Genomic DNA, 57,671 nt, shown 5'->3' on the forward strand with positions numbered 1-57,671 from the left:
TTACAATACTTAGTACGGTAAATAACCAGCCTATTCCTAATGTAGCTATTTACAATAAGATTAAATCTAAGAGTGCGATAACTGATTTTGATGGAGTGGCTGATATTTCTGCATTTTCTGATACCGAAATCCTATATTTTACTCATATCTCGCATTTAGGGATAAGTATAATTAAATCTAAAATACCAAAATCACGTTCTGTATATTTAAAACCAGATGAAAACCAACTTTCTGAAGTCGTTATTTCGGTATCAAAATGGGAGCAGGAACAAAAAGAAATTACACAAAAAATTGTAAGTATTTCTTCTAATGATATTGAATTGTCTATGCCACAAACATCTGCAGATCTTTTACAAAGTAGTGGACAGGTCTTTATTCAAAAAAGTCAGTTAGGAGGAGGAAGCCCCATTATTAGAGGTTTTTCTACCAATCGATTACTGCTCACGGTAGATGGAGTGAGAATGAATACCGCAATATTTAGAGGAGGAAATGTGCAAAATGTAATATCGGTTGACCCTTTTACTGTTGATAGAACAGAGGTAATATTAGGACCAGGCTCTGTTGTATATGGAAGTGATGCAGTAGGAGGAGTAATGAATTTTTATACAGCGCAACCTAAGTTTGCTGTAAACAGTAAGAATAAACTAAGTGGTAATGCACTTATCAGATATGCCAGCGCCAGTAATGAAAAAACAGGACATGTTGATTTTAATATTGGATTGGAGAAGTGGGCATTTTTAACCAGTGTAAGCTACACAGATTTTGATGATTTAAAAATGGGAAGTCATGGTCCCGATGATTATTTGAGAAATGAATATGTAGAAACCATAAACGGAGAAGATATTGTTATACAAAACGCTGATCCTGAAAAACAAGTGTTTACAGGGTATGATCAGATCAATTTGTTGCAGAAAATTCGTTTTATGCCTAACGAGAAATGGGATTTTAATGCCAATCTTATCTATACAGAGACATCTGATTATCCGCGTTATGATCGCTTGATTAGAAAGAGGGATGGAAATTTAAGATCTGCCGAGTGGTTTTATGGACCACAACTCTGGTTTATGGGTAACCTACAGGTATCACATAAATCAAAAAGCAAGCTGTATGATAAAATGAAAATCACTGCAGCGTATCAATATTTTGAAGAAAGTAGAAATGATCGCAATTTTGGTAGTGATATTTTAGAAAGAACCCAGGAACAGGTAGATGCTTACTCATTAAACTGGGATTTTGAAAGAAAATTTAACGATAAGACTACTCTGTATTATGGATTAGAGTATGTATTAAATCAAGTGTATTCTGATGGGTCTGAACGTAATACTATTACTAATGTTATTGAAGACGCACCCTCTAGATATCCCGATGGATCTACTTGGCAATCGATAGCAGCATACCTTAGTATAAAGCATAAGTTAAGTGAGAAACTAAGATTTCAAGGAGGATTAAGATATAATAGAATCATCTTATATTCAGAATTTGATGACAAGTTTTTTGATTTTCCATTTACCGAAGCAAATATCGATACCGAAGCCTTGACGGGCACTGCGGGATTAAGTTGGTTTCCTAATGATATGATACAATGGAAATTGAATTTATCTACAGCCTTTAGAGCACCTAATATTGATGATGTTGGTAAGATTTTTGATTCAGAACCAGGCTCTGTTGTAGTGCCTAATCCAGACATAAAATCTGAATATGCGTATAATGGTGAAATAGGAGTGAAATTAAATTTTGATAAAAATTTATCTATAGATCTGTCGACGTATTATACATATCTTGAAGATGCATTAATACGAAGAGACTATAACCTAAATGGGCAAACAGAAATCGATTTTGGAGGAGAACTAAGTAACGTACAAGCTATTCAGAATGCAGCAAATGCAAGAGTATATGGCTTTGAGGCTGGATTAGAATATAGGTTTTTTGAAAATTTTAAACTAATATCTAAGTATACTTTTGTTGGAGGAGAAGAAGAATCTGATGATGGTACTACTGCTCCTTCAAGACACGTTTCTCCTCAGTTTGGGACTACTCAGGTAAGTTATATGTTACCTAAATTTACAATTGATGCTTTTGCAGTGTATAATGGAGAGTTTAGTTATGAAGACCTGGCTCCTTCTCAACAAAACAATGATTTCTTGTATGCCAAAGATAAAGATGGGAATCCATATTCTCCATCCTGGTATACATTTAACCTTAGAACACAATATCAAGTAACAAAAAATATAAAAGGTATATTATCGATAGAAAATATTACCGATCAACGATACCGTCCTTATTCTTCTGGTATTGTTGGTGCAGGAAGAAATTTTATTCTATCAGTAAAATATACGCTTTAACATTATAGAATAGGGATCTGAAGAATACATTATTCATATTCGATATCGATGGGACACTTACAGATAGTGTGCCTATGTATTTGATTTCGGTTACAAACTCGTTATTGGCACTAGGGATTTCTAATATAGATACCGATTATGATAGGTATAAACATCATACCGATAGTTATGCATTGAGATATAACTACGAGCGCAATTTTAAGAAAGCCTTTCCCAAAGAACTATTAGATGATTTTGAAATCGATTTGGTTGATCAAATGGGAATGTTTGATCCTGTAAAAGAAATTGATGGTGCCAAATCATTAATTCGGTTTTTTAAAGATAGTAATATTCCTTTTTGTTTTGCAACAGGCGCATTACCTAAACCGGCAATGATCAAATTAGATCAATGTGATATCTGGTATGATGAAAAACTATTGGCAACTTCAAAAACGCACGAGTCGAGAGAAGGTTTTGTTTTAGAAGCTATAGAAAGATCAAAAATGTATTATGGTAAAGAAAATTTTGACCATATCGTATCAATAGGAGATGGTGTTTGGGATTTAAAAACGGCCCAAAATTTATCTCTTGATTTTGTAGGTATAGGAGATAAAAACAAGGCAAAACTTCTGGAAAACGGAGCTAAACATTGCTTTTCTACCCTGTCAGCTTTCAAAAAATCATTGATCTAATTTTTAGGAGCTCTTAGTTTTTGTATTAAGGCAGTATCAAATCCTTCTTTAAGTTTAGTGATTTCGGCTACATTTTCGTTAGGGATAGCAATGGATAATACATAATGCTTTATTTTCCAGCCATTAGCTGTTTTTTGAATAACACCGCTACCACGACAAATCCCCATTTGAGTATCTAATAGTTCATCAAACCAGGCAATATCACTTTCCTTTTGCACAAAAATATTTCTTTCAAGAGTAGAAAAACTCCAGGCTTTTCCTTTATCAAAATAGGGTTTAGCAAAGGCTTTAAATTCGCTGTTATTCCAATTTTCTGTAGCATCGGTACCTATAAAAATAGCATCTTCGGTCATAAGGCCAAAATACGCTTCAAAATTGGCATCGGCTGCAGCTTTGTGCCATTGCTCAAGAGTAGTATTTATTTCAGTATTTTGTTGTGCAAAACAAAAACTATAGACGAATAGTAGTAAAAATAGGATTGACTTTTGCATACGTTTAATGTTTAATTAGTTCTCTTGGTCTTCAAGTTCTCTTAAAAGTTCTTTTTCAATATTTTCCGGAATTGCTAATGACAATTCATTTAATTGTATGATCAAACTATTATAAGCTTTAATTAGCCTTGTATTAGCTTCCATAACCATATCCGAATCTTTATTTTTCTTTTCAGAAAGTAGTTTTAGTAAACCTATTTCAGTAGATAGAACACTAATTCGAGAGTTAATAGTATTTATATTTAAATCTTCAGAAAGGTTTTCTTTAAATGTGCTTACTAGCAAATCTATACTATCAACATGTTTGTTTACGTAGAAAGCATTTTCATTACGTAGTATAGTTATAAAACTTCTGAGATTTTGAAAATCTTCAAAAATTTCAAGACTTCTTTCAGCTTCCGGAGAAAGTTTCAGAAGGTTTAATTTAATTTTTTCTTTAGAAAGACTATCAAGCTTAGCAACAGGGGCTTTTCCTTGTGTATTGGTGTTTTTTTCACTTTGACATCCAAAACAAAGTAATGTAATCCCTAAAAAGAAAAATAGTCGCATTGTATGTTTTTTAATAAGAACTCAAAAATAGGGTATTTATGTCAAAATGATAGTAAAGTGATCGCCAAATAGAATAGATATTAAAATTTGTATACTTGTTTAGACTTCTTATGTATTTTATTTCTTGAGTATCGTAAACCTTACTGGATTAGTGTTTTTTTAATCCTTTTTTCACATCAGAATATCCATATACAAAAGGAATAGTAAATTTTTATTATCAATTATCTTCAATAGCCTAACGAATTCTAATTAGATCCTTATGAATTCTAAATAGAGCTAAATTTTAAAAACTACACAAGTTACTTTTGCGATGATTTTTTTTATTTAAACTAACACAAACACAAATCACTTACTTAAACCTCATGATCATGAAAAATTTAAACTTTAATGAGAGGATGTTTTCTGGCATATTTAAAAAGACGTATATAATAGTCTTTTTATTGATTCTTTCTTTTTCTTCTTTTGCACAAGATAAGAAAGAAGTTGTTATAGGAACTGTAAACAGCTTCTCAGAATTAGTATTTTCGAATAAGTCAAGAAATAGCAACTTTACTATTAAACTATCCGATAAAGAATCATACAATCTTAAGATTAATGTTAAAAAGAATACTGTAGATGGGTATTTTGTAACTGGTAATGTTTTGATTAGTAGTGTTAAATCTACTGCTACAACAGAGCCTGTTTTTAGTTTTACTAAAAACGACGGAAAAATATCTGGAGAGATTATCTTTTATGATCAGAAAAAAGCATTTAAAATTTCTACCAATGATCATGGAGAAGTACTGGCGAGTAATCAAAATATTCATAGTATACTATGTGTAGATTTCGAACAAGAAAAAGCTGCTGTTAATGATGATTCTGGTGTAATTATTCCACAAAAAGCACAAATACAATTAGAGAGCCTTCCCGGAGCATCTCATGTTATCTATCTTGATTTTGATGGAGAAGTAGTGTCTGGAACTCGTTGGGCTGGAGGTAGAACTATTAATGCTCAACCAGCAGGATTTAGTGATGAAAAAATTCTTGCGGTATGGAGGATTATGGTAGATGATTTTAATCCTTTTAATATAAACGTGACGACCAGAAGAGATGTATTTGATGCTACTCCAAAAAACCAAAGAATGATGGCGATATTTACGCCTACAAACGATGCAGCTCCCGGGTCTGGAGGAGTAGCGTATCTAAATTCTTTTAGTTGGAATTCTGACGATCCATGTTGGGTGTTTAACCTGGGAACAAGAACAGCCGGAGAAACAGGGTCTCACGAGGTAGGACATACTTTGGGATTAGGACACGATGGAACAAGATCTGGAACCACATATTATTCGGGACATGGGCAGTGGAGTCCAATTATGGGTTGGAGTGCTAATAAAACATTAGGTCATTGGAGTAAAGGAGAATATAATAATGCCAATAATACTGAGAATGATTTAGCAATTATTTCAAATTCTAGAAATGGTTTTGGGTATAAAAAAGATGATCATGGAAATACTATAAATAATGCTACAGAATTAGTATCCGATACTAATGGAAATGTATCTAAAGCAGATAACGAAGGAATCATTGAAAGAACATCGGATAAAGATGTATTCTCTTTTCAAACTTCTGGAGGAGAGGTGAGTTTTTCTTTTGACCCAAATCCATACCATCCAAATTTAAATATTAAAGCAAGGTTATTAAATAGTAATGGAGAAGAAGTTACATTCTCTGATCCACAAGGCTTAAAAGCATCAATAAGTACTACTTTACAAAGTGGTAAATATTATATCGAAATAGATGGAGTAGGAGAAGGAAACCTATCTACAGGTTATTCTGATTACTCTTCTTTAGGGTTGTTTTCGATTTCTGGAAAGTATCCTAAAGAAAGTGATACAGATACCGAAGCCCCAAGTGTTCCAACAAATTTATCGGCTTCAAATGTTGAAGAAACATCATTGTCTTTATCATGGGTAGCCTCTACAGATAATGTTGGAGTAACAGGGTATGATGTATATCAGGGAGATGTAAAAATTACCAGCGTTAGTGGTACCTCTTATAATGTTACCGGGTTGACCGCAAATACTACATATGAATTTAGAGTAAAGGCTAAAGATGCTGCGGGAAATACTTCCGGGTTTAGCAATACAGTATCGGTTACTACTAAAGAAGCTACAGATACCGAAGCTCCGAGTGTTCCAACAAATTTATCGGCTTCAAATGTTGAAGAAACATCATTGTCTTTATCATGGGTAGCCTCTACAGATAATGTTGGAGTAACAGGGTATGATGTATATCAGGGGGATGTAAAAATTACCAGTGTTAGTGGTACCTCTTATAATGTTACCGGGTTGACCGCAAATACTACATATGAATTTAGAGTAAAGGCCAAAGATGCTGCGGGAAATACTTCCGGGTTTAGCAATACAGTATCGGTTACTACTAAAGAAGCTACAGATACCGAAGCTCCGAGTGTTCCAACAAATTTATCGGCTTCAAATGTCGAGGAAACATCATTGTCTTTATCATGGGTAGCTTCTACAGATAATGTTGGAGTAACAGGGTATGATGTTTACCAGGGAAATGTAAAAATTACCAGTGTTAGTAGTACCTCTTATAATGTTACCGGGTTGACCGCAAATACTACATATGAATTTAGAGTAAAGGCCAAAGATGCTGCGGGAAATACTTCCGGGTTTAGCAATACAGTATCGGTTACTACCAAAGAAGCTACAGATACCGAAGCTCCGAGTGTTCCAACAAATTTATCGGCTTCAAATGTTGAAGAAACATCATTGTCTTTATCATGGGGAGCTTCTACAGATAATGTTGGAGTAACAGTATATGATGTTTACCAGGGAAATGTAAAAATTACTAGTGTTAGTAGTACCTCTTATAATGTTACCGGGTTGACCGCAAATACTACATATGAGTTTAAAGTAAAGGCTAGAGATGCTGCAGGAAATACTTCCGGGTTTAGCAATACAGTATCGGTTACTACAAAAGAAGGAAGTACAACAGATATCTGCGAAGGCGTGCAGACATGGGTATCTGGAGTAAGTTATGCTATTGGAGATCGAGTAATTTACAGGGGTTATGTTTATGAAAGAACTGCCAACGGATGGATAAAACTAGGAAAATGTAATGCTAGTCTTTGTGAAGGAGTAGATACTTGGGTATCGGGAGTACGTTATAATATAGGAGATCAAGTAGTATATAGAGGTAATCTATGGGAACGTGGTGCAAGAAGATGGATACTTGTTTCATCTTGTAGTGAACAAGCGAACAAATTTGATTCAGTTGCTCCGCCACAAAAGATGAGTGTGTATCCTAATCCAATAAGTGGAAGTGTGCTAAATATTGTTTTTAATCCTTCTCAAGAAGCAACCTATAGTATTTATAATCTATTAGGAAAAATAGTGTCTAGTGGTTATTTTAAGTCTTCTGTACAGATAGATCATTTGCAAACAGGAACATATATCTTGAAAGTTACTTCGGATAAAACACAGCATATTACTCGATTTGTAAAAGAATAGAGAAAGATGAAAAACTAAAAAAATAGACTTTTATACTTAGGTTAGTCTACAGAATTTAAAAACAGCTATAGTTAAATGGTCGCTATAGCTGTTTTTTTTGAATTCATTTTTCAACCTTTGTATTGTGTAGTATAGTTATATTATATAAGGTTATGATTAATTTATTTTCTGTAATAAAGGGTTAAATGCTTTTGAAGCAACAATTACTTTGTCTCCCACAGTTATTGTTTTTATGTCGTCGTCTTCAGCAACTATTTTTACAAAATTTGACCCTATCAAAATGGTAACAATATAAATTATATCTTCTTTTTCAATTTGAATTATTTCTCCCGAAAATTGAAATTTCCCACTTATTTGTTTTGTAGTAAATACTTCAATAGGTTTTCCTTGTCTAATTATTTTTCCATTTTTAATACTAAATACGGTATCAGACATTTTTATGACTTCGCCTATCTCATGGCTTATAAGTATAGTAGTTAAATTAAATTGTTTATGTACTTTAAGGATATAGTCTTGCAGTTTTGTGCGCATTTTTATATCCAATGCAGAAAGAGGCTCATCCAACATTAAAATCTCTGGTTTTCTTACCAATGCCCTGGCTAAGGCTACTCTTTGTTTTTGCCCCCCTGAAAGATTTAAGGGTTTACGATCTTGTAGATCACCTAATTCGATAATATCTATGAGTTCATTAACAATTTCTTTGTCTTGTCCTTTTTCTACTGCAAAAAGAAGATTTTCTTTTACAGTCATATTAGGAAACAAGGCATAATCCTGAAACACAAATCCAATTTTTCGTTGTTGGGGTTTTAGACAAATCCCATTTTTGGTGTCAAGCCATGTGTTTTGGTTTACTGTAATCCGTCCTTCATTTGCTTGTAATAATCCGGCAATCATTCTAAGTATAGAAGTTTTACCGGCTCCAGAGTCTCCATATAACGTAACTAATTGACCTTGCTCTATATTGATGCTAATATCAAGTTGCATTGCTCCATTTGCTGCTGTTAATTCTTTTTGCAAAGCTATATGTATCATTTCCAGAATCGTTTTAAATATCCACCATTAACCAGGTATACCAGTAATAAGATGCTAAATGTAATTGCAAATAATATAAGCGAATACCAATTTGCTACATCATAATTAAGAGCCTCTACCTCATCATAAATAGCAATAGAGGCCACTTTTGTTTTTCCTGGCATATTACCACCGATCATTAATACAACGCCAAATTCACCAATGGTGTGAGCAAAAGCCAATACAACTCCTGTGAGTAATGATGGTTTTATATTGGGAAGTAATACCTTGAAAAGAGTTGTGATTTTAGATTTTCCTAAGACATAGGATGCTTCTGTTATTGATGAGGGTAAATTTGAAAATCCAGCTTGGATGGGGTGCACCATGAATGGTAAACTATAAATAATCGATGCAAGAATAAGTCCTTTGAATGAAAAAATAAGTTGTATCCCAAGATATTCATTTAACCAACTTCCAAAAGCATTTGCAGGACTAAAAGCCACTAGCATATAAAACCCTAAAACGGTTGGAGGTAAAACCAAAGGCATACTTACCAGAGTTTCTAATAATGGTTTTACTCTAGATTTTGTGTGAGCAAGCCAATAGGATAGAGGGATAGAAATAACCAATAGCAAAAGCGTGGTAACTAATGCCAGTTTAAACGTTAATACTAAAGGTTGCCAATCCATCATTCTGATAACATTATTTCGGTGGTTTTAATCATGGCTGTGATTTTTTCGCCAATTTCTAATTGTAATTGATCAACAGCATCAGAAGTAATGATTGCAGTTAGATGCCCAACAGTAGAATCAATAGTCAACGTACTTAATAATGTTCCTTTTTTTATATTAATAATCTCTCCGATAGCTTTATTCTGTATACTTAAAGAATGTTCTACCCCTTTTCCAACAATTACCTCTGTTTCTTTAAAAATCATTTTAATATGATTTCCTTGTTTTAAATAGGAAGCTGTATCGGGTGTTTCAATTATAATAGTATTAAAATTAATAGTTCCGACATGAACAGTTACCAATGATAAACTACCATTAGTTTTTATAGACATTATTTCCCCCTGTAGGACATTCATAGATCAATTTTCTTTTGTTGAATAACCAAAATTTTCGAGAATTTTTCTCGCGTCTGCAGAAGATAAAAAGTTATAAAACTTTTCTGCATCCCCTTGATTCTTTTGGTTAAGAATAACAACTCCTTGAGCAATTGCAGAGTAATCTATATCTTCTAGATCAATCCATTTGCCTTTATTGCTCATTTCTTGAGATAAAACTACGGATTTTGAAGTAAAACCAATTTCTGCCGATTTTGAAATAATAAACTGATTAGTTTGTAAGATACTTTCTCCGTATACCAATTTATCTTTTACATTTTCATAAAGGTCATGGTTTTTTAAAACTTCTATTGTAGCCAGACCATAGGGAGCCATTTTAGGATTTGCAAGCGCGATATGGTGTATCTTCGCACTTTTAAGGACTTCTAGAGATGGATCAATAGTATCAATCATTGACCACATAACCAATTTTCCATAGCCGTAGATTTTTGGTGTTTTGATAGTAAAACCTGTATCAAATAATTCTTTTGGATATTTCATATCGGCAGAAACAAATACATCAAAAGGAGCACCTTCTTTAATTTGCGCAGTTAATTTTCCTGATGAGCTTATAATAAGATCACAAGCAATACCGGTTTGATTTGTAAAAGTCTTGGATAGCTCTTTCATTGCAAATTGCATATTTGCAGCTACAGCAATAGTTAATTTTTTTTCTTGATTTTTCTGACATGCTGTTATCAAATATATAAGAAGTATAAATATTGCTTTTTTCATTTTTTGTAACTGTTCTCCTGTATTACTTTTCTGTAAAGATAACAACTCAACAAGCAATCACGTGTAGAGATCGAGTACTATCTATGTTACTTTTTTATCTAAAGTAATTTTTATAACACAAATCATGATGTGATGGTATTTCTTCATATAACTTTTATAGTATTGACCGTTGCAGTTTATTTTGCATACACATTAGGATCAAATTTCTCCATATAAATTTCTGGTTTTGGAAGCTTTGTAAATCCGTATTTTTCATATAGCCATTCGGCAGTACTTGTTAACAAAATCCAACGTCTCAAATTTTGTAAATTAGAATGTCCCATGATGGTTTCCATTAGCCATTTACTTAATCCTAATTTTCTATACTCTTTGAGGATAAAAATATCTCCTAAATAAGCAATTGTTGAATAATCCGAAATCACTCTTGCATACCCAATCTGTTTCTGCTCAGAATAAATCCCAAAATTAAGAGAATTCTCTATTGATACTTTTACTGTATCATATGAAATACCATCACTCCATCCTGATTCATTTGTTAGAAAATTATATATCAATAAAACATCCAACTTGTTCTTATCTGTTGAGATGCTGTAGTTTTCCTTAGATACTTCCATGTTTTTAGTTTTGACCTGCAATATGATCGAATCCATTACTTTTGAGGATACAAAGTACCGAAATTAAACGAAAAAGCGATTTAAGAGTGAACTTAAATCGCTATTATTTGTGTATTATTATCAAAAGAAATTTACCATTTCATTTCACCTTTAACCACTTTGGCACCCAATTGAAGCGCTATACCCAAACCTGCATTTGGATACAATTTTTGCATGGCAGCAATAAGTTCTTCAGAGTTTTTTGATTTTGCTTCTTCTTTCTGATAAGCAATCAAATAGTTTTTAGAATAGGTAATAGCATTACGATTTAAGTTTTTGTTATCTAAGGCATGTGCAGAGACAACAACTTCTGGATTAAGGCGTTCCATTTCTTCTAAAACAGATAACCAGGCAACGCGTTTTTCTGTAGTGCTCGCATCTGCTATCCATAGATGTAGATTGTCATATACATTTACACCTCCTACAATTGCTTTTAGAGATGGAATCCAGACAAATGCCCTTTCTGGAGTAGGGCCATTAAGACCTTTTATTTCTATAGATTGACCTTCGAGATCTATCGTATTTCTCTCTAATATTTCTGGAAAAACAACTTTTTTCGTTCCATTGTTTCCTAGTTTTGGACCCCAAATCTGTAATTTTTTTTCATATGTTTTTTTGATGTGGGATAGCGTATACTTGTTGGCATAAATGGTTACATCTGGGAAAGAGTTTTTAAATACTTCTAACCCAAAATAATAATCAGGATCCCCATGACTTATATAGATAGTTGTAAGATTTTTACCACTTTTTAGGATTTCTGCAACTACGTTATGTGCATCAGAAAGTGTGAATTGCGCATCAATAAGAACTGCGTCTTTTTCTCCATAAATTAAAACAGAAGCGATGTGAAAACTGTTTTCGTCTGCCCGATACACTTTGTATTCTAGGTTTTGTGCTGTACTACTCATTGTTATTGAAATTAATAGTATTGTTATTAAAAAATTGATTTTGTTCATTTTAATGTTCTTTTAAATGATGGTACAAAGTTGCATACATCAGTTTTCAAAAACATTGAACTAGTTCAATAACTATGAGTATCTTGATTATTTTTTTGAAGCGATCTTTTTTCGAATTTTACTTACAAATTCATGTGAGATTCCTAAGTAAGCTGCAATCTGTAAATTGGTAAGTTTTTGTGCTATTTTTGGATAGGTTTTAATAAAATGTAGATAACGCTCATCTGCTGTATAACAATGATTTCGTATCAACCTTCTTTGTAAAGAAACCAAGGTTTTTTGTGACATAATACGAAATAGCTTTTCCACTTTAGGCATTTGCTGATACAGTAGTTCTTTGTCTTTTTTATTGATCAATAAAACTTCACTGTCTTCAAGGGCTTGAATTGATAATAGAGCAGGAGCTTGATTTGTAAAACTATCTATGTCGGTCACCCACCAATCTTCGACAGCAAAATATAAAACATTTTCATTTCCATCATTATCTATCGTGTATACACGAAAACAACCTTTGGTTACAAAACCTTCAAATCGACATACATCACCTTGTCTAAGTAAAAAATCTTTTTTAGAAATAGTCTTTGGATAAAAGAAATGACTATAGGTCTCAAATTCTGAATCAGAAAATTGAATGTGTTTATCTATATTTTCCTTAAGAAGAGTGTATGGCATTTTCTATTTCTCGTTTACAGGTAATATCTTAAATAAATTATTTTTTAAACCCTGTGGTAAAGAGATTTCTGGCTCCTTTTATACCACATTTTTGATACGCATGATACGTTTGAGCCGCTCTTTCTTCAATTTGTTTTCCTGTCTCATTTTTAATCCAACCATCGATTGCTGACTTCAGTGTATATGCCTCGGGTGCCATTAAATGTGTAGTCCATAAAATGGGGTTTGCTTTTGCGTGTTCTATTTCTTTTGAAAAATAATTTTGACTATAACATGCCAAAACTATAACCTCCTTTTTTTTAATAACCTCTTTCTTGTATGAAATATCTACGTTAAATTCCATTAAGCCATCGTGACCGATATATGCGAGTAAATCAGAATCTCCACCAAATTTTAATGTTTCTGAGTTTACTTCGATCGAAATAGGGTTTTGAGAATTAGAGGCCAGTAGAAAATCTTCAATACAGGTTTGGATTTTTGCACCATCGTATGCATCAGCTAATAAATAAACCTTTTTGGTACTATGTTTAAATAAAACTCGATCCAGTAGTACCGGATTATCCATTTCAAAATCTTTTACTAATTTCCAGTCCTTTGCTTTAAACTTAAAGAAAGATTTTACTCCATAACCAGCACCCCAATATAAATTATGTTTTGGATCTTTTCCGTTCCCCAATTTTGCTGGAACAGGAACAATTCCTTGATTCTCATTATCACATAAAGCTACATATACATGAATAGTCTTTACCTGACTATGCATTTTAAAACATAAAAGCGAGATTAATATCAGGAAGAATATCTTTTTCATGATCGTGAATACTTATATTTTTATTTGTTGAATTTACAAACAAATTTCTTATGAGTATTTACAAAGTCTTGATTTTCATAAAAGCTATGAGCGTTTTCTCTTTTAATATTTGAGGTAACTTCAAGTTGAATTATTTCCTTTTCTTTGGCTATACTTTTGAGTTGATCTATTAGTTTTTGTCCGATTCCTAAACCACGACAACTACCTGTTACAAACATTTCCTGAATTTCGCCAATCAATCCATTATGGTGAAGTAGATTTTGAACATGACAACTTAAAAAGCCGACAATTTCATTTTCAACTATAGCTATAAGATATATGTTATGGTGATTCTTTATGTTTTCGAAAAAAATCTGTTCTTGCTTTTCTTTTTCGAAGGTTTGATTTTCTAATATTTCGATAAAATGATGAATAGATAAAAAATCAGAATCTTTAGCTCTTCTTATTTCTACTTCTTTGTTGCGCATATTCGAGTTGTTGAATAACAATCGTTAAATGTTGAATTTTATCTTATGTGTTTTTCTGTGTTAAGAGGCATAGTTTTATACTAATTATACATCGCTTTTATAGATGCCAGAGTTTTTTGAAAAGGAGAGAGATCCGACAAAGCTTTAGATACAATTAGACTTCCTTGTATTAAAATTAAGGTTTGCTCTGCTTTACTCTTTGCATCGCTTTCTGATAAACCAAATGCAATTCCTAAAGTATTAAAACCTGTAATCCATTGACTCATAATTTGACTTAATTGTTCTCCAAATAATTCGAGATTCGAGTCCATTGTTAAAGCCCTTAAAATACATGTCTTTTGGCCTCCTCCATAAAGATTATCTATGTTTATAAGTGCTTTTTCAAGTCTTTCGGATGGCAGAATATTAGTATCAGACAAAAAAGAAAGAATATTATCGGCCACCCATTTTTCTACATAATCCAGAACGACAGAGGTAATTTCTTTTTTTCCATTGGGGAAACGATGATATAAACTTGCTTTCCGTAGACCTGATGAACTAGCAAGTTCATTAAGACTAGAGCCGTCATAGCCTTTAGAACGAATAACAGACATTAAGCCTTCTAACAAATCCTGATCATTTACTTTTTGTGGTCTCATAGGGCAAATGTACAAATAAAAAATATTTTACCAAACGTTCGGTAATATGTGTTTGATTGCAATATAAAACCATATTATTTTATGTCGAAGTCTTTTATTCTATCGCTTTTAGAAGTATTTTTAGTTATTTTCAAATTTTCAAAATCCGTGTTGTCAATTATTATTTCTGCCAATTCTTCTGGTTGATTCTCTTTGATGTAAATTTTTAAGACTCAATTTGATTCATATCATTTAGTTCTTAATTTTCTTTTTGCATGTTGTAAATTTTCTTTAAATAATTTCACGTTACGGTGATTTGTTTTTTCTCCTAATTCAATTGCTTTTGAATAAGAAGTAATTGCTTCATTATAACTTTCACACACTAAAAAACCTTCGCCTAAGCTATCCCATACATTTGGTGAACTAGGATATCGTTTTGTATTTTCTTTAAAAAACTCAATTGCTAATTCACAATTATCATCAAGAAATTTATAACCTAATCTATTTATAGAATGCTCAGTGGGTTTATAATTTTTAAAAAAAGACTGTTTTAAACTGTCTGCAATTCTCTGATTTCCATTTTGGTAATAGAGGTACATAATATGTCCAATAGAAGTTTCTGATGGTAACACTTTATAGCCACATAACTCAGATAGTTTTTCAAAATAACTATTCAATGCTTTAATACCTCCATTTTTTTTAAACTCATTTAAAGAACTTCTGTCTGGGTATCCTTTCATTTTATAAATATCTTCAAGACCATGCGCTGTTAGATATAGTTGATGTATTATCTCTCTGTCTTTAATTGGACTTACATTCGAGAGAAATATAATTGTTGTACCATCATCAAATATGTTTATTGATGAGCGATGACCATGAAGAGCGCCACCATGAGTATACATTTTTATCTTGGTGTTTCTTTCTATTAGATCATCCCAATTGCGAATCCAACCATAACAATAGCCATGCTTATTTGGGGTTAACATTTTCTTGGTATAGGCAGCAGATAATAATTTGTTTGTCCTAATTGCTTCGCTCCAAATAAATAAATCATCTACTGTAGAGTGTATCCCTCCGGTAGCATATATATTAGACTGATCTCTAAACGGTACATTATTAAAGTTTCCTCCATATTTCATAAAAATCATACGAAAGGTTTCATCTTCAATAAAAGAATAACCTTTTGCAGTTTCATTTTTTATAAATTCATTAGTTTCATATCCGGTGTTTTTTAGCCCTAAAGGTTTTGTTATTTTTGTTTCAAGTAATTCTGAAAAGGGTTTTTTTGAAACTTCTTCCAAAATAGCTCCTAAGAGCATATACCCTAAGCTACTATAATAAAATGTTGTCCCTGGTGTATAGGCTAGTTTTACTTTCCCTACTAGTATTGCCAATTCTCTGGGAGTATAAGCAGTAGATATAAAAGCGTCTTGAGTTATTCCAGTTTTTAAAATACCTTCATAATGTGGTAATCCAGAAGTATGCGATAATAACTGATGAATTGTTATTTTATTACCTAATTCTTTTGGGAAATAAGGTAAATATGTTGATACAGTACCTTCTAACTTTATAACACCTTCTTCAACCAGTTGCATTACTAACATCGCTGTAAACTGTTTGGTTATTGATCCAATTGGGAATTTGGTATCTACAGTATTTGGTATATTTTGTTCTCGATCTTTTAGTCCATAAGCTTTTTTAAAGGTTATTTTCCCTTTTTTTGCAACCAGAACAACTCCGTTAAAAGGACTACTGATTTTTTTTCTTCCATTTTCAGAATACTCTTGCATTAGCGCATCTAGTGATTTTGGAGAATCACTGCATGAATTAAAAAAGAGGGTTATAATTACTATAAATAGTAGTACACGAATTGGTTTTAATGATGATTGATGAATCATATTTGTTTCATTTTGATTATTCGAAACAAATGTATAGGAGTGAAGGAGGATGTATTATGTCAGAACTATGACATTCTTATGCCATTTATTGCTAACTATAAGAAATTAGGTATAAATGACATGGTAAGAATGTTTTTATTATTTAACCGAATGGTGTTTTCAGCGATGATAAAAATGTTAATTGCTAAACAGAATAAGTAAACGATTAAAGCGATGTAGAGTCCGTTTCCAGCATTTCCTGTGATAAGGTTATTAAGGAAAACGACTAAAAAGAAGGAGAATACGGTAGCTACTGTCCAAATGATTTGAAAACTAATTATTTTACCTCCTAAGTGTTTTAAATCTTTTAATGTTCCGTTTAGTTTCCAAATCATAAGCGGAATAATGATATTACCTAAAGGGATAATTAATGTCGCTAGAATAGATAAATTCATTTTTTTAAGAATAGATATTTCATTTGCTAAATTCTGTATGTTGGGTTTTTTAACGGTCAAATTAGAAATATCTATATCTAGTTTTTTTGCTAGCGTTTGTAGCGTAAAAAGACGTGGTGTAACAGAACCTTTTTCAATTCGCTGTATGGTTCTTAGAGAAATATTTGACATTTCGGCTAATGCTTCTTGAGATAAACCTTTGGCCAAACGAGCTTCTTTAACTTTTTCTTTTACAGTTATTGTATCCATGGTGTTGTTTTAAGTCTCCTTATGTTCTTGTATCAAAAACATAGGTTTTGAAGTGACTTTTTTTAATTCTAAGCAGTTTAATTTAAGGTTTATCTGATGTTCGTTCAAATATTTTTTGTTCTTTTTTCTCAATAAAATTCTGATTTAGATAAAACTTGTGAGCAGATTTTCTTTTTACATTACATCTTACCCTGATAGTTTTATAATCATTAACGTGATTTTCTAGATGCCTGACCAAAGTACTAGCGATTCTATTCCTTCTGTATTTTTCACTAACGATAAGCCCTCCGACTTCTAAAAAGGGAGAAGATGTTAATCTAATCGAAATAAACCCATGTATATATCCAATAACTATTGTATTTAAAACAGCTACAAATGCAAAATGATCTTTATTAGAATTTATTGAAATGATCTGTTTTTTAATTAGAGATTCATCAATTTGATAGCCAAGTTGTACGGAAAGTTCAGCTATTGAAAATGCATCAGATTTTCGTAATTCTCTTATTTTAATTTCTTCAGGCATATCGTTTAAAAAAAATGTTATTTTTCTTCAAGGAATTCTCCAAGTCTATCAAAAACAGAACCCCAACCATTCATGATACCCATTTTTGTTTGTTGCTCACAATATTCTTCTGTTGGATGTATCACATTAAAAGTAAAATTAGTTTTATCTCCATTTTCCTCAAATAGAGCTTGTATTTCTACACCTTCGGTCATGGGTTTGAAGTTTGCAGATGAGCATATTTTTTCGAGCTCAACAATTTCTAAATACACCCCATCAGAAATGAATTCGTTTCCGTCTGGCATTTGCATAGCGTATTTCCACTTACCACCAACTCTAAAATCATGTTCAATTACTTTTGTGTTCATTCCTTTTGGTCCCCACCATTGAGCAATGTGTTCGGAGTGAGTCCAGGCTTCCCAAACTAATTTTATAGGTGCATTAAAGGTTCTTTTTAGGGTTACGGTTCGATTGTTTGCTTCACTTTGATTACTCATTTTCTTTATTTTTTGTTTGTAATTTGGTTAAATAATTCTCGAAAGAATCGAGTCTGTCTTCCCACAGATTTCGATATTGTTCTATCCATAAGAAAGCGGGGATAAGGTTTTTAGGTTGGATTTGGCAAAATCGCTCTCTACCTTGTTTGTTAATGGTTATTATTCCACATTCTTTCAGGATTTTTAAGTGTTTTGAAATTGCAGGACGACTAACATCAAATTTTTGGGCTACCGTATTTACGGTTAATGTTTCGTCTGCCAGTAACTCTATAATTTCTCTTCTAACAGGGTCAGCTATTGCTTGAAAGACATCTCTTCTCATGATTTTAGGTAACTGGTTGGTTACAAATATAAGCGTAATCATTCGGTTACGCAATTTTTTTACAAGAAATTGTAGTTAACGAATAGAATTTGCTAAGAAAAAGGGATAGTTAGGATAATGTGATAATCATTTTAAAATTTTGATTTTTCTTAAGAAGTTAGCAATTTCTATTCATCCATTCTTTAAAATCAACATATCCTAGTATATGATTAGGAATTGGATGTTCCTCAAGTTGTTCTTTAAGTACTGCAAAAGCTTTTCTTTTCTCTATAACATCATATTCGACAGTTTTTGATAAAAACTTTAGCACGATTTTTTCATAGAAAACTATGTTTTTCTGTTTTTTGAGATGCTTTTTCATAGAGTTTATCAAATATCTCAGCGTAAACCCATTACCAAGCTCATAGTGAACCAGTAGATTTAGCCAATAGGTATAGGTGATTAGATCTTTTCGATCTTTTTTGGTTTGATGATTAAGGATATCATTGATCCATTGTAATGCTTTTTTGTTATCTTTTTTTAAGAAGTAAATATTTGCAAACTGAAAACGAAAAGATAGCCAATAATTATTGGGGACAAGAGTTTTATGTAGCTCAATAAAATTTTGAATCTCATCAATAATTTCGTGAGTGGTATGTAGTTCTTTTAGATTCCTGTGAATTTCAAGTTCTATGTTATAGAGTCTTAGTTTTTCTTTAATCAAAGCTGCAGAGGTAGTCCCGATAGCAAGTGCTTTTTGTTTTAACAGTAAGATTCTTACAAAAGCCTCTTTATATTGTTTTTTAAATACAAGAAAACCAAGAAGATTATTGTTTACAGAAAAATACATAGCAAAGTATTCTTTTAGCAATTCAGGATTTTGTTCCCATTCTTTGATGAGATCTTCTAGAGTTTGTTTTGCTTTATCAGTATGTTTGGCAAGGAGTTGTTTTCTGTATTTATGCAGTGTTTTAAGGGTTTTGTTTTGTAACGAAACACTTTTTTTGTGTGATAATGAGAATTGAGTGGGGTCTATATTGGCTAATAAAAGACTGATATATTCATTCGTAGATTCGAGTGTTTCTTTTTGTTTTTGAATAATAGTTTTAAATGTTTCAAAATCCTGGGGATATAATGCTTGGTGCACTTTTCTTTTCCAATCTTGGATATGAAAAAGTAAAACATCTTGTTGAAAGTTTTTTGCTTTTTTTTCGGCCCGATTTAATTCGCTTAAACAAATGGTATACTGGCCTTTATGAAATAGAATTTCTACATTGCGAATAATGTCTATAAGCTCTGCGTTTTTTGAAATTCTAGAGTGATAATTCCTTAGCGATTGAAGAATACGCTGTTTTAGATAGTTTTTTATTGTCGTTAATTGTGTTACAAATGCTTTGTCTTTAAAAAGAGCTTTAATTTGTGCTTCATCATATTCTTTTTGAGCTTCTATTGCATCAAAAAGATTTAAGTATTCTGAAGATTCATTTCCTTGTGTACTTAATTTAAAATATCGCTTTTCGCTTTTACTCAATGATTGGATAAGGTAAAATAATTCTTCGTTTTTCTTCATTTTAGAAACCTATGTTTTTGTAAAAGTATAATTTTTTTGACACATAGGATCACCTACCTTTGAGATATTAGAAACCAATAAATTATAATATCATGTCAAATGCAATTAGCTGGTTTGAAATACCAAGCACTAATTTTGAAAGAGCAATACAATTTTATAATGTGCTTTTAGAAGCCGAACTGCAACCTATGGAGATGGATTTTAAAATGGCTTTTTTTCCGTATAAAGATGGAGGTGTAGGAGGTTGTATTACTCATGGTAATGGTAATAAACCTTCACAAGAAGGTACATTTGCTTATCTTAATGGAGGTGATGATTTATCTATTCCTTTGGCTAGGGTAGAAAAAGCAGGTGGGAAGATTTTAATGCCGAAAACTTCACTGGGAGAAAATGGATATATGGCGATTTTCCTGGATACCGAAGGAAATAGAGTGGCTTTCCATTCTATGAAGTAGCATTTTGTATCTCTTGTCACATTAAGTAATGTGAAAAGACTGAATGTGGCAAGAGGTATTTATTCTGTTTTTACTAATTTTAATTACTGTATTGATGCACTATTTTACAGAAGATTTTGTGGCTTTTTTTAAAGAGTTGGCAAAGAATAATCATAAAGACTGGTTTCATGAAAACAAAAAAAGATATGAAGCTAGCGTGAAAAAACCTTTTGAGGTATTTGTTGGTACTATGATAAGGGAAATACAAAAATTGGATCCGGCACTACAGGTTGAACCTAAGAATTGTGTACTTAGGATTAATAGAGATATTCGTTTCTCTAAAGATAAGTCTCCTTATAACTTACATTACACAGCTTTTATTTCGAGTAAAGGGCGTAAAGACAAAAGTATCCCGGGTATATTTTTACGTTTTTCGCCAGAAATGGTAGGTGTCATGGGTGGGTGTTTTGGCCCGTCAAAAGAACAATTACATAATATAAGAACCACAATTAATAAATCGCCTAAGACATTTAGGAATTTATTAGAGGATAAGGATTTTGTGCAGAAATTTGGAGAAATAAGAGGCGAAACAATGAAACGAATCCCCAAAGAATGGCAGGCGGCATGTGAAAAGGAACCTTTAATTGCTAATAAACAGTTCTACTTTGTTGGAGAAGAAGCTCCAGGTCTGATTAGTAGTGATGCCTTGGTCGAAGAAATGATGGCATATTGGCAAACGATGCGTCCTGTAAATGAATATTTATTAAAAGCAATTCAATAGCTATGGCATACAATGAATTTATAGCAGATCGTATTCGGCAGATTTTTAGAGAACAAAAGGCAGATTTTTATGAAAAGAAAATGATGGGAGGACTATGCTTTATGGTCGATAATAAAATGTGTTGTGGAATCCATTTTAGCAAGAAAAAGGAAATGGATTTACTAATGGCACGAATAGGGATAGATGCAACCGAAGAAGCTATGAAAAAAGAAGGGTGCCAACCCATGGATTTTACTGGTAGACCCATGAAAGGTTTTGTTTTTGTTACACCCGATGGTTTTGATCTGGATGAAGATCTCGAGTATTGGGTGCAATTATGTTTGGATTTTAACCCTTTTGCAAAGAGTAGCAAAAAGAGATAAAATCAACCAAGATCACTTAAATTAATTGTGTTCTGGCTATTTTTCTAGACCCCGATATCTTAAAAAAGTAATTATTACATTTGGATGGTTGTATCATATCCGGACTAATGATTTTTTTTAAAAGAATTTTATTAATACCCTTATTTTTTTCTGTTGGATTATCTGTTTTCTTAACAACAGGAATGTTTGCTCAAACAAAAGATGTTCCAGTGCCTGATAGCCTTGTTGGTAAATCCTCTAAAGAATTAGGAAGATTTATAAAGATATCCACACCAGAAGAGGCAAAAATTTACGAACTAGTACTTTCTAGTCTCAAAAATCAGGATAGCGCCAAGACTAATGAGTATTATTATATAGCACTTTCTTTTTACAATACGGGAAACTTCGAAAGAAGTGCATATTATTTTAACCATGCAGCAAAGGCGGCAAAGCAAGCGAACTACGATCTGTTTTTATGTGCTATTTATTTAAAACTTGGCAATTCTTATCTCAAGGATTGGAAAAATCAAAAAGCATTAGATTCCTATTACAAGGCTTTGGAAATTGCACAAAAGAATAGAAATATTAAATATGAGATTGTTGCAAATTCAGGGATTACCATGATTCGTAGAAGAATGAAACAATTAGATAAAGCTTTAGAAGTTTGTAAACATTCCCTAAAACTTGCAGAGAACTCTTCTTTTAAAAATGGTAAAAACCATGTCAATCTAATTACTATTATTAGTGAAATATACATGGATCAAAAGAAATATGATTCTGTACTTTATTATGCAGAAATAGGAATTAGACTTAGTGAGCCTATAAATTATCATATAGGAACTATTGATTTAAACACTAAAAAAGGAGCAGTGTTTTTTTATAGAAACGATTTGCCTAAGGCATTCGAGTATTTATATCTGGTAGAAGATATTGTGAATACTCATAAGATTAAGCAAAAAAAATCTATACTGAATCTGCATTATTTTCTTGCTCGTTGTTATTATAAACAAGGAGCATACAGAAAGGCAATTACATCTTTGGATCGAATATTAAACTTGTTAGAAGAAAAAGATTCAAGAAATGATAGAGTTTTGGATGCATATCGACTACTGGCAGATTGTTATGAGGCTATAGGAAATGAGAGAAAATCTAAATACTGGCTTAATAAACATACGATACTTCAGGCTCAATTTCAGGACGAAAAGGATAAAACCGTTAATAAAATATACAATAAGGATACCCAGGAGCTGGGAGAGACTATAAAGGAACTCGAGAATAGACAACAAAAAGAAGTAAGATATAGTATAATTGTAGTATTGATATTGTTAATATCGTTGATAGTAGTTGGAGGGTTGTTTTACAGGAAACAAAAAATGAATAAAACTATTTTTAACGATTTGATGGATAAAATATCTAATCTGGAGTCTGAACGTAAAACAGAAATAATAGGATCTAAAGATAGTGCTAAGGAGATTATAATCGATGATGAGAAAATCAATAATGTGCTAAAGGGGTTAGATAGATTAGAAAATCAGGAATATTTTTTGAAATCTGATTGTAGTCTCAGTACGATGGCCAAAAAAGTAAAAACTAATACTACATACCTTTCAAAAATTATCAAAATACATAAAGGAAAAAGCTTTAATGATTATATCAATGATTTAAGGATAGAATATGTATTAAAAAGATTGAAAAATGACAAGAAGCTTAGATCTTTTTCGATTAAATCAATTGCTTCAGAAATAGGATATAAAAGCGATAATTCTTTTACCAAACATTTTAGATCCAAAACGGGTTTAAACCCTTCTTATTATATTAAAAAAATCGAAAACTTAGGATAGTATTTTCATAGATAAGTAGCTTCTAATTCCTACCGCAATTTATTTAAATTGAGGATAACAAATTATGATCGATGTTATATAGAAAGTATATTATTTTATAAATATTAAACTAATATGATCATGAAAAAACATCAAAACAAAAGGATCGACCTTAAAAAAATTACTATTACCAGAATTAACCACAGCGCAATGAGAATGGTAAAAGGTGGAGAATGTGAGGTTACGGATGAAGATACAGGAACTCATGAGAGTCTTTGCGTTTGTCAAAGCGGGCGTGACGTATTTTAGATTTACCTTTTTTAACTATTCCAATTTTTTAGGTTGTTACGAGTGTTTTCTTGCTCCTCATTTTATCTAATATACGGGAGTTATGTTTTTCTCTCTCTTTGTTAGATTATACCTTAGAGTAGAAAGTCAAAGTGTTGTTAACAATAATGTTTTGATAAAGGGGGAAGCCGAAAACCTTTTAATAGAGTAGGTAAGTTTTATAATTCAATTTAAATCTAATAAGTTATGTTATCAAAAATTCTAAGTTTAAAAGATGTTCAGCAATTAAACAAAAAACAACAAGAAACTATTAATGGAGGGATACAACATCCTGTTGGATGTAGAACCAGAAGGGATTGCTTCCAAGCAATTGGGGAATGGGATTGGTATTGCTCTATATCGCCATATGGTGGTTATGGGACTTGCATGCCGTACTAAAGATTATGTTGTACTAAATATGATTCTTTGAAATTTATAAGACTGTCTGAAAAGACAGTCTTTTTTGTTAAATATTTTTTAGCATGTTTGCAAATCTGTAGAGTGTGCTATTAGTTTTATCATCAAAATAGAACTTTCTTTTTCCTTGTTAATATGCAAAGGATGTAGTATTTTAAAAACCTCACAATTTATAAGGTTATGATTACTACCCTAGTGGCATATGTTAGAAATTATATTGATATTTCTGATGAAGAAATAGAGCTATTTTGTCGATATCTTAAGGTAAGAAAATTCAAAAAGAAAGAATATGTGTTAGAAGAAGGAAAAGTCTGTAAAGCAAGATATTTTATTGTAAAAGGATGTGTGCGGTCATATTATATTGATGAAAAAGGAGTCGAGCGAATTCTTGATTTTGGTATTGATGAATGGTGGTTTACAAATTATAATAGCTTAATTAATCAAAGGCCTTCAGAAAATTTTATTCAAACTATTGAAGATTCAGTAATATTAGAGCTACATCAAGATTCTTTTGAAGAACTATCTGCTAAACTTCCTAAAATTGATAGATTATTTAGGATAATCACCGAAAAAACTCACATTGCCCATATCAATAAAACCAAGTATACTCGTAATCTTTCTGGAGAGCATCTATATAAACAATTTGTGTTAAGCAATCCGAAGTTTTCGCAAAGAGTTCCCCAGTATATGATCGCTTCTTATTTAGGTTTATCACCAGAGTTTGTGAGTAAGGTAAAAGCAAAATATCGTTAAAAAGAATTAGATATTATACATTTTTTAAAACAATGCATTATATGATATTCTTCTTAATACAAAACCTCTTCTTTGGAGGTCCTGTATTAAGATTTAAGTTTTGTATCTGTTTTCTTATCGACGTACAATTCTTTTAATAGTTCTACCTTTGTTAGTTTCAACCTCCATAAAATACACTCCAGATTTAAGAGATGAAATATCAAAAGTAGAGTTAGAGGTTTCAAATACTTTTCTTCCGTAGTAATTATATACAGAAACTTTTTTTACAGTAATCGTAAGATTTACAACTCCATCAGTTGGATTAGGATATAGTTTAAAGGTAGATATTGTATCTTCTTGTTGTGAAACAATAGTGTCTAATACAATACAAGAGGATCTGGTTGTACAACCATTTTGTGTAATATCAACAGCATATGAGCCATTTTCAGACGCCGTAAATGATTGATTTGTTTCTCCAGATATAGGTTGATTTGTTTCACAATTAACCCACTGATATGTTGCATCTGTTTGAATGGCTGTATAAGTTAGTGAATTATTTGTTATTGTTACATCTGGTAATGCGTTTATGGTTATGTCTACCATGCTAGAGGTAGCACATGTGCCTAATGTGGTATAGGTTACGGTATGGGTTCCAGGTATAGATTTCTGGATATTAATTTCTCCAGAAATTTCATTAATACTTAATCCCGATGTTGAACTAAATGTTCCTCCTTCTACCCCGGTTATTGTCGGTATGGGATTATTTGCATCAGGACAATAGGTCAAATCATCAAAACTGAAAGCAGAATTATCTAATTGAGTAATATTTACGACTACATCATTAGAATTGGGACAGGTTCCCTTGGTTGTATATGTTACAGTATAAGACCCTGTTGTACTGGTAGCAATATCGATTGTTCCGGTATTAGGATCAATGCTTAATCCTGATGTACTAGAAAATACTCCTCCAGCTAATCCCGAAATCGAGGGGGTAGGGTTAGCATCTTCTTTGCAATAATTACTTGAACTATAGTTAAAACCTGGATCGTCCAATTCGATGATATCTACAACAACATCACTAGAATTGGGACAGGTTCCCGTAGTTGTATAGGTTATAGTGTGAGATCCTGTTGTGCTGGCGGCAATATCGATTGTTCCGGTATTAGGATCAATGCTTAATCCTATTGTACTAGAGAATACACCACCAGTCAATCCCGAAATCGAAGGTGTAGGATTAGTATCTCCTTTGCAATAATTACTTGAGCTATAGTTAAAACTTGGATCATCGATGGCGTTAACTACAATAGTAATCGTCGTACAGGTAGCTGTTGTCTCGTCAATGCAAGAGATACCATCATCTTCTCCTCTGATATAATAAGTGGTGCTTGGTGCGGTGGGGGTGACCTCAAAGGTCGATGTATTAGTCTTTGTTGTGCCTATAAGAGTACCTCCGCAAGAATCAGTATATATCGACCATGTAGAGGCGATATTAAGATTACCGGTAATAGTTATGGTAGAGGTTTCTCCTTCACAAGTAACAGGTGTTGCTGTAATAGTTGATATGGTTGGTGGTATACATACAGGAACTTGTCTAAACCAGGCAAATCTAGGGGCATTAAAATTTGCTAAAATAGCATCTTTTAAACCATCTCCATTTACATCGCCAAAATCAACAGTAGGAAAATCTCCTATATCGGCATTAGTTAATTCTCCATCCATAGTCTTTTGAGAAGTCGAGAAATGAGGATTTGTAGCTGTTCCAGTGTTTTCTATCCACCTCACGAAACCTGTGTCAATCATAAAATACATATCATAATCCCCATCTTTGTCAAAATCTTCAAATACAGGTATGGGTACATCCATATTAGTATATGCACTTTCATCATCCCAGGGGCTATCCGCTTCAGATTGTAATTCAAAATTAGGATTTTCTTTGGTGCCTATATTTTTATAGTATGTTAGCTTATCACCTCCCAATGCTACTAAATCGAGATCTGTGTCATTATCAAGATCTACAAACCCTAAACCTGGAAATTCTGCGATATCTTGATCCAGAAGCCCAGGTAAACAATCTGGAGCATATTCAAATACCGGTACTTCTTTAGTGCCAATATTCCTATAAAATCGAATATCATCATCTGTTAAGCCTTCATAATTATATTGAGATCCAATAAATAGATCCAGATCTCCATCATCATCAATATCTGCCAATTGCGGTCTATTTTGATTTCTCGCAGAGCTACTGGCATGTATTTTTATAGTATCTAAAGTAGGTATTGATGCCAGAACCCAATAGGGAGCTGTAGCTGTACCCGTATTTTCGAAGTAATGAATAGATCCTCTTTGGCTTCCGGAAATAAAATCAAGATCATTGTCATTGTCAAGATCTACCAGTATAGCAGAAGGAAGACGCCCATCTGAAGTAGGTATTTCTGTAGCTCCTCCCGGGCCATATAATCCAGCAGGTTCGGGTCCAGGACGTGTAGAACCACTACCATCAGGATTAGAGAGAATTCTTCCTCCTCTAAACTCCCAGCTTATATAATCTGCTTGCGCAAGCATTAATTGATTCCCCAAATGAAAAAGTAAACAAATAAGTAATAGTTTTTTCATAACTATAGTTTTAAATAGTTGATCTCTAAATCTTATAATACACATCATTATGATATATACTTTTTGTATATACCATAGTCAATTAATAATTTTAAATGGCAGCACATCTCTGCAAACCAATTATGGAGATAATAGGGGCAATTTAATTTAGAGACATTTTATGTTCTCTCGGTCTGTGGTTTTAAGAAGTACTGTATTACCATTACCAAGAGGGGGGAAAGTAAGTAATTTTATATGTATAATACAGTTGAGTGCAAAATTAGTAATTTAGTTTTTCTTTAACAAGATAATATTATGTTAATACCCTGTTTTATATTTTTGTATTAACCAAAAAAGCAGGAATCGGTTGTTTTTTCGAGCTTCAAAAACGATTTTTGAAATAATAAATTAAATCCTGAGAAGATTGCTTTTTTAATAATACTCTAGTTTATATTCGTGAGTACTTTTTAATCAAACGCCCATACCTGATTCGTTTGACTATTAATAACCCTAGATCTAGCACCTCCTACAATGTATAGTTTATCCAGATGATTTATAGCTTGAGTATTAAATATATGTTTAAAAGGGGTGTTATTTGTTGCATTTTTCCAAAAGATTCCATCCCTTGAGAACCACATGTCATACAACCTTTCGGAATTTGTAGACTCACCGCCAATAATCCACATTTTGTAATCATAAATAACCGTTGCATGTTTCCACCGAGGTTTATAACCAGGATTTTTGGTAACTAATTCCCACTTGATACCATCAGTACTGTTCCATACTTCATTATCATTTGTTAAGCCTTTCTGTCCTCCTATTAACCAAATTTTATCTTTATAAACTAGGAAATCAGAATGGCTAATTTTGGTACTAAATTGTGGTGAATCTTGTTGTAAAACCCAATTCATTGTATCTGAGCTATTCCAAATTTTCACTTCTCGATACCCATTATGAATAACCCATAATTTATCTTGAAATACCAGAGGGGTAATATCATTACCATAAAGACCAATATTCGGAGTAATTAAATTCCAATTTACACCATCTTTAGTCGACCAAAATTGAATTACGTTTCTTATACCATTAACTTCAAATTTTCCTATTACAATCAATTTATTTCGAAAAACTATAGCTTGTATGCTTATAGAATTATTAAAAGGAATACGAGTCGTTACCTTATTCCAGTATTCACCATCTGTTGAAGTCCAAATATCACAAGGTTGTTCAAGAAAATTTTCTTCACGACGAATTATGTCTCCACCAATGATCCACAGTTTATTATCAAATTTAATTAGTTTATGCCTATTTCTTGCAGGAAATTCACCTGGAGAATTAATGTAATTAATGTTGGTTTTAAGGTTTCGAGTTGTAAAAAAATAAATATTACTATCGGTTATTCCTCCTTTTTTATCTTTTGCTGTGACTTTCCAAAATACTTTTGTGTATATAGGCAGTAAAGGTAGTTTTACTTCATTTTTTGTTAGTTCGAAAGCAATTGGTATTGTTGGGAAATTATTAGAATCTTCACTAAGGTATACATCATAATATATTTTATCTCCATCAGGATCAATCGCTTGTTCCCAAACTAGTACAGGAGTTCTTTCTATATTCAATGATTTGTTTTTTACACTAACTAATTTAAAAGGATTTGGGGCTTTGTTATTAGGATCATTATTTTGATTTTTTTTTATGCAGGAACTACTACTAAATAAAATGCTAATAATTGCTATTTTAATGTAATAGAACTTTAATTTTAATATAATGGTTTTCATAGTTGCGTGCAATTTAAAATATACTCTGTGAAAATTAACCGAAAACAATTTTGAGAACTCAATTAACTAGAAAGTATAATAAGACTTGTGAGGTTTTATAAAATTGATAAATAAATTTTCTTAAATCAAGAGGGGTTTACCCCTTTTTTAGGTAATACTCTATATTTTATCTTACAAAAATAATCAGAATCAAATTGCTTTATGCTTTACAAGACTAGGAAAAGTAAGCATAGCTTATTTATTATATAAACACAAAAAAGTCCAACATTTCTGCTGGACTTTTGCTCCCCCTCTTGGGCTCGAACCAAGGACCCTTTGATTAACAGTCAAATGCTCTAACCAACTGAGCTAAGGAGGAATTTATTTTTGCAAATATAGAATGTTTTTCTCTTTTTGCGAGTGCAAATATATACTATTTTTTATATCTCAAAAAGATTTTTTTGATTTTTTCAGGTTATTTATTCAGTATTTGGCAAATATTATTTCGTTTATTAATGCTTGTTTTATTAAAAACCTCAACTATATGTTTGTAGTTGAGGTTTTTAACGCGATTTTTGTTAAATAAGAAACTTACTTCTTATTTTTTATCCCAGATAAGAATCGTTTAAAATAAAATAGGCTCTCCTTCTGGAAATGGTTTAGGAAATTGAGGGAAAAATGGAGGAATACATCCACCACCAGTTCCATCATCATATACATTTGTAGAATGTGGCTCAGTACCACCATTAATACGTTTCGCTTCTAAACTTGTTAATTCGATTAGGTTTTTCATTTTTTAATTGATTTAATGATACATTATTTTTAAGCTATCTTTTGATCGATAACTGATGTAAAACTAATATGCATTGGTCTCAAATTGTGAGACGCTATCTAAAAAATGAAAGAAACTGTTTACATTAGGGGGTAAAAAAATTAAGTCAATAAACCACTGGATCTGGTTTATTGACTTGATTTTTATCTCTTGTTAGAAGGGTTTGAAGCCTCCATTTATCTTAAGTTTTACTATTTATCAAAAATTGCCCGGTAAATATCATTACCGTTAGCAAATAGCAATAGAGCGATAAGAAGAATAAAGCCAGCAAGTTGTGCATACTCCATAAACTTATCATTGGGTTTTCTACCTGCAATAATTTCGTATAATAAAAACATTACATGGCCACCATCTAATGCCGGGATAGGAAGGATATTCATAAATGCCAAAATAATTGAAATAAAGGCTGTGGTTCCCCAAAAAGCTCTCCAATTCCAGGCATCGGGGAAAAGATTTCCGATCGCACCAAATCCACCTACCTGACTAGCTCCTTTTTTAGTAAATACATATTTAAACTGTGCTATATAATCATGTAAAGTCCAATATCCAAAATCAAAACCTTTGGTAATACTTTCTCCGAAAGAATATTTTTTTTCCTGAATCTTATAACCATTTTTAACTACAACACCAATTAACCCATCTTCGTTTGGAGTTATCGAAGTAGAATTGGTCTCATTGTTTCTTACATAATTTATAGCAATAGGAGTGCCTTTACTTTCTTGAATTGTTTTTCTAAACTCATGCCAATATTGTATAGGTTTTCCGTTTACTTCAGTTATTTTATCTCCTTTTTTAAGTCCGGCTTTCTCAGCTATTTCAAGATATGTACTATCTATAATAGGTTTGTTTATAGGAGAAAAAGGTCGTAAAACCCCAGATTCAAACATGGTTGTTCCTATGTTTTCGGGAACTTGGATTGTTTCTTTATTTCCATTTTGATGTAAAACGCTAATGTTTTTAACATCACGCATAAACAAATAGTGATTGATTTGGGTTACATCTTCTAATGTCTTCCCATTTATTTCAAGAATTCGATCTCCGTCTTCAAATCCTAACTTTTTAAAAGAATCTTCTACCGCAAAACCGTTTGGCATATCATCAAAACCAACATAATTGGTTCCCCAGGTAAATATAATAGCCATATAGATTAAGAATCCAAGGATAATGTTTACCGTAACACCCCCTAGCATGATAATCAATCTTTGCCAGGCTGGTTTAGATCGAAACTCCCATGGTTGTGGCGGGCCAGCCATTTGTTCTTTATCCATACTCTCATCTATCATACCAGCGATTTTAACATATCCTCCTAGAGGTAGCCAACCAATACCATAAACGGTTTCACCTATTTTTTTCTTAAATAGCGAGAATTTTATATCAAAAAACAAATAGAATTTTTCTACTCTTGTTTTAAATAATTTGGCAGGAATAAAGTGTCCTAATTCGTGTAATACGATCAGAATAGATAAACTTAATAGTAACTGTATTGCTTTTATAAAAAATGGACTCATAAGTCATTGTTCAAAATTAAATCACGCAAAAGTAACCTTTTAGAAGAGTATATGAAAAAAAACTACCATACAGTTCGGTAGATTTAGGATTTTTTTAATGAAAATGACCTTTTTATAAGTGATAATCCTTGTAATTTTGCAGGAATAATAAGTCACTATGCTTCAGTTTTTTTCTAAATATAAATTTTTTGCAATTGTACTTTTTGTATTATCTGCAATTATTATTTCCATAATATATTCAATTCTTAAACCCAATCGAGTTTTACCAGTGTATGAACCTGATATGGTGAATACAGAATTGGTAGATAGTACAGTGCAGTATATTCGCAAATATCATAAAATTCCGGATTTTAAACTAACCAATCAAAATGGAGAAGAAGTAACCCAGAAAAATTATGAGGATAAGATTTATGTGGCAGACTTTTTCTTTACCACTTGCCAAACAATTTGTCCTATTATGACAGGGCATATGAAGGAGGTACAGGAACGCTTAAGAGATGATGGCGATGTGCTTTTGCTCTCGCATTCTGTAACTCCAACAATAGATAGTGTTGCGAGGTTAAAAAAATATGCTATCGAAAAAGGAGTGGATGATGCCAAATGGAACTTGGTTACCGGAGATAAAAAACAAATCTATGATTTGGCGCGTAAATCCTATTTGGCAGCAAAATCTGATGGAGATGGTGGGCCATATGATATGGTACATACCGAAAACTTTATTCTTGTAGATAAAAAGAAGCGTATTCGAGGATTTTATGATGGGACCAATCCAGAAGATATTGATCGGTTGATAGAAGATATTGCTATTTTAAAGAATGAAGGTAAATAACCAAGAATTTCTCAGAGATATGGTTTTTATTACCCTTATTTTGAAACTTTGGCTTTTTCAATACGATTTTTTACACTATTTTTGCTTAGTTTAAAATTAATCTAAATAAACTTTGAAGACTACAATTGCTACACTTAAGAAAGGTCAGCGTGCTTTGATTAAGGAGATTACTTCAGATATTATTCCTCTAAAATTATTAGAAATGGGATGTTTACCAGGAAATGAGGTCGAATTACTTCAGACAGCTCCTTTTCAATGTCCAATGTATCTTAATATAAATGGTAGCCATCTTGCCATCCGTAAAGAAATTGCAGCCCAAATTGAAGTTCAAATTATTTAAATAGCAATTCTTTTTATGGCTAAGCAAATTAAAGTTTCACTTATAGGAAACCCAAATACCGGAAAAACATCAGTTTTTAATTTGCTTACTGGCCTTAATCAACAGGTTGGTAATTATCCAGGTATTACTGTCGAGAAAAAAGAAGGAGTATGTAAATTATCTCGTGGAGTTAAGGCTCACATTATGGATTTACCTGGCACTTATAGCCTTAATGCTTCTTCATTAGATGAAAATGTAGTGATCGAATTACTGCTTAATAAAAAAGGCAAAGATTATCCCGATGTAGCAGTCGTAGTAAGTGATGTAGAAAACCTTAAACGAAATTTACTTCTTTTTACACAAATTAAAGATCTGGATATTCCTACTATTTTGGTCATTAACATGGCAGATCGTATGCATAGAAAGGGGATTTCATTAGACATTCCACTATTAGAAAAAGAGCTAAATACCAAGATAGCTTTGATTAGCGCTCGTAAAGGAGAAGGGATTGATGAACTTAAAAAAATAATAGAATCATATACATCATTATCAAAAACGCCATGTTTTGATGCATTGTCTTTTGCACCAGATTATTTTGGCAGATTACAAAAAACATTTCCTGATCAATCTTTATATAAGCTTTGGTTGATCATAACTCAAGATGTTAATTTCAGGAAATTCGATAAGCAAGAAATAGTTGTTTCACCTGATTTTAAAATAAAATCTGAAAGTGAATTAAAAAGATTACAGCAGAAAGAGACCATTAAGCGATATCAATTTATTAATAATGTGCTTAAAAAAGGTCTTACCATAGATGAAAAAGCTGCTACAGGAATGCGGGCAAAGATGGATAGGATACTTACCCATAAGTTTTGGGGATATGTTATTTTCTTAGCAATACTCTTATTGATATTTCAGGCCATTTATGATTGGTCATCTTACCCAATGGACTTAATAGATGAAGCTTTTGCCTGGTTAAGTGAAGTAACAAAAGCCTCTCTGCCATCTGGACCTTTTGTCGATTTGATTACAGAGGGTATTATTCCTGGGTTAGGAGGGATTGTTATTTTTATTCCTCAAATCGCATTTTTATTTCTCTTTATTTCCATATTAGAAGAAAGTGGTTATATGAGTCGCGTAGTTTTTCTTATGGATAGAGTGATGCGCAGGTTTGGATTAAGTGGTAAAAGTGTAGTTCCTTTAGTTTCTGGTACTGCCTGTGCTATTCCGGCAGTAATGGCTACAAGAAATATCGAAAACTGGAAAGAAAGATTAATCACGATTCTTGTCGTGCCTTTTACCACATGTGCTGCAAGATTACCGGTATATCTTATTATTATCTCATTGGTTATTCCAGATGAAAAAATAGGCTGGATATTTGGTTACCAAAGTCTTACTTTAATGTTGTTGTATTTTCTCGGCTTTGGTACTGCGGTAGGATCGGCGTGGTTACTTAACAAGATATTAAAAATCAAAAGCAAATCTTATTTTGTAATCGAAATGCCGGGATATAAAGTCCCACTATTTAAAAATGTAGCAATAAATGTAATCGAAAAGACAAAAGCTTTTGTTTTTGGAGCTGGAAAAATCATTTTGGCAATCTCTATCATCTTATGGGTTTTAGCGAGTTTTGGACCTAATGAAAATTTTAGTAATGCCGAAGAAATTATAACAGAACTTCATCCTAACCTTTTGCAAGAAGAATTAGATAACAAAATAGCATCTTATAAACTAGAATATTCCTTTATCGGATATGCAGGTAAAGCAATAGAACCTGTGGTGGCTCCTTTGGGTTATGACTGGAAAATAGGAATAGGAATTATTAGTTCTTTTGCTGCTAGAGAAGTTTTTGTAGGAACGTTAGCAACAATATATAGTGTGGGGAGCGATGAAGAAGAAACAATAAAAAATAGAATGGCAGCAGAGGTTAATCAGGTAACAGGAGGACCATTGTTTAACTTAGCTAGTGGTATCTCATTATTATTATTTTATGCCTTTGCCATGCAATGTATGAGTACTTTGGCTATAGTGAAACGAGAAACTAATAGCTGGAAATGGCCGACGATTCAGCTTGTTTTTATGAGTATCTTTGCTTACAGTGTAGCTTTAATTGTATATCAAATTTTAAAATAAAAACATTAGTTTTAGTATCTTTATACGACTATATATACTATGAGTATTCTTATCCAAAATATAATCGTGCTTTTGATTTTTGCTGGAGCAATAGGATTTTTGATTAAAAAATTCTTTTGGAAATCCTCAATATCTTCTACAAAGAAAAAATCATCTAAATCTTGTGGTAGTACAGGTTGTGGATGTCATTAAGAATTTGATTTTTTAAACCACTTTAGTGGGGCACTACTAATAAGGTACACTCCACAAAAAATCAAAATACAACATAATAATTTTGGTATCGTGATATCGCCTTTATATTGACTATTTATAACAAAATATGAGATAATACCCACAAGAATCATAGCAACTGCAGGTTGTACATAAATATAACTACTAGAAACGGTAGGTTTTACAAATTGTAAAGCAAACATATTAAGCAAGTATGCCAAAAAAGTTGGACCCACCACAACATAAAACAAAGAAACCCAATTTGAAGTAACAAAAGTGCTAAAATCGGTATGAATCAGTTTTTCGATGCAAAACGGAAACATAAATATAAACCCAAATAAAAACGTCCAAACAATTACTGTAATAGGTTTATATTTAGACATTAGCGGTTTTACAATTACCAAATAGAATGCAAACGCCAAAGCATTAATACACACAAAAATATTTCCTAGCAAGGAGCCAGTTCCTAGCCCAGAATTTCCTAAATAAATTAATAAAACGGCACCAGTACCTCCTATTGATATCCCCAAAATACGCTGTAATGTTAAAGGCTCTTTAAGCAAGAAATAACTAATAATTACTGTAAAAATGGGCATTGCGGTAATAATAATTGCAGCGTCAACGGGAGAAGTAAGACTTAATCCATTCATAGAGAAGAACTGATTGGTAGCGACTCCCAAAAAGCCACATAATGCTAAGCGAGGAATATCTTTTCTTGCTACTTGTTCTTTAATAAAGAGTTTAAGGATTAAGAATAATGAGCCCGCACCACTGATTCGAAGAAATACCAATGCGGAAGCTTCAATTTTATCAGGCATCAATCCTTTTGCAACAAGATAATTTGCTCCATATATAATATTAACGCTCAATAGAGCCAAATGAGCTTTTATCTTGTTAGAAATCATTTGGCAAAGAAAAGGAAAGTTAACCAAACTCTATTTTAAAAAGTTTAAAAAACTGTTATCAAAGGAGTATTTCTATACATTTAATGTCTTCTCTACTGTTTAAGTATTTGGCACCAGTTCGCACTGCAGCAGCTTTACCAGAATTCTTTTTAACATCAATAACACTGGTTTGAAGAGGATTATTGGATTGAATATCTTTTAATATATTTATAGTATTATCATCACTTCCATCATTTATAAAGCATAAATGGATATTGCTCTTTTTTTGTATAAAATTAAGAAAAGCAGTTACATCTAATCTTTTTTCTTCATTGTGGCAGGGAATAATAATTCCAGTTTTCATAATAGGTATTTTTGAGGTTTATATCCTAAAAGTAATCATGGTTTATATTGTAGAAGGTACTATGTCGATGAGAAGAAAATTACTATCGATCAATGGTTTTTATCTATCGATATGTAGTTATTCTATAGGAATCACAAATAAAATGGTCATTTTCATGATTAAAGATGATTGATAAGAAAGATGTATAAGAAATAAACCTAAATACTTAATGATATAGTCATATTGATGAATTTTCATTTTATATTTGACTATCATATATATGCAAAAGTACGATTACATAATTTCGGGTTTAGGGGCTTCGGGTTTGATGCTGGCTTATCATATGGTTTTAGACCCTTTTTTTGATGAAAAGCAAATCTTGCTAATTGATGAAGAACTAAAAAATCAGAATGATCGCACCTGGTGTTTTTGGGAAAAAGGTATAGGTATTTGGGATGAAATCGTAAGTAAAAAATGGGATACTATCTATTTTGGGAGCACTCATTTTTCAAAAGAAATAAAGATTTTGCCTTATCAGTATAAGCTTGTGAGAAGTAAAGATTTTTATGATTTCATTTTTAGAATTTTAAAAGAAAAATCTAACATCACCATCTCGCAGGAGGAAATCATTTCTTTAACTGATGAAGGAAACATAGTTAGAGTTGAAACCAACACCCGAATGCATCTTGCAGATAAAGTTTTTAATAGTGTCCTGTTATCCAGAGCGTACAAAAATCAAAATCGATACCCTGTTTTGAATCAACATTTCGTAGGATGGTTTGTAAAAACACAAAGCCCTCTATTTGATATTAAAACAGCTACTTTTATGGATTTTACAGTAGCTCAGAAAAACAATACCCGATTCATGTATGTGCTACCTATTTCTGAAACAGAAGCATTGTTTGAATACACCTTATTTTCTGAAGATCTTTTGGAAGAGCAAGAATATGAAAATGAAATAGTAAGATACCTAAGAGAAAAAGGGATCGATGAGTATAAGATTGTGGAAAAAGAAAAAGGATGTATCCCAATGACCTGTTATGAATTTAGAAAGCATAATTCTAAAAACATATTGCATATTGGTACAGCCGGAGGGTGGACAAAACCCAGTACAGGATATACATTTAATATATCTCTTAAAAAAATAAATACCCTTACCTCTTACCTTAAAAGTAATACAGATCTTTCAAAATTTAGTAAAAGAACGAAGTTCTGGTACTACGATTTACTATTTCTGGATGTTTTGTATACAGAAAACAGAATAGGCTCTAGTTTGTTTTCCAGATTATTTCGAAAAAATAAGAGTACAAAGATTCTAAAATTTTTAGACGAAGAAACTACACTATTAGAAGATATTAAAATTACTACAAGTCTACCAGCCGGTAATTTTTTAAAAGCACTGTGCAGGCGAGTTTTTAAACTAAAGTAATATCATTTGGTTTTTCAAAAACAAGTACATTGATAAAATCATAAATTCGGTTTATAAACCCCTGAAAACAGTGAAGTGAATTTTAGCTATAAAAAGTATTTTTGGAAGGCTAACTACTATAAATATTCATATGGTAAATGAGTTACCATATTTTTGAATATAATGGTTTAATACTTTATAAAAACAAAGATGAGTATGTATTATCATTTATGTAACTCCGAAGGAATGACCACTTATGTTGAAGGTGTAAATCAAACGCATGAAAGTTTGATTATGGGTATTAAAATTGATGAAGAAGACGAAGATTTACCTTATGTATTTACGTATGACGAACCGGATTATCATCCTCTTGAGGATATTTTGAGTGGGGATAATCTAGAGAAAATGAGCGGTTTACTTAGAGAAACTGGAGAGGATCATCTTTGGGATTTTTTTGATACAGATGATATCATGAGTAAGAGAATGTATACCGTACTTCGGGAATGTGGCGTTGATAATATTCAGGTATTACCACTGCAATTTATCAATAAGAATACAGAAGAAGTAAGGGATGATTATATTGTTTTTAATATCCTCGATTTGGTTTCCTGTACAAGCACAAAAGAATCAGATACATTGCCATTGGGAGAAGATTTTTATGAGTTTGCAGGCTCATTAATAGATTCCCAAAAAACAAATGGAGCCTTGATTTTTCGCAAAGAGATCTCACGAGGAGTGGGGGGAGGAATTTTTATTCATGAAAAAGTAACCAATGCATTAAAAGAACACAATATAAAAGGGATTAATGTAATCCCAACAAGAAAATGGCAAAGAGAACCTTAAACAGAAAGGATTATCTATCTAAAATGTAAGAGAGTTTATGTGCTAGATAATAAAATAATATTCGGTAAAGATAAAGCATGGCATATTATAGAATTATTTCACCCGATGAAGGCAAAAATATTATGATGAAGCGTGATTCGCATCGAGAAATATATCATACCAGTGGTGTTTCTATTCATGAAAAAAAAATAGAACTCCCTTTTAAAATTGAAATGTTTGCAGGAGAAGAATCGGGTTATGATCAATATGATCCTGATTTTGAAGGAGAATATATACAACCTTCTATAGAAGAAAGGTTAGTAGATTATTATAGTGAATCTTCCTTAATGACTTCGGCATTAATTAATGCGTTGAGAGATGCAGGAGTTGATAATTTACAAATCTTTCCTGTAGAAATAGAAGATGCGTTTACAGGAGAAGTGCTAAACTATAAGTATGCATTGGTAAATATAATAGGACTTGTTTCTTGTGTCGATCTAGAAGCATCAGAACATTTACCTTTTGGTAGTGGGTATTACTTTCATAAAATAAAAATTGATGAAGAAAAAGTAAAAGGATTGTCTATGTTTAGACTTGCCGAATCACATCTTGAAATCATAGTTAATGAGAAAGTGGCTAAAGTAATTAATAATGGAAAATTTACCGGTATTATAGCAGAACCCTGTAATTAGATACCTATTTGTAATCGGTAAATAATACACAATCATTAAAAAATAATTCAACAATCATGACAACACTTGATATAACAAAACATATAGCTACAGAGCTCAAAATAATAATTGATAACGCTATTGAACAAGAGCATATTAATGCTAAGGAAATTAGGATGATCATTATTCATCCTAATTCATCTTTTGATGCGTTAGAAATTTATCATTCAAAAGAGTGGAAAACTTTTTTCTCACTAATGACCAATGACAGCCCTATTGGGTTAATTGATATTAGTATGTGGTTGGATATAGCAGATGAAGGGCTTGGTAAGAATCTAGACAAATATAGTACACCAGCAAGTGAGTATATCCAAAAATACAGTAATGTAAAACAAAAACTTACATTTGATCACATTTCAGATTCTGCTTATAAAAGTTATTTGATTTGCTTACGACAAGCATTATTCTCTCAAACAATTAAAGCAGCCAGGACTGTAGCTACTCAATACTTTGCAGATAAGTTTAAACATGTAGTAGGAATTGTACTCAACAATATGATGCATGATTATGAAGAGTATAATTATGTTGCTGCTTTTACACATGCAAACGGCGCAGGGCCTTTTCATAATGTCAAGTTAACTCTTCCAGATATAAAGATAACCTATCCGTATTTAAAATTCAATGAAAATGGTTTTACACTTTTTTATCCTAAAGGGAATAAAATAGATGATAGTCTGAAAAAAGAGAGCAATGTGTACACCATTGACATGAAACATGTTAAATACATCTATTCGAATCCTAAGGATAACCCTGATGAATTTGTCTTCCGAATGGATGATGAGTTTGAAGATTGGGAATTGAGTTCCGGGCATACCAAGGAAGATCGGGGAGATTTATCATACGAGTTATTGTTTAGTGAATTTAAAAAACTTATTGAGCGATTTCCCGAGAAAATAATAGATAAAGACTTCGTTCCTAATCCACTCGAAAAAAAACCTGAAGTTGAAAATTGGATTAAGGTATTCATAGAAAATAATCAGAAGCTGTCTTCTAAGCAAAAACGACACTTATTTGCTTATGGTACAGAGGCTGTAGAGTTTTTACTAAAACAGCTCCCTCCCGATCATAATGAGTACAGCAAACTTAAATTAGGATTAGCATCAACCTATTTCGAAAATACGGATTTTAAGAAAGTGATTACGATTTTATCAGAGATCAAAAACATCTCAAAATACCATATGCACTATATTCTCGAATCTTGCTATTTCCTTGATGATAAAAAAGAATTTGATCTTTACTATAATACTATCGAAGATGATTCGGGTCGAAAAGAAGTAGAATTGTCCAGTTGGTTGTATGATATTAAAACACATGTTGGAAATCCAGATAAATTGGAGGTTATCGAAAAAGACTGTTTGAATCTGTTCGAAGAAAGGAAAAATAGAACCTCTAAATACAATCCGGCATTTGCTTTAACAAAACTGTATTTGCAAAAAGGAAATAAAGATAAAGCGATTCATTTTTTCAGAGAAATCGACCTGGACTATGGTAATCTGTTAACGCTTATAAATTTTGAATTCAAAGGCAGTACCAGTATCAAAAATGAAGTAGCTCGATGGTATAAAAAGGAGGAAGAAAAAAAGCAATTTAAAGCCGAATTGAAAACCAAGGAATTTCGTAGCCCCGACAGTGAAATTCGTACCACTCAACTAATTGAATTTGATGAACACTACATTAAAACAAATGAAATAAGCATTGATGAGATCTATTGGGTTCAACCCCTATCCGAATCTGTTTTTATCGTATACACCGATCAGGAAATTTTTATTGCAGAGTTAACCAAAACCTATGAGTGGAATAAATTAGATTCATATACCTTTGATGCATCTGCAGAGATTAAGGATGTATTTGTAGAAAAGGATACACTTTATGTTCCTATTGAAGAAGAAGGTATTTTATGTTTTGATATCAGTGATCATAAATTTGAATTGTCCCAAACCATTAAAAACCAAAATAGTAATTCTAGCTATTCTTGTGCGGCTGTTGATCTGGGTACGCTTTATGCCGTAAATCAGCAACATCTCGAAATTTATGACCTGAAACAAACACCGGTTAAGTTGCTGTTGTCAGAATATTATGTTGGTAGTCAGGGTGGAGCAACGGCAAAGGATGGTTTGTTGTTTTTAGACTGGGGTTCACTTCTGATATTGGATGTTAGTGAACCGAGCCAACCAAAAATTGCTTCCGAAATAGTGAGTTTTAAGACAGGCGAAAACCACTACTTCAAGATCATTGATCAACATTTGGTAGGCGGAGACGTTATCAATATAAAAGATCCAAAAAACCCTGTTTTTGTTCATGTAAATCAGGATGATTCTCCCAGTAAAGATGCGATCTCTCCAGTTTATGATTTTACAGGTAAGATTCCGGATAATGTAATTGTTGGGGATGGAAATGTTCTACTGAAACAGTTGGCAAATGTTGATGGTAAATTGGTTTCAGCAAAATGGATGGATTGCTTATCAGAAACAAAAGAATATTCTGAAGTGGTTGATTCTAATATATGTAATGTGTTTACAGGCAATAGATTAATATCATTTAGTCAAGATGAAATCTATGTATTTGAAAAAGAAAAGAAAATAATACAGGAAAAAGAAACCTATTCTATTCAAGACGAATTGGCAGAAATGATGCTTAATACTGTAGCGCATTACTGTGAGAAAAAAGCAGAAATGGATATTGGAAAATTAATTGTAGGCTGGAATCCACATTTCTATGCTGTCCAATTTGAAATTCATCCTTGTAGCAGTTTTGCAGTAAACGAAAATCCTTATGGGGTTGATACGGTTACAACTACCTCATTTTCTGTGTCCGGTTTTTTGTCTGAGACTCAAAACATTACCTATGATCCAAAAGTACATGATATCACTTACGATCTGCAAGCCATCATCAATTCTATCGTAGAAAAAGAGAATTTTAAAAAGAAAGCCGCCAAAACAGTGATGATTTCTATTGACAATTCGACTTCGTTTTTATCATTCCCTAATAATCCCTGGAAACCGGTTAGATCAATTATCAAAGACAAGCAAAAGAAAAAGGAATCAAAGAAAAATCAAGAGACAGACACAAATGTTGCCGAGATTCTTTCGGTTTATAATATTGACTTATTTAGGAAGCTAGCGGGGAAAATTGCTGAACCAGCCATTCTGGAACAGTTTATTGAAATTTTTAATGATGATATTACACAAGGGAAAGATGTAGAAAAAAGAAAGCAAATTAAAGATTATGCTCTTTGGATATTTAGTGCAAAGGCAGACAAAGGTTTAGTGAAAAAAGTTCTTTTGAATGGTGTTAAATACGGCAAGCCGATTCCTGAAGATTTAGAAGGTTCTGTTGTTATAAATGATCCCGAATATTTAAGTATTTTTGCTGATAATGATTATGAGATTTTTGAAGATTTTGAGAATGATAAAGAAGTAAGATCTGTACTTGAAACTGCCTTGTTAAATGATATCGAAGATAAATTAGCAACAAAAATTGCGATTCGATTAAAAAAATATGATCATCCAAGCATACATGCATATATTGATTATTTGTTAACAACCGAATTAAATTTTAATCATTACATGTATCTTGGAGGAACCAACAGTAATGGTATAAATTTATCTGCATTGCCTTCTTCTTGCTTTCTGCCTTTCAAAGAAAAGCTTATTAAAGCCTATACCACTTATAATGAAAGTGATGAGGTAGAATATCAATTAAGAGAAAGTATTATTAGTATTGTCACCATATTAGCAAAACTAGGACAGGATGAGTTTTCTGAAAAAATTTGTGATGAAGCAGAGCGCTATAAGTACACTTATGAACAAAATGGAGGTTTCAAAAAAGAGGATAAGGAGGACTCCCACTTGTTGAGAGAGGAGTTTTTAGCCACACTTCTTCGTAGGTTGACTGTACAGAAAATATTGAAAAATCTAGATGATGAAAAAGGGACAGTATGGCCCGAAAATGAAAAACCAGAATTATATAAAAATTCTTGGTATCATTTTTTTGCAATACTATTCCAGGAAGATAAAAATCTGTTTGTCGATAAGTTGATCTCACGTTTACGTGAGACGGTTATACAACCCGAAAAATCGTATGATGCCGATCGAAAAATGGCTATTTATCTCATCCATTATTCTATGTTTCAACTTATGGAAGATCATCCCGAAATCGCTTCTGCCATTTTACCGTTAATTGATGTTATTGAAAAACATCCAAATCTTTTTGATGATAAGGATATTTCCTTTCTGAAGAGAAATGGTAAACAAGCAATGTTACAAGAGGCTTGGAATGCGCTACAGAATAAGGATTTTGAAGCTGCAAAAACCAAAGGAGATCTTGTATTGTCTATTGATCCCAATTATGGTCAGGCACATTATTTCAAAGCTCGTTTATTGTGGTTAACAGAAGGAATCGATATCTATTTAGAACAGCGCAAAGATTTTGAAGAAAAAGCAGTACATGATAAAGTAGCAATTGCAAGTTTATACAATTTAAGTGGCTGTGCGTTTGATGAAAAAAATAAACTTGAAGAGTCTCTGGCTTATTTTAAAAAAGCAGCACTTGCTAATCCTTCTGACGCCATGTACTATGCAAATATTGGCGAAGTGTATTATAAAATGAAGCAGCCAGAAGAAGCATTAAACTATGTGCGAAAAGCTAAAGAAAAAGGTAATTCGACAGCAATATTAGATGAAATAATAAAAAATAAAGGAGTTATATCTGAAAATTAGGGAGCATCAATGATGCTAAAAGAGTGATAAAAAATATTTTATATGTGAAATGACTTCTATACACTATGTGGACAAAAGGTGATTCACGGTTGATAGATGCCAGTTTTGAAAAGTTGGAATTAGAACCTCGCTATATTAAACGCTGTATAAAATATCCTTGGCAAAATTTGATCAGCCATGTTCCCCGAACCTGTTATTCTTCTTCAAATGTTAGGGATTCAGATGTAGTATTAACTAATGAAAAAAGAATTCTATGCGTTTATGAGCACATTAATAGTTTCCAAAAAAAATAGATCATTGATTAATTTTTCATAAAGTGATTTCTCATAGAGTGGAAGAGGAGAGTTTTTTAAGCAAAACTCTTAGAGATTCACGTTAATTTATTTATATCCCTGTTTTCAGGGGTAATGTTTTCACTGTAAAAAGTGTTTTGTTATGTCAAATTTCCTATCATATTTGCAATGCAAACATCTATAATTTTAGTCATGATCTTCTTATGAGTGATGACGAAAATGGTTTAGCAAAAAAAAACTATAACTAATAATAAAAATAATAAAATGGGTTTAGCAGAAAAAAAACAAATTAGATTTATTGAGGAAAATAATATTCCTGATATTAAAAAGAGACTTAGTAATACACTAGGAAAAGAAATAGAAATTAGTATTAATTGGGATAGTTTTGAGACCGTAAATCAGTTACAACAGATTTACCACCAATCCTTAGGAAGAATTACTGAAGGTATAGAAAAAATTGCTTCTGATGATATGGGAAAAGAAGCGTTACAAGAATCAATGACAACTATTCATGTAAATAATATTGATGATGCTTCTGCAAAAAAAGTTGCTTTGGCAGATGGCGTTTTAACTGTAGACGCCAAATGGGAAGATTTTAGTAATGGAATTTTTACACCAGGAGATTATAGAACAAAAATCGAAAACCTTCTATAATTACTTTGGAAATGGATATTCAAAGTACACTTTCCTATGTAGGAACACAAAAAATCGAAAACATTCTAGTGATTGTTTATGGGATACATAAGCAATCACTAGTTGATAAATCACTTAGGAGTTCTTTTCAGGTTGACTTAATTTTCTCTTCGGGACTTACAGCTCGTGGTTACATAATAGGTTTAGATAAAAAAGCAGGGCAGCTAACATTAGTGAATTTTTCACATGATAATCAAAGCTATTATGTGCAGTACCTTGATTTTCATGGAATTCAATCTATAGGAATCGAAAATTTTGAAAAAAGCATAGAAAACTTCTGTGAAAATAGAATTCCTGAAGGGATTGGGGAGCCACCAACAATCCTAGCCTTGAAAAGAAAAGTGCAGGAGCTGCAAAAAATCTTACAAAACACTTTTCGATCAGCCTTGGAAATCAATATAGACTGGGCAGAAATTGACAAAGAAACCGTTAGAACAATTTGGGCTGTTGATGGTATACTTAAACAAATTACACAGTTTAATCAACTAATCGAAAATGATCCGGATTTTATTGAAGCATTTAACGAATCTATACAACAGCTTACTATAGACAATGAACAGGTGAGTACGATGAGCATTGATAAAGGCGTTTTTAGGATTCCTTTTGATTTTTCGTCTGGTCTTCTTCAAGTAACAAAAGCAGAAGCTATTAAAAAATTCCTGTCCGAAAGTTTATAAATTTTGTTTGATTAATCGAATTGAAAGCATTTTAATCTTTATAAGATAATAATGATGAGTGTAGAAGAAGTTGATAACTTAACAGAAATATTAAAACCATATTTAGAAATTGATGATTTCGAGTCTGCCATTACAACATTAGAGGAGTATGAAAAGCTTAACGATGTTTTTGTAATATACGTTGATAAGTTGTTACGAAATCCTAAAGTGTCCGAAGAGCAAAAAGTACGAATTAAATTATTAGACAAAGCATGGAGAAAAGCGGATCGAAAGATAAAATTGGAAAAGCTTAGAAAGTTAAAGCAAGGTAATACTAATGGAATTCATGAATTGCTATTGCTTCTTGACAAAGGAACTCCTGTAGAAGTATGTAATGCATTATATGAATTCCCTAACAAAAATGAGATTGTTCGCAGAGGATGGGAATTTATGAGAAAGGCTATGGATAGAATAAAGACTAATCCCGATCATCACAAAGTGTTGGAAGAGCTTCTAAAAATAGGAATTCACCCAGAAGTGCAACAAACAGGGATGCACTATAGCCCATTTACAATAGCACAAAGAGAAAATATGCAACAAGTACTCATATTATTTTATAAATTCTTTCCTGAATTAGAAATTTCAAATCAAAAATCAAAAAATGATGAATCTCAACCATGGAACCTATCTGATGCTGAAAAATCATTTTTAGAGGCGAAAGAAATGATAGATGACTGGGAAAATGCAGAAGAGATGACTGTAGTTATGGAGAATTTTAAAAAATGCTCTCAAGCAGTCAATCTTGATTACTATTTTTATAGTGCTTTATATAGTTTCTATATAGATGGTCATAGTAATGCTTATCTGGATAAGCAAATCCAGTCAAAAGAATACATGATATGGTATGAGCATAATACTACAATGAAACTGCTTAATGAAGGTAAACTTAAAATGGCAACGCTACAGGCAGAACTAATTAGAACATTTGTAGAACGTTATAATCGTTTGGGATACATAGAGAGAAAAGATTATTATTCTCATTTAGTTGAAGAGGGAGAAAATGAAGAAAATTTTGATACCCACCTTGAAAAATATGGAGGATATAGTATGCTCGAAGAAAACACACAAGCAACCACCAGTCAAATTGAATATCTGGAAAAATTAGCTGGAGTTAAATTCCCAAACGAATTGAAAGATTTTTACAGAACTATTGGTAGTTTGTCTGGCATGGAAGATATTTTTGCAATACCATCGGTAAATAAATTATTAACAAATTTAAAAAGAACTGATGAGAGTAAATTATGCGGACTTGGAGTGAAGGATATAATATTATATTATTGGGGTGGGTTTAATACTATATTAAGCCAAGATGATATCGATTTACTTAATAAACAGTATATCTCTTTTGGATATTTACAAGAAAATGACAGTAGCGTATACATTCTTTACTTTGATCAACAAGAACGGTTTGGAGTGCTATATTATGATCAGAATCATCCTCATATTCTTGAAAAATCTTTAATCTCTATGCTTAAAAATAGTATAGCAAGAAAAAGCCTTTCGGAAATCCTGATGATCGCATTGGTAGACTCTTCTCATCAAGCAATAGGGGGGTATTGTTCTTTTGAAAATTTAATATAAATTAAAAAATAAAATACTTAAAAATTAACTAAACAATCCCTCGTTCTTTTTTAATCTGATCATATGCCTTTTGTACCTCTCTAAATTTGGCTTCGGCACCTTTGATATGAATCTCATCCATATGCTGTATTTTATCGGGATGATATTTTTTTGCCATAGTTCTAAATGCTTTTTTTACTTCTGCATCGGTAGCAGTTTTATCAATTTCCAGAATTTTATAAGCATGATCTCCAGTTTTGAAAAACATAGCTTTAATGCTCTCGAAATCTTTAAAATTTATTCGTAAAAACCCCGCTATTTTCTGAATCTCTTCAGCTTCAGAGATACTTACTCTTCCATCAGCATTTGCAATTCCAAATAAAAAGTGTAGAATCTGTAATCTCGATGGATATCGGGTATGTTGATTGATATACAAACAAACACGTTGTGCAGAAACATGTCTGTTTTTGATAATTTCATTAAATGTTCTAAAAGTAGCATTAGCTCGCTCTTTGCCATAAGCACTTACAAAATAACGTCTTACATAATCAAGTTCTGTTTGGTTTATTCTTCCATCTGCTTTAATAACAATAGAAGACAACGAGAGTAAATTGAGCTCAAAATCGGCAGGAGTTACTTTTGGTTCTTGAGAAAATACTGTTTTAAACCCACCACTGGTTTTGATTTTTGTCGCATCGAGTAGACTACCTAATATAAAACCTAGAACTGCTCCCGGTAATCTAAAAAACATATAGCCTAGTATAGCAGCAAACCATTTAATCATTCAAAACATTTTTTTGGGTTGTAAAGATAAACTAATTATTAAAAGATAATTTTTTAGTTCTCTATTATATTAGTAAGTGATATTCTTTATTTGTTACGAAATAGAAATAGATTATGATATTAGATCTTATTGATTAATTCTCTATATGGGTTAAAAGGAGCTTCAGGCTTTTAAAGAATATATAAACAGATAAAATAATAACATCAACAATTTGATTGTATTCATAAATCATAACCGTATTTTCAGACTACTTGTCAGTTGTTCTTATGTGGTACATAATTTGTAACTTTGCATAAAATTAAAACACGAAAATAAAAGATAAAAATATGTATCCAGCAGATTTAGTAAAACCAATGAGAGAAGATCTTACAAGTATTGGTTTTGAAGAATTACAGACAGAAGAGGCAGTAGAAACGGCAATAGCTAAAGAGGGAACTACATTGGTAGTTGTAAATTCGGTGTGCGGTTGTGCTGCTGCAAATGCTCGTCCGGGAGCAAGAGCGTCATTAGAGAATGATAAAAAGCCCGATAATTTGGTTACCGTTTTTGCAGGAGTAGATAGAGAAGCGACAGATAAAGCACGTAGTTATATGATCCCGTTTCCTCCATCATCACCTTCTATGGCATTGTTTAGAAATGGGGAATTAGTTCATATGTTAGAGCGTCATCATATCGAAGGGCGCCCTGCAGAAATGATAGCAGAAAACCTTAAAGATGCTTATAACGAACATTGCTAAAATGATTTTAAAAAGAAAGTATAAAAATTCGGTTATACAAACCGGATTTTTATACTTTAATTCTAAATTTTAGCATTCATGGCATTGACCACCCTCACCATTTCCAGATTCATTACCTCCTGGGGTCTGATGGCTCCCACCACCACACTGACAACCATTACCTCCATTAACTTGTTTTAATACTTTTTGATTAAGTACTTGTACTCCTTCTACTTTTAAAATGTTTGCTAACATAATTTAAGTTATTTAATGATTTGCATGTCTCCTGAGCATTTATCGACATTCAGGAGTTATGTCTATAGTTTATGTCTCCTCGATGATAAATGTTACCAAATAATCACAGGTTATTTTTCAAATTTTATAATTTGATATACAAAAATATTGGTCAACTAAAAATAATATAAGACCTTGCGATACCTTTTACACAAATTAAATTTTATTAAATTATACAGAGAAAATGGAGGCAATAAAAAAGATATTAAGTTATCCGCTTTCTATAGTTTTCTATTTGTTTTTTGGTTTTACCTTGGTGATTTTTCATGGGCTACAATGGTTAGGTATAAAATTAGGGGGATCCAGAGGACATAGAGGAGTTGTAAACATTATGAATCTATGTTTATTACGATGTTTACACGTTTTAGGAGTAACATTTAGTTTTAAAAACCAATATTCATTACCTCAAAACCAACCTTTAATAGTGGTGTCTAATCATCAAAGTATGTTTGATATACCATTAATATCTTGGTATTTAAGAAAACACAAGCCAAAATTTATTTCTAAGATTGAGCTAGGCAAGGGCATACCAAGTATATCTTTTAATTTGCGGCATGGAGGTAATGTTTTAATTGATAGGAAAAACCCAAAACAATCAATTCCGGCACTATCAAAATTTGGAAAATTTGTTGCAAAAAATAATTTTTCGGCGGTTATTTTCCCCGAAGGGACGCGTAGTAGAGATGGAGAACCTAAATCGTTTGCTCCAACAGGGCTAAAAATCTTATTTAAGAATGCTCCAGAAGCCTTGATAGTACCAGTAACTATAAATAATAGTTGGAAACTGGTTAGATTTGGTAACTTTCCTATGGGAGTAGGAGTACATATGACATTAGAAGTACAAGAACCAATAACAATTAACAAAGAACCCGAAATATTACTAGATAAAATAGAAGAAAGGGTTATTTTAGCAATCAGAACGTAACATCAACCATAATGGCTTTAGATAATATTAGATTAGAGGTAATGCAACTACTAGAAAAGAAAGTAGATGGTTTTATAGATAAATTTTTGATTCCGGTAGATAAGATATGGCAACCAACTGATTTTTTACCAGATTCACAAAATGAAGATACTTTTTTTGAAGAAGTAAAAGAATTGAGAGAATTAGCTAAAGAACTCCCTTATGATTTCTGGGTAGTATTGGTTGGAGATACTATTACTGAAGAAGCTTTACCTACTTACGAATCCTGGTTAATGGATGTAGAGGGAATCAATCAACATGAAAATGGGAAAGATAATGGTTGGGCCAAATGGGTACGTTATTGGACAGGTGAAGAGAATAGACATGGAGATGTATTGAATAAATATCTCTATTTGTCAGGTCGAGTGAATATGATTGAAGTAGAAAGAACTACGCAACACCTAATTAACGATGGTTTTGATATAGGTACAGATAGAGATCCTTATAAAAACTTTGTATATACTAGTTTTCAAGAATTGGCAACCTATATTTCTCATAACAGAGTTGCAAAATTAGCCAGACAATACTCTAATAAATCATTATCTAAGATGTGCAAAATTATTGCAGGAGATGAGATGCGTCATCATAATGCATATAGTGAGTTTGTAAGAAGTATTTTTGAGGTAGATCCAAGTCAGATGATGATTGCATTTAGCGATATGATGAAGAAAAAGATTGTTATGCCAGCACATTTACTTAGAGAATCTGGCCAATCTATAGGAACTGCTTTCGAAGATTTTTCGTGGTCTGCACAACGTATCGGAGTATATACCTCACAAGATTACATTGATATTATGCAACGTCTTATCGAACGATGGGAAATTGATAAAATTATTGATCTTACCGATGAAGCAGAAAGAGCACGTGACTTTTTAATGAAATTGCCTGCCAGAATGCAACGTATTAGTGAGCGATTGGTTATCCCAGAAGAAATTTTTGAATTTAAGTGGGTACAACCAGCAATGGCAAAATAAATAATATTGGGTATGATTGAAGATCAGATTATATCTAAAACTATTGATTTTGTAAAGGATACACTTAGTGGAGCAGAGGGAGGACATGACTGGTTTCATATCCAAAGGGTTTTTAGGAACGCTCAATTAATTTCTAAAGAAGAAGAGGTTGATTTTTTTGTAGTCTCTCTGGGTGCATTACTTCATGATATTGCAGATTCAAAATTTTATAATGGTGATGAAACTATTGGACCCAAAATAGCTGCGGATTTTTTAGAAAACCTTCAAGTAGAACCAGCAGTTATCAATCATGTCGTTAAGATCATCAAAAATATTTCTTTCAAAGGAGGAAATATAGATCAAAAATTTAAATCTCCCGAATTAGATGTTATACAAGATGCAGACCGTTTAGACGCTATTGGAGCTATAGGGATCGCAAGATGTTTTAACTATGGAGGGTTTAAAAACAGAATACTTTATGATCCGGAAATTGCTCCAAACCTAAAGATGAGTAAAGAAGAATATAAATCTTCAACATCGCCTACCATTAATCATTTCTACGAAAAATTATTACTGCTTAAAGATAGAATGAATACTATAACAGGAAGAAAATTGGCAGTAGAACGACATCAATTTATGGAACAGTTTCTAGAACGGTTCTATCAAGAATGGGAAGGGAAGTCTTGATTAGAAAAGTCGTAACTGCTCATCTTTATAAAATTGATGTAGATCGCAGTTTAAATGTATACTTTGCTCCTCAGAGAAGTATTTTTGTCTCGCTATAGTAAATAACTGATGAATTTGATCTGCCATATTACCCGAACCTCTCATTCTTCTCCCAAAGGAACTATCATTTAGATTGCCTTCATGACACTGCATGATCTGATGTAGGATTTTATCTTTACGATCTGGTAATGTGTTTTCTAACCATTTAATGAATATTTTCCCGATTGCTCCATTTAATCTTACGATTGTATACCCTATGCTTTTTGCACCATGCTTTGAAATTTCTTTGGCTAACGGTAATATTTCGTGACTATTAATTGAAGGAATTATCGGTGCCATCATCACATTCGTAGGAATTCCTGAAGTATTTAGTTTTTCTAGAGTTTCTAATCGTTTTTTTATGCTTGCAGTTCTTGGCTCGAGAATTCTTCGTGTATCTTCTCTTAATGTAGTTATAGAGAGGTATACTGCAACCAGGTTATGCCTGGATAATTCAGAGAGAAGGTCTAAATCCCTAAGGATTAAAGCATTCTTGGTGATGATACCAACAGGATGTCTGTATTTTAGAAAAATTTCAAGAAGTTTACGGGTAATTTCAAGTTTTTTTTCAATAGGTTGGTAGCAATCAGTATTTCCAGAAAGTGAAATAGGATATGCTTTCCATTTTTTGTTTCGCAACTTCTTCTCTAGTAATTCAGGAGCATTCTTTTTGACCAAAATTTTAGTTTCAAAATCTAATCCAGCACCATAACCCCAATATTCATGAGAATTTCTGGCATAACAATATATACAACCGTGCTCACAACCCTGATACGGATTGAGAGAATATAACATACCAACATCAGGACTGGTTACTTTGTTTACAATCGTTTTTGGAAACGTTTCTATATACCTAGTTTGATGTTTATCGATTGACTCTCCCTGGTCAAGGCAATAATTAAGAAAATCATCTCTTGTTTCATGATGTAGTTCAAAAAACCTATTATGAACCTTTTCTTGAGCCCCCCTGCCTTTTATATGCTTTTGTGTTTTCATTACAATTGATGATTTGAGGTATAAAGGTAAAATTTATATATGGAATAATTCCTTTTTTGTATGGAATTATTCCATATTCAGCATTACCTTATTCGTTCGAAGCGTTACGAGTAAACGTTTTTCTGTAGATGATCTATTTAACATTAAGAAAACTAATAAAATTAATAAAATTTAAAGTGTTGTAATACAGGTTTTTACCCCTTTACGTCAAAGTTGTTTAACTATAAAAAAAACAGTGTAATGACTCTGCGATTTTTTTAAAATGTGATTTATATTTATAGTATCCTAATCAAAATATAATTTCAATTTCTAAATTGATTTAGGTGTTCTGCCCCCTAATAAAAAGTATACCCCAATAGATTAACAATGAAATAACGTATAGCTTCTATCTCTTTGATAAAGCTATAGAGGAATGATACATTATTAATAAGAATGATATGATTTTTGAAGTATTGCAAATTATAACCGAAGAGGTTAATAATTTCTTTGATATAGAATTGGAAGAAAAGCCAGTCTCATTAGATAATATAGCCTTTATAGAATCTGAAGATGACGAACCTTCAGATAGCAATAATATAGTACTTTCACTGCTACATACAGAAGAAGAAACCACCATGAAAAATATTCTCAATCATGAGATAGAAGGAACAAAGGTGGTCTATAAAAATAACAAAGTTCATTTGAACCTTTATATCATGTTTTCTGCGAATAGAAATGATTATAAAGAGTCATTAAAAAGTGTCTCCAAAGTAGTAGAGTTTTTTCAATCCAAGAGAATTTTTACACAGTCTAATACAAATTTTGATAGAGATTTGGATGGAATGGATCAGATAGGGAACTTTAAGTTTACCGTAGATCTATTTACCCCTTCATTTGAAGAAATGAACTTTATCTGGGGTACGCTGGGAGGCAAACAATATCCTTCAATCATCTATAAAATAAGTTTACTCGAGGTAGAAAGAGATGTAACACAATCTGAAGGTAGCTTGATAACCGAAATTAATGGAAATTTAAAACGTAATTGATTGGCTTTTAGAATCTTATACAAAACGATGTTTCAGGTGCAATTGCATCATTCATATTTCCTGGATAATGGATCCACTTCATTTATTTCAATGAGTGCCGATCAAAAGATAGTACAACTAAAAGAATATCTTTTTAAGGATTTTATAAACGTGGTTCCAACGACTGCAACTCAAAAGATATTTAGAGATCATAAAATTGTTATAAAAGAAGGTACTGACGGCTTTACAGTGCTTAACAAGGTGGTAGAAGAAAATGATAATTATAAATCAACCATTTTTCTTGATGACGGTATAGGACTTACATTCTTATTATATAGCAACGATTACTTGTTTGATAACTATACGGTCTTACCTAAAGAAAAAAATAGGCTGTATTATTTTTCAAATACAAAACCGAGTACAGAAGCTGATCCATATACGTATATACCATTAAGTTCTTCTAATGATCTAGTAGATCAAGATTATTTATTATCAGAGGAAGGCTCACAATCAATCTGGTATAGCATACTCCAAGAGAATGGTAATGCAGATACAAATCCTTATTTAGAGCTATTGGCAGAAGTAGAGGAAAGTGATTTAACAACCGATGAAGGGAAGCATCTATTAAACCAAGCTATACAGGCAGAAAAGAGCAAAGGATTGCTTGGTATCATTAGACTTCATACGATAGGGGATAATAATATGGATCTCATAGAGATAGATAATTCGGACCCTAATGACGTGAAAAATTATTTATTAGATCCTACTCCTTATTACAAGCTTCATTTTGATAATAGGAAGACAGTTTGGAAATATATTAAGAAATCTGATGATGAGGAGTTAGAAACTTCTTCTGTTCAACCTTTAACCAAAAATGGATTTATTGAGATTGATCCTGATGCTGATATTGTACCTCCACTTCCGTCAGATATCGAAAAATACACTTTTCCAAATCCAACAGCAGATTTGATAAAGCAAACAACAGATGTAAACACAAATATTACAACAACATATTCTGAAATTTTTATTTAAAAACAATTAAAATTATGGCAACGTACAAAACACCAGGGGTATATATAGAGGAGATTGTTAAATTTCCTCCATCCGTAGCCCAAGTAGAAACAGCAATTCCAGCTTTTATAGGATACACTGAGAAGGCAACAAAAAAGGTAGCAAATGATTTGTTACTAAACCCAACCAGAATTACTTCTATGTTAGAATATGAAACATATTTTGGATTTGCATTACCAGAGGTAAATATTGAAGTTACAATATTTGATGCCTTAGTAAATGGAGATATAGAAAGAAATATCACAATTGATAAGGATCAGGTTGTGGCTAATAGACAACCCTATTTAATGTATTATGCTTTGCAGATGTATTTTGCAAATGGAGGAGGACCTTGTTACATTGTTTCTGTAGCTGATTATACAGGAGGAAATGTATTATTTAGTGATTTAAATGATGGCCTTGACCTTCTTAAAAAAGAAGATGAGCCGACATTGTTATTGTTTCCTGATGCTACTGCAATTGCAGGTCCGAACGAGTTTTTTGCACTATATAATAATGCCTTGACTCAATGTAATGAACTTCAAGATCGATTTGCAATCATAGATACATATAGTTATGATGATACTAGTGATGCGCCAATTGATGCATTACGATCAGGAGTAAATTTGGAAAAGGATTACCTTAAATATGGAGCTGCTTATTATCCATATTTAGAAACCATTTTGGATTATAGTTATGATGAAGCTAATGTTGCTATTAGTCATACCAGTGAAGATGAAACTCCGGAGAGTATCACAGCAATGGCAACAGCTACGCAGACTACTTCAGACATACAAACCGTTTTGAACGGGATTCCAGCTTTAGTTACTGCTTTAACCGATGCGGATACAACTTTGCAAGCAGGAACCAATGGTGAAGCTAATACAAATAGAGCTACCATTACCGATACAATCCAACCTATAGTTGATGCTCTTAATAGTGTGGTTACCTCTGGAGCAACTGCCGTGACCGATGGTAATGCTGTTGGAGAGGCTGGAGTGACTGCAGCCGCAGGAGCATTAAATACAGCGATAACAGGAGCGGGAGCTATTCCGACATTAATTACAGCTTTAGAAGGACATATTACGGATATCACTGGAGCAGCCAATAGTGCACCTGGTGGTGGAGTAGTAAAAACAGAATCTGCAGCGGCAGTTGTAGCTGTTGCTACTATAGAAGCAGATATTCAGGCAGTTATTGCGTTGATAACACCTGCATTAACTGATGCAATTACTGCAGCACAAGCAGCTGATGGCGTTATAACTGGTTCTCTTGATGGTCAAAACCTGGCAGCTATTGAGAATATAGATAGTGCAACTTATAACTTAATCAAAGTAGAATTAGGAATCCTTCCTCTGGAGCTTCCACCAAGTAGTGCTATGGCAGGAGTATATGCACGAGTAGATAGTGATAGAGGAGTTTGGAAAGCACCAGCAAATGTTGGAGTAAATTATGTAATTAAACCTTCTATAAAAATCACCAATGAGCAGCAGGATCGTTTAAATGTAGATACTATAGCAGGAAAATCTGTAAATGCAATACGAACTTTTACGGGAAAAGGAACTTTGGTTTGGGGCTCTAGAACCTTAGCAGGTAATGACAAAGAGTGGAGATATGTGCCAGTAAGAAGATTCTTTAATATGGCCGAAGAATCTATCAAGAAAGCTACAGAACAGTTTGTTTTTGAGCCTAATGATATGAACACTTGGGTTAGAGTAAAAGCAATGATCAATAATTTCTTAACACTACAATGGAGAGCTGGAGCATTGGCAGGTCCAACACCTGATAAAGCATTCTATGTAAAAGTTGGATTGGGAGAAACTATGACGGCCGATGATATCCTCGATGGTAATATGATTATCGAAATCGGAATGGCGGTTGTTCGACCAGCAGAATTTATCATTCTTAAGTTCTCTCATAAAATGCAAGAAGCTTAATCATTTATAATAATTTAAATCAACAACATAAAACATAGAAATCATGGCAGAATATCCACTACCAAAGTTCCATTTTAAGGTAACAATTGGAGGCGACACCGAATTAAATTGTACAGAGGTATCAGGTTTAGACTTTGAAACTGAAGTAATAGAATATAGAGGAGGAGCCGATAATGACTACTTCAAGAAAAAGCAACCTGGAATGACCAAGTTTGCAAATATTGCAATCAAAAGAGGAACTTTTGTTTCTACAAAAGGACAATTCTATGATATGTGGAAGAAAAATGTATTCTTTCAAGAAGGTGAAGAGAAGTTTAGAAGTGATCTTACGATTAGCTTGTTAGATGAAAAGCATGAGCCTGTTGTAACCTGGGAAGCACAGGATGCTTGGTTGCTTAAAATACAATCTACAGATCTTAAAGCAGATGGAAATGAGATCGCTATTGAATCTGCAGAATTTGCAATTAACAGTCTTAAAATAGCATCTTAATGGCAACCTATTATCCACCCGTTGGTTTTCATTTTAGTGTTGAATTTACTGGTTTGTCAACCAGTGAGGCAGACCATCAGTTTCAATCCATAGCTGGATTGTCAGTAGATGTAGAAACAGAAGATGTCACCGAAGGTGGAGAAAATAGATTTAAGCATAAAATTCCGGTAAGGACAAAATATCCAAACCTGGTTCTAAAAAGAGGGTTGTTGGTAGATTCTAAGGTAATCGATTGGTGTAAAGATGCTGTCGAAAACTTCGAATTCGAGCCTATAGATCTTATTGTTAAACTTTTAAATGAAAAGCATGAACCGCTAGTATCCTGGAATATAGTGCATGCCTATCCAATTAAATGGTCCATATCGGACTTTAATGCTCAAGAAAGTAAAGTGGTCATCGAGACCATAGAGCTGGTGTATAACTACTATAATACAATTTGATAATCATGGGAGCGATCGAAATTAAAGAATTACACATCAAA

General features: G+C 32.4%; 57 protein-coding genes and 1 tRNA gene (2 of these 58 only partly in view). 30 read left to right on the forward strand and 28 right to left on the reverse strand.

From position 1 onward, the window contains the following. Both DK441_RS13215 and DK441_RS13220 read left to right on the forward strand, forming a co-directional pair. Positions 1–2,342, forward strand: partial view of a TonB-dependent receptor gene (locus DK441_RS13215; RefSeq protein ID WP_109851149.1) — the 3' portion only. The gene continues 64 nt to the left of window position 1, outside the view; the window shows 2,342 of its 2,406 coding nt (coding positions 65–2,406); the start codon falls outside the window, past its left edge; the stop codon is at positions 2,340–2,342. 35 nt (positions 2,343–2,377) lie between these two features. After that, positions 2,378–3,013: an HAD family hydrolase gene (locus DK441_RS13220; RefSeq protein WP_255412332.1), complete on the forward strand. Its 636-nt coding sequence runs from the start codon at positions 2,378–2,380 to the stop codon at positions 3,011–3,013. Here the strand turns inward: DK441_RS13220 and DK441_RS13225 are convergent. After that, positions 3,010–3,504 (reverse strand): nuclear transport factor 2 family protein, encoded by a 495-nt coding sequence (locus DK441_RS13225; protein ID WP_109851151.1) that lies wholly within the window; start codon positions 3,502–3,504, stop codon positions 3,010–3,012. The genes DK441_RS13220 and DK441_RS13225 overlap by 4 nt on opposite strands. Before the next feature lie 15 nt (positions 3,505–3,519). After that, a complete protein-coding gene (locus DK441_RS13230; protein ID WP_109851152.1) occupies positions 3,520–4,053 on the reverse strand; it encodes a hypothetical protein in 534 nt (177 codons plus the stop codon). A 368-nt stretch (positions 4,054–4,421) separates the two neighbouring features. Between DK441_RS13230 and DK441_RS27045 the strand changes: the two genes are divergently transcribed. Continuing rightward, a complete protein-coding gene (locus tag DK441_RS27045) occupies positions 4,422–7,565 on the forward strand; it encodes a fibronectin type III domain-containing protein (RefSeq protein ID WP_160112086.1) in 3,144 nt (1,047 codons plus the stop codon). A 156-nt stretch (positions 7,566–7,721) separates the two neighbouring features. On the opposite strand, the gene DK441_RS13240 is transcribed toward DK441_RS27045, so the two are convergent. The 16 genes from DK441_RS13240 to DK441_RS13315 form a co-directional block, all read right to left on the reverse strand. Beyond that, positions 7,722–8,597, reverse strand: a complete 876-nt coding sequence (locus DK441_RS13240) for an ATP-binding cassette domain-containing protein (protein WP_109851154.1) — start codon at positions 8,595–8,597, stop codon at positions 7,722–7,724. Further along, positions 8,594–9,265 carry a molybdate ABC transporter permease subunit gene (modB, locus tag DK441_RS13245; protein WP_109851155.1) on the reverse strand — a complete coding sequence of 224 codons (672 nt, stop codon included), beginning with the start codon at positions 9,263–9,265 and terminating at the stop codon, positions 8,594–8,596. Before modB ends, DK441_RS13240 begins: the two co-directional genes overlap by 4 nt. Continuing rightward, a complete protein-coding gene (locus tag DK441_RS13250) occupies positions 9,265–9,663 on the reverse strand; it encodes a molybdopterin-binding protein (RefSeq protein WP_109851156.1) in 399 nt (132 codons plus the stop codon). Before DK441_RS13250 ends, modB begins: the two co-directional genes overlap by 1 nt. A 3-nt stretch (positions 9,664–9,666) precedes the next feature. Next, complete coding sequence (gene modA, locus DK441_RS13255) at positions 9,667–10,416, reverse strand: molybdate ABC transporter substrate-binding protein (RefSeq protein ID WP_109853513.1); 750 nt, start codon at positions 10,414–10,416, stop codon at positions 9,667–9,669. A gap of 176 nt (positions 10,417–10,592) precedes the next feature. Further along, on the reverse strand, positions 10,593–11,030 hold the full coding sequence (locus DK441_RS13260; RefSeq protein WP_109853514.1) for a GNAT family N-acetyltransferase: 438 nt from the start codon (positions 11,028–11,030) through the stop codon (positions 10,593–10,595). 131 nt (positions 11,031–11,161) lie between these two features. Continuing rightward, complete coding sequence (locus tag DK441_RS13265; RefSeq protein ID WP_109851157.1) at positions 11,162–12,025, reverse strand: MBL fold metallo-hydrolase; 864 nt, start codon at positions 12,023–12,025, stop codon at positions 11,162–11,164. Between the two features lie 87 nt (positions 12,026–12,112). After that, entirely contained in the window at positions 12,113–12,697 is a 585-nt protein-coding gene (locus DK441_RS13270; RefSeq protein WP_106792921.1) for a Crp/Fnr family transcriptional regulator, read from the reverse strand. Between the two features lie 37 nt (positions 12,698–12,734). After that, complete coding sequence (locus DK441_RS13275; protein WP_109851158.1) at positions 12,735–13,505, reverse strand: hypothetical protein; 771 nt, start codon at positions 13,503–13,505, stop codon at positions 12,735–12,737. Positions 13,506–13,525: 20 nt separating this feature from the next. After that, positions 13,526–13,972 carry a GNAT family N-acetyltransferase gene (locus tag DK441_RS13280; RefSeq protein ID WP_109851159.1) on the reverse strand — a complete coding sequence of 149 codons (447 nt, stop codon included), beginning with the start codon at positions 13,970–13,972 and terminating at the stop codon, positions 13,526–13,528. A gap of 80 nt (positions 13,973–14,052) precedes the next feature. Continuing rightward, positions 14,053–14,610 (reverse strand): TetR/AcrR family transcriptional regulator, encoded by a 558-nt coding sequence (locus DK441_RS13285; RefSeq protein ID WP_109851160.1) that lies wholly within the window; start codon positions 14,608–14,610, stop codon positions 14,053–14,055. A 227-nt stretch (positions 14,611–14,837) separates the two neighbouring features. Next, the gene (locus DK441_RS13290; protein ID WP_109851161.1) at positions 14,838–16,487 is read right to left on the reverse strand and encodes a serine hydrolase domain-containing protein; all 1,650 of its coding nucleotides are present in this window, start codon (positions 16,485–16,487) and stop codon (positions 14,838–14,840) included. Positions 16,488–16,582: 95 nt separating this feature from the next. Then, on the reverse strand, positions 16,583–17,170 hold the full coding sequence (locus DK441_RS13295) for a helix-turn-helix domain-containing protein (protein WP_109851162.1): 588 nt from the start codon (positions 17,168–17,170) through the stop codon (positions 16,583–16,585). Between the two features lie 82 nt (positions 17,171–17,252). Beyond that, positions 17,253–17,693: a GNAT family N-acetyltransferase gene (locus DK441_RS13300; protein ID WP_109851163.1), complete on the reverse strand. Its 441-nt coding sequence runs from the start codon at positions 17,691–17,693 to the stop codon at positions 17,253–17,255. A 17-nt stretch (positions 17,694–17,710) separates the two neighbouring features. Continuing rightward, entirely contained in the window at positions 17,711–18,169 is a 459-nt protein-coding gene (locus tag DK441_RS13305; RefSeq protein WP_109851164.1) for an SRPBCC domain-containing protein, read from the reverse strand. Beyond that, the gene (locus DK441_RS13310) at positions 18,162–18,491 is read right to left on the reverse strand and encodes a helix-turn-helix transcriptional regulator (protein WP_109851165.1); all 330 of its coding nucleotides are present in this window, start codon (positions 18,489–18,491) and stop codon (positions 18,162–18,164) included. Before DK441_RS13310 ends, DK441_RS13305 begins: the two co-directional genes overlap by 8 nt. 157 nt (positions 18,492–18,648) lie before the next feature. Then, on the reverse strand, positions 18,649–20,040 hold the full coding sequence (locus DK441_RS13315; protein WP_109851166.1) for a hypothetical protein: 1,392 nt from the start codon (positions 20,038–20,040) through the stop codon (positions 18,649–18,651). Between the two features lie 92 nt (positions 20,041–20,132). Between DK441_RS13315 and DK441_RS13320 the strand changes: the two genes are divergently transcribed. From DK441_RS13320 to DK441_RS13340, 7 genes are all read left to right on the forward strand, one after another. Continuing rightward, complete coding sequence (locus tag DK441_RS13320) at positions 20,133–20,495, forward strand: VOC family protein (protein WP_025665873.1); 363 nt, start codon at positions 20,133–20,135, stop codon at positions 20,493–20,495. A 94-nt stretch (positions 20,496–20,589) separates the two neighbouring features. After that, entirely contained in the window at positions 20,590–21,255 is a 666-nt protein-coding gene (locus tag DK441_RS13325; protein ID WP_160112087.1) for a DUF2461 domain-containing protein, read from the forward strand. A 2-nt stretch (positions 21,256–21,257) separates the two neighbouring features. Beyond that, positions 21,258–21,617 carry a TfoX/Sxy family protein gene (locus tag DK441_RS13330; protein ID WP_025665871.1) on the forward strand — a complete coding sequence of 120 codons (360 nt, stop codon included), beginning with the start codon at positions 21,258–21,260 and terminating at the stop codon, positions 21,615–21,617. A 107-nt stretch (positions 21,618–21,724) separates the two neighbouring features. Next, the gene (locus tag DK441_RS13335) at positions 21,725–23,437 is read left to right on the forward strand and encodes a tetratricopeptide repeat protein (protein ID WP_109851168.1); all 1,713 of its coding nucleotides are present in this window, start codon (positions 21,725–21,727) and stop codon (positions 23,435–23,437) included. 120 nt (positions 23,438–23,557) lie between these two features. Beyond that, on the forward strand, positions 23,558–23,725 hold the full coding sequence (locus tag DK441_RS27270) for a class I lanthipeptide (RefSeq protein WP_200822852.1): 168 nt from the start codon (positions 23,558–23,560) through the stop codon (positions 23,723–23,725). A 292-nt stretch (positions 23,726–24,017) separates the two neighbouring features. Beyond that, on the forward strand, positions 24,018–24,173 hold the full coding sequence (locus DK441_RS26590) for a hypothetical protein (RefSeq protein WP_160112088.1): 156 nt from the start codon (positions 24,018–24,020) through the stop codon (positions 24,171–24,173). A gap of 167 nt (positions 24,174–24,340) precedes the next feature. Further along, complete coding sequence (locus tag DK441_RS13340) at positions 24,341–24,913, forward strand: Crp/Fnr family transcriptional regulator (protein ID WP_109851169.1); 573 nt, start codon at positions 24,341–24,343, stop codon at positions 24,911–24,913. Positions 24,914–25,027: 114 nt separating this feature from the next. Here DK441_RS13340 and DK441_RS13345 read toward each other — a convergent pair whose 3' ends face one another. The 5 genes from DK441_RS13345 to rseP all read right to left on the reverse strand — a co-directional run bounded on the left by DK441_RS13345 (position 25,028) and on the right by rseP (position 31,578). Continuing rightward, the gene (locus DK441_RS13345) at positions 25,028–27,505 is read right to left on the reverse strand and encodes an FG-GAP-like repeat-containing protein (protein ID WP_160112089.1); all 2,478 of its coding nucleotides are present in this window, start codon (positions 27,503–27,505) and stop codon (positions 25,028–25,030) included. A gap of 446 nt (positions 27,506–27,951) precedes the next feature. Then, a complete protein-coding gene (locus DK441_RS13350) occupies positions 27,952–29,259 on the reverse strand; it encodes a hypothetical protein (protein ID WP_109851171.1) in 1,308 nt (435 codons plus the stop codon). Positions 29,260–29,543: 284 nt separating this feature from the next. After that, positions 29,544–29,617 (reverse strand) — tRNA-Asn (locus DK441_RS13355). A gap of 246 nt (positions 29,618–29,863) precedes the next feature. Continuing rightward, complete coding sequence (locus DK441_RS26595) at positions 29,864–30,031, reverse strand: hypothetical protein (RefSeq protein ID WP_159099235.1); 168 nt, start codon at positions 30,029–30,031, stop codon at positions 29,864–29,866. Positions 30,032–30,261: 230 nt separating this feature from the next. Continuing rightward, positions 30,262–31,578, reverse strand: coding sequence for an RIP metalloprotease RseP (gene rseP, locus DK441_RS13360; protein ID WP_109851172.1), 1,317 nt, complete (start codon positions 31,576–31,578; stop codon positions 30,262–30,264). 157 nt (positions 31,579–31,735) lie between these two features. Between rseP and DK441_RS13365 the strand changes: the two genes are divergently transcribed. The 3 genes from DK441_RS13365 (at position 31,736) to feoB (ending at position 34,859) form a co-directional block, all read left to right on the forward strand. Continuing rightward, positions 31,736–32,407, forward strand: a complete 672-nt coding sequence (locus DK441_RS13365) for an SCO family protein (RefSeq protein ID WP_109851173.1) — start codon at positions 31,736–31,738, stop codon at positions 32,405–32,407. Between the two features lie 112 nt (positions 32,408–32,519). After that, positions 32,520–32,747: a FeoA family protein gene (locus tag DK441_RS13370; RefSeq protein ID WP_109851174.1), complete on the forward strand. Its 228-nt coding sequence runs from the start codon at positions 32,520–32,522 to the stop codon at positions 32,745–32,747. Between the two features lie 15 nt (positions 32,748–32,762). Beyond that, positions 32,763–34,859, forward strand: coding sequence for a ferrous iron transport protein B (gene feoB, locus DK441_RS13375; RefSeq protein ID WP_109851175.1), 2,097 nt, complete (start codon positions 32,763–32,765; stop codon positions 34,857–34,859). Positions 34,860–35,047: 188 nt separating this feature from the next. Here feoB and DK441_RS13380 read toward each other — a convergent pair whose 3' ends face one another. After that, positions 35,048–35,974: a DMT family transporter gene (locus DK441_RS13380; RefSeq protein ID WP_109851176.1), complete on the reverse strand. Its 927-nt coding sequence runs from the start codon at positions 35,972–35,974 to the stop codon at positions 35,048–35,050. A 58-nt stretch (positions 35,975–36,032) separates the two neighbouring features. Continuing rightward, complete coding sequence (locus tag DK441_RS13385) at positions 36,033–36,317, reverse strand: glycosyltransferase (RefSeq protein WP_109851177.1); 285 nt, start codon at positions 36,315–36,317, stop codon at positions 36,033–36,035. A gap of 259 nt (positions 36,318–36,576) precedes the next feature. Here DK441_RS13385 and DK441_RS13390 point away from each other — a divergent pair, with 259 nt between their 5' ends. The 7 genes from DK441_RS13390 to DK441_RS13425 all read left to right on the forward strand — a co-directional run bounded on the left by DK441_RS13390 (position 36,577) and on the right by DK441_RS13425 (position 47,258). Next, positions 36,577–37,725, forward strand: coding sequence for a lycopene cyclase family protein (locus tag DK441_RS13390; protein ID WP_109851178.1), 1,149 nt, complete (start codon positions 36,577–36,579; stop codon positions 37,723–37,725). A 195-nt stretch (positions 37,726–37,920) separates the two neighbouring features. Continuing rightward, positions 37,921–38,547: an imm11 family protein gene (locus tag DK441_RS13395; protein WP_160112090.1), complete on the forward strand. Its 627-nt coding sequence runs from the start codon at positions 37,921–37,923 to the stop codon at positions 38,545–38,547. 77 nt (positions 38,548–38,624) lie between these two features. After that, a complete protein-coding gene (locus DK441_RS13400; protein WP_109851180.1) occupies positions 38,625–39,218 on the forward strand; it encodes an imm11 family protein in 594 nt (197 codons plus the stop codon). A 56-nt stretch (positions 39,219–39,274) separates the two neighbouring features. Then, positions 39,275–43,975 (forward strand): hypothetical protein, encoded by a 4,701-nt coding sequence (locus DK441_RS13405; protein ID WP_109851181.1) that lies wholly within the window; start codon positions 39,275–39,277, stop codon positions 43,973–43,975. A gap of 557 nt (positions 43,976–44,532) precedes the next feature. Then, on the forward strand, positions 44,533–44,922 hold the full coding sequence (locus DK441_RS13415; protein WP_109851183.1) for a hypothetical protein: 390 nt from the start codon (positions 44,533–44,535) through the stop codon (positions 44,920–44,922). 11 nt (positions 44,923–44,933) lie between these two features. Next, on the forward strand, positions 44,934–45,638 hold the full coding sequence (locus DK441_RS13420) for a hypothetical protein (RefSeq protein ID WP_109851184.1): 705 nt from the start codon (positions 44,934–44,936) through the stop codon (positions 45,636–45,638). Positions 45,639–45,689: 51 nt separating this feature from the next. Further along, entirely contained in the window at positions 45,690–47,258 is a 1,569-nt protein-coding gene (locus DK441_RS13425; protein ID WP_160112091.1) for an SMI1/KNR4 family protein, read from the forward strand. Positions 47,259–47,286: 28 nt separating this feature from the next. Here DK441_RS13425 and DK441_RS13430 read toward each other — a convergent pair whose 3' ends face one another. Beyond that, positions 47,287–48,021, reverse strand: coding sequence for a TerB family tellurite resistance protein (locus tag DK441_RS13430; RefSeq protein ID WP_109851186.1), 735 nt, complete (start codon positions 48,019–48,021; stop codon positions 47,287–47,289). Between the two features lie 326 nt (positions 48,022–48,347). Here DK441_RS13430 and DK441_RS13435 point away from each other — a divergent pair, with 326 nt between their 5' ends. Next, positions 48,348–48,758, forward strand: a complete 411-nt coding sequence (locus tag DK441_RS13435) for a BrxA/BrxB family bacilliredoxin (protein WP_074405577.1) — start codon at positions 48,348–48,350, stop codon at positions 48,756–48,758. Between the two features lie 69 nt (positions 48,759–48,827). On the opposite strand, the gene DK441_RS26600 is transcribed toward DK441_RS13435, so the two are convergent. Beyond that, positions 48,828–48,992: a hypothetical protein gene (locus DK441_RS26600; RefSeq protein WP_159099234.1), complete on the reverse strand. Its 165-nt coding sequence runs from the start codon at positions 48,990–48,992 to the stop codon at positions 48,828–48,830. Positions 48,993–49,215: 223 nt separating this feature from the next. Here DK441_RS26600 and DK441_RS13440 point away from each other — a divergent pair, with 223 nt between their 5' ends. From DK441_RS13440 to DK441_RS13450, 3 genes are read left to right on the forward strand one after another with little or no spacing between them, the layout of a single operon-like run. After that, positions 49,216–49,956, forward strand: a complete 741-nt coding sequence (locus tag DK441_RS13440; protein ID WP_370444318.1) for a lysophospholipid acyltransferase family protein — start codon at positions 49,216–49,218, stop codon at positions 49,954–49,956. 11 nt (positions 49,957–49,967) lie between these two features. After that, the gene (locus DK441_RS13445) at positions 49,968–50,969 is read left to right on the forward strand and encodes an acyl-ACP desaturase (RefSeq protein WP_074405576.1); all 1,002 of its coding nucleotides are present in this window, start codon (positions 49,968–49,970) and stop codon (positions 50,967–50,969) included. Between the two features lie 12 nt (positions 50,970–50,981). Next, positions 50,982–51,635, forward strand: coding sequence for an HD domain-containing protein (locus DK441_RS13450; protein ID WP_109851187.1), 654 nt, complete (start codon positions 50,982–50,984; stop codon positions 51,633–51,635). Here the strand turns inward: DK441_RS13450 and DK441_RS13455 are convergent, their stop codons facing one another. Beyond that, a complete protein-coding gene (locus DK441_RS13455; protein ID WP_109851188.1) occupies positions 51,636–52,709 on the reverse strand; it encodes a PA0069 family radical SAM protein in 1,074 nt (357 codons plus the stop codon). A gap of 437 nt (positions 52,710–53,146) precedes the next feature. On the opposite strand from DK441_RS13455, the gene DK441_RS13460 reads away from it, so the two are divergent. The 6 genes in view from DK441_RS13460 to DK441_RS26915 are tightly spaced (at most 43 nt apart) and all read left to right on the forward strand, a layout consistent with a single transcriptional unit that may run on beyond the window. After that, positions 53,147–53,734, forward strand: a complete 588-nt coding sequence (locus DK441_RS13460; RefSeq protein ID WP_109851189.1) for a DUF4255 domain-containing protein — start codon at positions 53,147–53,149, stop codon at positions 53,732–53,734. Then, the gene (locus tag DK441_RS13465; RefSeq protein WP_160112092.1) at positions 53,735–54,745 is read left to right on the forward strand and encodes a hypothetical protein; all 1,011 of its coding nucleotides are present in this window, start codon (positions 53,735–53,737) and stop codon (positions 54,743–54,745) included. Between the two features lie 14 nt (positions 54,746–54,759). Further along, positions 54,760–56,700: a phage tail sheath C-terminal domain-containing protein gene (locus DK441_RS13470; protein ID WP_200822853.1), complete on the forward strand. Its 1,941-nt coding sequence runs from the start codon at positions 54,760–54,762 to the stop codon at positions 56,698–56,700. Positions 56,701–56,743: 43 nt separating this feature from the next. Continuing rightward, positions 56,744–57,190 carry a phage tail protein gene (locus tag DK441_RS13475; protein WP_024769977.1) on the forward strand — a complete coding sequence of 149 codons (447 nt, stop codon included), beginning with the start codon at positions 56,744–56,746 and terminating at the stop codon, positions 57,188–57,190. Then, positions 57,190–57,630, forward strand: a complete 441-nt coding sequence (locus tag DK441_RS13480; RefSeq protein WP_109851192.1) for a phage tail protein — start codon at positions 57,190–57,192, stop codon at positions 57,628–57,630. The genes DK441_RS13475 and DK441_RS13480 overlap by 1 nt, the downstream gene beginning before the upstream one ends. A gap of 5 nt (positions 57,631–57,635) precedes the next feature. Next, positions 57,636–57,671, forward strand: partial view of a DUF5908 family protein gene (locus DK441_RS26915; RefSeq protein WP_200822854.1) — the 5' end (the start) only. It continues 132 nt past the right edge of the window; the window shows 36 of its 168 coding nt (coding positions 1–36); the start codon lies at positions 57,636–57,638; its stop codon lies off the right edge, out of view.

The organism is Aquimarina sp. AU58 (genome assembly GCF_900312745.1).
GTDB lineage: Bacteria > Bacteroidota > Bacteroidia > Flavobacteriales > Flavobacteriaceae > Aquimarina > Aquimarina spinulae.

Coding starts and splice junctions, on each gene's coding strand:
- DK441_RS13420 (WP_109851184.1), top strand. CDS start 44,934: ATGGATATTCAAAGTACACTTTCCTATGTAGGAACACAAAAAATCGAA.
- DK441_RS13445 (WP_074405576.1), top strand. CDS start 49,968: ATGGCTTTAGATAATATTAGATTAGAGGTAATGCAACTACTAGAAAAG.
- DK441_RS13350 (WP_109851171.1), bottom strand. CDS start 29,259: ATGAAAACCATTATATTAAAATTAAAGTTCTATTACATTAAAATAGCA.
- DK441_RS13455 (WP_109851188.1), bottom strand. CDS start 52,709: ATGAAAACACAAAAGCATATAAAAGGCAGGGGGGCTCAAGAAAAGGTT.
- DK441_RS13330 (WP_025665871.1), top strand. CDS start 21,258: ATGGCATACAATGAATTTATAGCAGATCGTATTCGGCAGATTTTTAGA.
- DK441_RS13270 (WP_106792921.1), bottom strand. CDS start 12,697: ATGCCATACACTCTTCTTAAGGAAAATATAGATAAACACATTCAATTT.
- DK441_RS13430 (WP_109851186.1), bottom strand. CDS start 48,021: ATGATTAAATGGTTTGCTGCTATACTAGGCTATATGTTTTTTAGATTA.
- DK441_RS27045 (WP_160112086.1), top strand. CDS start 4,422: ATGAAAAATTTAAACTTTAATGAGAGGATGTTTTCTGGCATATTTAAA.
- DK441_RS26600 (WP_159099234.1), bottom strand. CDS start 48,992: ATGTTAGCAAACATTTTAAAAGTAGAAGGAGTACAAGTACTTAATCAA.
- DK441_RS13470 (WP_200822853.1), top strand. CDS start 54,760: ATGGCAACGTACAAAACACCAGGGGTATATATAGAGGAGATTGTTAAA.
- DK441_RS13300 (WP_109851163.1), bottom strand. CDS start 17,693: ATGCCTGAAGAAATTAAAATAAGAGAATTACGAAAATCTGATGCATTT.
- DK441_RS13225 (WP_109851151.1), bottom strand. CDS start 3,504: ATGCAAAAGTCAATCCTATTTTTACTACTATTCGTCTATAGTTTTTGT.
- DK441_RS13400 (WP_109851180.1), top strand. CDS start 38,625: ATGGCATATTATAGAATTATTTCACCCGATGAAGGCAAAAATATTATG.
- DK441_RS13365 (WP_109851173.1), top strand. CDS start 31,736: ATGCTTCAGTTTTTTTCTAAATATAAATTTTTTGCAATTGTACTTTTT.
- DK441_RS13435 (WP_074405577.1), top strand. CDS start 48,348: ATGTATCCAGCAGATTTAGTAAAACCAATGAGAGAAGATCTTACAAGT.
- DK441_RS13460 (WP_109851189.1), top strand. CDS start 53,147: ATGATTTTTGAAGTATTGCAAATTATAACCGAAGAGGTTAATAATTTC.
- DK441_RS13440 (WP_370444318.1), top strand. CDS start 49,216: ATGGAGGCAATAAAAAAGATATTAAGTTATCCGCTTTCTATAGTTTTC.
- DK441_RS13425 (WP_160112091.1), top strand. CDS start 45,690: ATGATGAGTGTAGAAGAAGTTGATAACTTAACAGAAATATTAAAACCA.
- modB (WP_109851155.1), bottom strand. CDS start 9,265: ATGGATTGGCAACCTTTAGTATTAACGTTTAAACTGGCATTAGTTACC.
- DK441_RS13405 (WP_109851181.1), top strand. CDS start 39,275: ATGACAACACTTGATATAACAAAACATATAGCTACAGAGCTCAAAATA.
- DK441_RS13250 (WP_109851156.1), bottom strand. CDS start 9,663: ATGAATGTCCTACAGGGGGAAATAATGTCTATAAAAACTAATGGTAGT.
- DK441_RS13475 (WP_024769977.1), top strand. CDS start 56,744: ATGGCAGAATATCCACTACCAAAGTTCCATTTTAAGGTAACAATTGGA.
- DK441_RS13290 (WP_109851161.1), bottom strand. CDS start 16,487: ATGATTCATCAATCATCATTAAAACCAATTCGTGTACTACTATTTATA.
- DK441_RS26595 (WP_159099235.1), bottom strand. CDS start 30,031: ATGAAAAACCTAATCGAATTAACAAGTTTAGAAGCGAAACGTATTAAT.
- DK441_RS13275 (WP_109851158.1), bottom strand. CDS start 13,505: ATGAAAAAGATATTCTTCCTGATATTAATCTCGCTTTTATGTTTTAAA.
- DK441_RS13325 (WP_160112087.1), top strand. CDS start 20,590: ATGCACTATTTTACAGAAGATTTTGTGGCTTTTTTTAAAGAGTTGGCA.
- DK441_RS13480 (WP_109851192.1), top strand. CDS start 57,190: ATGGCAACCTATTATCCACCCGTTGGTTTTCATTTTAGTGTTGAATTT.
- DK441_RS13415 (WP_109851183.1), top strand. CDS start 44,533: ATGGGTTTAGCAGAAAAAAAACAAATTAGATTTATTGAGGAAAATAAT.
- DK441_RS13310 (WP_109851165.1), bottom strand. CDS start 18,491: ATGAGAAGAGATGTCTTTCAAGCAATAGCTGACCCTGTTAGAAGAGAA.
- DK441_RS13260 (WP_109853514.1), bottom strand. CDS start 11,030: ATGGAAGTATCTAAGGAAAACTACAGCATCTCAACAGATAAGAACAAG.
- DK441_RS13230 (WP_109851152.1), bottom strand. CDS start 4,053: ATGCGACTATTTTTCTTTTTAGGGATTACATTACTTTGTTTTGGATGT.
- DK441_RS13285 (WP_109851160.1), bottom strand. CDS start 14,610: ATGAGACCACAAAAAGTAAATGATCAGGATTTGTTAGAAGGCTTAATG.
- DK441_RS13345 (WP_160112089.1), bottom strand. CDS start 27,505: ATGAAAAAACTATTACTTATTTGTTTACTTTTTCATTTGGGGAATCAA.
- DK441_RS13295 (WP_109851162.1), bottom strand. CDS start 17,170: ATGGATACAATAACTGTAAAAGAAAAAGTTAAAGAAGCTCGTTTGGCC.
- DK441_RS13390 (WP_109851178.1), top strand. CDS start 36,577: ATGCAAAAGTACGATTACATAATTTCGGGTTTAGGGGCTTCGGGTTTG.
- DK441_RS26590 (WP_160112088.1), top strand. CDS start 24,018: ATGGAGGGATACAACATCCTGTTGGATGTAGAACCAGAAGGGATTGCT.
- DK441_RS13385 (WP_109851177.1), bottom strand. CDS start 36,317: ATGAAAACTGGAATTATTATTCCCTGCCACAATGAAGAAAAAAGATTA.
- DK441_RS13335 (WP_109851168.1), top strand. CDS start 21,725: ATGATTTTTTTTAAAAGAATTTTATTAATACCCTTATTTTTTTCTGTT.
- DK441_RS13380 (WP_109851176.1), bottom strand. CDS start 35,974: ATGATTTCTAACAAGATAAAAGCTCATTTGGCTCTATTGAGCGTTAAT.
- rseP (WP_109851172.1), bottom strand. CDS start 31,578: ATGAGTCCATTTTTTATAAAAGCAATACAGTTACTATTAAGTTTATCT.
- DK441_RS13320 (WP_025665873.1), top strand. CDS start 20,133: ATGTCAAATGCAATTAGCTGGTTTGAAATACCAAGCACTAATTTTGAA.
- feoB (WP_109851175.1), top strand. CDS start 32,763: ATGGCTAAGCAAATTAAAGTTTCACTTATAGGAAACCCAAATACCGGA.
- DK441_RS13280 (WP_109851159.1), bottom strand. CDS start 13,972: ATGCGCAACAAAGAAGTAGAAATAAGAAGAGCTAAAGATTCTGATTTT.
- modA (WP_109853513.1), bottom strand. CDS start 10,416: ATGAAAAAAGCAATATTTATACTTCTTATATATTTGATAACAGCATGT.
- DK441_RS13395 (WP_160112090.1), top strand. CDS start 37,921: ATGTATTATCATTTATGTAACTCCGAAGGAATGACCACTTATGTTGAA.
- DK441_RS13340 (WP_109851169.1), top strand. CDS start 24,341: ATGATTACTACCCTAGTGGCATATGTTAGAAATTATATTGATATTTCT.
- DK441_RS13240 (WP_109851154.1), bottom strand. CDS start 8,597: ATGATACATATAGCTTTGCAAAAAGAATTAACAGCAGCAAATGGAGCA.
- DK441_RS13305 (WP_109851164.1), bottom strand. CDS start 18,169: ATGAGTAATCAAAGTGAAGCAAACAATCGAACCGTAACCCTAAAAAGA.
- DK441_RS13315 (WP_109851166.1), bottom strand. CDS start 20,040: ATGAAGAAAAACGAAGAATTATTTTACCTTATCCAATCATTGAGTAAA.
- DK441_RS13265 (WP_109851157.1), bottom strand. CDS start 12,025: ATGAACAAAATCAATTTTTTAATAACAATACTATTAATTTCAATAACA.
- DK441_RS13450 (WP_109851187.1), top strand. CDS start 50,982: ATGATTGAAGATCAGATTATATCTAAAACTATTGATTTTGTAAAGGAT.
- DK441_RS27270 (WP_200822852.1), top strand. CDS start 23,558: ATGAAAAAACATCAAAACAAAAGGATCGACCTTAAAAAAATTACTATT.